Raw genomic sequence first — 57,671 nt, forward strand, 5'->3', positions numbered from 1 at the left:
TCCATCTACTGCTCGAACTGTCCCTCGATGCGTTAAGTGATGAGGGTGTTTTTTGCGGTAGCTCTTTGAAGGCTTATATTCCTTGACTAACCGAGAAATTCTCAGTGAGGAGGGTTTCTCATCACTGGCTCGTGAACTCTTGTCTCTATCTTGTGGCACCGTATTATTCTACGTGCTCACACTAGAGTTTTTAGGTAATCGATAACCGAAAACTCCTTAATGATGCCTATAAAAACCTTGAAGAAACCTGTCTATTTCCCTTTTATAAGTTTGCGACACTGCTCTAAAAAATATTTTTCTTGTTGTGCGCGGTAGCAAAAATTATTCTCAAAAAAGATTTTTAAAACAGCGTTTAATTTATAAATTAGCTAGTCAAAGCACCTTTTATTGTCTTTATTGGCTCTTGCAAAAAGGCAGTAGCCCCATTACTCGAGGGTGTTAATCAGTGCTAAAAGTTTCCGTCTGTGCCTAAGTGTGATACTCCTCTAATCTGAAGATAGGTAAACCTTACTAGAGAACTACTCATAATTAGGACATACTTTAGTTGTGTATTCAGCGAATCAAACTTCCAAAAAGAAGGTACCTGGTACGCGCAATGCAGAGACAGAAGAAAAAACTCGAGACAGAGTTTTGCGTGGCGTACTTAATCACGGTCCAGTTTCTGCTGCTAGTCTCGGCGAGGAACTCAATCTCACTCCTGCAGCGGTGCGTCGTCACCTCGACGCACTCGAAGCAGAAGAACTCATTGTCGTAGCGCCTCTCAAACAATACGGAGCCGGCGCAGGACGCCCTGCCAGACGATACGTCATTGCACCCCAAGGGCACACCCAGCTTGGCAACGACTATCTCGACATCGCTCGAGAAGCACTCAAAATGTTGCAACAACAAGTTGGAGAAGACGCACTACGCGCATTCGCCTCAGCAAGAGCTTCAGAGATGGAACAAAAATACCGTCCCATCGTTGAAGCGGCAGGGGAGAACATAGCCAACCGTGCACAAGCCCTTGCCGAAGCAATGACCCGCGACGGCTTCGTCGCAACCGCACAGGTGATGGAACCCCCGCGCGGCAGGGCACTGCCTCGCCACCTACTGGCAAGTATCCAGCTCTGCCAAGGACACTGCCCTGTGCGAGACCTCGCAGAAGACTTCCAAATCTTCTGCGACCAAGAAACCAAAATTATTGCTGACTTACTGGGAGTAGATGTCCGCCGTCTATCCACCATGGCAGCAGGAGCACACGTGTGTACCACACACGTACCTCTAGCACGTGACATGAGTGAAAACAGCGAAACACAGGCAAAGAAATAAATATTCTTTCGACCATCACACAACTGATAGATTTCCTACAAGAAAGGCCATGATGACTGAACAAGTTGAACGTAACGTCAACAACACCGTCATTTCAGAGATTCTCGAGGCCAACCCTGAACTCGAAGGTATCGGTACCTACGAGTACGGTTGGAAAGATTCCGACGTAGCTGGTGCAACTGCTAAACGTGGCCTCGACGAAGATGTTGTACGCGACATCTCTGCAAAGAAGAACGAACCCGAATGGATGCTCAAAATGCGTCTTAAGGCACTCAAATTCTTCGAACGTAAACCCATGCCCACATGGGGTGCAGACCTATCAGAAATTGACTTCGACAACATCAAATACTTCGTGCGTTCTACCGAACGTCAAGCAGAAAGCTGGGAAGACCTCCCCGAAGATATTCGCAACACCTACGAAAAGCTCGGTATCCCCGAAGCAGAACGTGAACGCCTCGTTGCCGGTGTCGCAGCCCAGTACGAATCTGAGGTGGTCTACCACCAAATTCGTGAAGACCTCGAAAAACAAGGCGTTATCTTCGTCGACACCGACACTGCACTACGCGAACACGAAGACATCTTCCGCGAATACTTTGGCACCGTTATCCCCACCGGCGACAACAAATTTGCTGCGCTGAACACTGCTGTATGGTCTGGTGGATCTTTCGTCTACGTTCCTCCAGGAGTTCACGTCGAAATCCCTCTCCAGGCATACTTCAGAATTAACACTGAAAACATGGGACAGTTCGAACGTACCCTCATTATTGCTGATGAAGGCTCTTACGTTCACTACATTGAAGGCTGCACCGCACCCATCTACAAGTCTGACTCATTGCACTCAGCTGTCGTAGAAATCGTGGTTAAAAAGAATGCCCGTGTACGCTACACCACCATTCAAAACTGGTCCAATAACGTATACAACCTCGTCACCAAACGCACCATCTGCCATGAAGGCGCCACCATGGAATGGGTCGACGGTAACATCGGCTCTAAAGTCACTCAAAAATACCCCGCCGTATATATGGTTGGTGAACACGCTAAAGGCGAGACACTGTCCATCGCTTTTGCTGGTGAAGGACAACACCAAGACACTGGCTCCAAGATGGTGCATATTGCTCCAAATACCTCCTCTTCTATCATCTCTAAGTCCATCGCACGTAATGGCGGACGCTCTGCATACCGTGGCTTAGTGCAGGTTCGTGAAGGCGCAGCACACTCCAAATCAAACGTAGTCTGCGACGCGCTACTGGTTGACACCATCTCTCGTTCGGACACCTACCCCTATGTGGACGTACGAGAAGACGACGTCACCATGGGACACGAAGCAACCGTCTCACGCGTTTCCGAAGAACAATTGTTCTACCTCATGCAGCGAGGACTCAGCGAAGAAGAAGCAATGGCCATGATTGTTCGCGGATTCGTAGAACCTATCGCTCGTGAGCTCCCCATGGAATACGCTCTTGAACTCAATCGCCTTATCGAACTTCAAATGGAAGGATCTGTGGGCTAACGATGACAGCTAAAGAAACCATCACCCATAACTCTCCTGCAATCCCCGGAATGGACGATGAAGGAGAAAAGCTAGCGACTGAACACGCTCATGACGACACCCTACGTGTCGAAACAGCAAGCGTGGACTCTTCACGTGCAGGACGTAAAACCTCCTATCGTGTAGAAGATTTTCCCGCACTTACCGGACGTGAAGAAGACTGGCGCTTTACCCCTCTCAAACGTCTCAAAGGTTTGCACACCGACGCGCTCACTGGAACGCCAATTGCAGCCTCTATCGATGCACCAGAAGCAGTACTGGTTGAGACTGTTTCACGAGAAGACTCACGTATCGGTTCTGCCGGTATCCCCGAAGACCGTGTTGCAGCGAACGCATGGTCACACTTCTCAGAAGCAACCATCATCACCATCCCTCAGGAGACTGAGCTAGACCAGCGCATCAACGTAGAAATTCACGGCGAACACAGCGAACCTACCGCACAACACCTACTCATCGAGACGAAACCTTTCTCTCGTGCTGTGGTCGTACTACGTCATACTGGTTCTGCCGTATTGAGCCAGAACGTTGAGTTCGTCGTCGGTGATTCCTCCACCTTGACCGTTATCTCTCTTCAAGAATGGGACGATGATGCAGTTCACGCATCAGCACAATACGCCTCACTTGGACGTGACAGCAGATTCAAACACGTGAGCATTTCACTCGGCGGAGACCTCGTTCGTGTTACCCCTTCAACGAAATTCAGCGCACCCGGTGCCGAAACTGAAATGTACGGATTGTACTTTGTTGATGCCGGTCAGCACCTCGAATCACGACTCTTTGTCGATCACAGTGTTCCTCGCTGTAAATCCCGTGTGACCTATAAGGGTGCGCTTCAGGGACGTAACGCCCACTCCGTATGGGTTGGCGACGTCTTAATCGGTAAAGAAGCTGAAGGAACCGACACCTACGAGCTCAACCGTAACCTTCTTCTTGAAGACGGACCTCGTGCAGACTCTGTGCCAAACCTAGAAATTGAGACTGGTCTTATCGAAGGCGCCGGACACGCATCAACTACAGGTCAGCTCGATGAGCAGCACCTCTGGTACCTACAAGCTCGCGGTATCCCCGCAGACGAAGCTCGTCGCCTTGTCGTGCGTGGATTCTTGAACGAAATCATTCAGCAAGTACGTATCCCTGAGTTGGAAGAACAACTCATGCAAGCTCTTGAAGCAGAACTTGCAATCAGCAATAACTAACGGTTACGACGGTACAAAAGTTTTTAGGAGAACAATGTCTACTCTCGAAATTAAGGAACTCTACGTTTCTGTCATCCTTGACGATGAAAACTCTAAGCAGATTCTCAAAGGCGTTAACCTCACCATTAACTCCGGTGAAATCCACGCTATTATGGGCCCTAACGGTTCTGGCAAATCTACTTTGGCAGCAACTATCGCCGGTCACCCCAAATACCGTGTAGATTCCGGTGAGATTCTCCTCGACGGTGAAGACGTCACTGAAATGTCTGTTGATGAGCGTGCTCGTGCAGGTCTTTTCCTTGCTATGCAGTACCCTGTCGAAATCCCTGGTGTGACAATGTCTAACTTCTTGCGTTCGGCAAAGACTGCTATTGACGGTCAAGCACCAGCTCTACGCACTTGGACAAAAGATGTCAAAGACGCTATGGGCAAGCTCAAAATTGATGCAGACTTTATCTCTCGTAACGTCAATGAAGGCTTCTCTGGTGGCGAGAAAAAACGTCACGAGATTCTTCAGCTTGAACTGCTCAAACCAAAGTTTGCTGTTCTTGACGAAACTGACTCAGGTCTTGACGTTGACGCATTGAAGATTGTTTCTGAAGGCGTTAACCGTGCTCACCAAGATAACGATATGGGTGTTATGCTCATTACTCACTACACTCGTATCCTTCGTTACATCAAGCCTGAATTTGTTCACGTTTTTGTTGACGGACACATGGTAGATCAAGGCGGTCCTGAACTTGCAGACCGTCTAGAAGAAGAAGGCTACGTTTCCTACCTCGGTAAGTAACGAACGAAAGGGACCTACCCCATGGATGAGACAACCGCAGCTGGTCGTCCCTCACAAGAGGAGCTTGAAGAAGTCCTCAAAAATGTGATTGACCCAGAACTTGGCGTGAACATCGTTGACCTTGGCTTACTCTACGGTATGCGTTGGAATGACGAGGGCGTCCTTGTTCTTGACATGACACTCACAACAGCAGCATGCCCGCTACAAGACGTTATTGAAGAGCAGGTTAAACAAAACCTTGAACTCATCCTTGACGCTTGGCATGTGAACTGGGTGTGGATGCCACCGTGGGGTCCTGAACGTATTACTGAAGACGGACGCGATATGATGCGTGCTTTAGGGTTTAATATCTAATGACTTCATACATAGATTAGAAACCTATATGTGATTGCCTTGGTGCAAGAATGAAAAGTTATTCTTGCACCAAGGCAATCTGCTCTTAATAGCGTGTTCTATAGCTCTATTATCAAAGAACGTGTAGAAGACGAGGTGTTCTTGATAAGTCGTACTAGACTAAATAAATACGTTTACTTTAGGTGAAAGGTTTTTCCTTGATTACTGTTTCTGACCTCGAACTAAGAGCCGGAGCTCGCCTGCTCATGGAAGAGGTAAACTTCCGTATTGATAAAGGCGATAAAATTGGTCTAGTGGGACGTAACGGGGCCGGAAAAACCACCATGACTAAAGTCCTTGCAGGGATAACACTACCTGCCGGTGGCGATATAATACGTCAAGGAAAAATTGGTTACCTTCCTCAAGACCCAGCCATCGATGATATGTCTCAACTGGCAAAAGACCGTATTTTCTCTGCTCGTGGATTAGACGGAATATCACGTAAAATGCGCCAAGCGCAAGAAGAAATGGCCAGCGAAGACCCCGATATTTGTGCTCGTGGAATGCGCCGGTATGACCGTCTTGAAGCAGAATTCATCGCCGGTGGGGGATACGCCGCAGAATCAGAAGCTGCCTCAATTACTAACAATCTTGATTTACCTGAGCGTATTCTCAACCAGCCGTTGTCCACACTTTCTGGTGGGCAACGTCGACGTGTTGAACTAGCACGCATCCTATTTTCTGACGCAGATACGATGCTCCTTGACGAGCCAACCAACCACCTTGATGCTGATTCTGTGATGTGGCTTCGAGAATTTCTTAAAAACTTCCAAGGCGGATTATTGGTAATCAGCCACGATGTAGAGTTAATGGAACTGGTCGTCAACAAAGTGCTATACCTTGACGCAAACCGTTGCCTTGTTGATGTCTACAACATGAGCTGGAAGAACTATCTGAACCAACGTGAACAGGACGAAGCTCGTCGCAAACGTGAACGTGCCAACGCACAGAAAAAAGCTTCAACCTTGATGGAACAAGCACAAAAAATGCGCGCCAAGGCAACGAAAGCGGTTGCTGCTCAGCAAATGATGAAACGTGCCGAACGTCTAATGCGCAGCGTAGAAGAAGAACGGATCGTTGATAGAGTGGCAGCTATCCGATTCCCTTCACCAGCACGATGCGGTAAAACCCCCATTACGGCAGAAAGCCTCTCAAAATCCTACGGTTCTTTGGAAATCTTCACCGACGTAGATTTAGCAATTGACCGTGGCTCTCGTGTCGTGATTCTCGGATTCAACGGTGCCGGAAAAACTACGTTACTTCGTATGCTTGCGGGGGTTACCACTGCCGATACTGGTGAAGTGAACTACGGTCACGGCGCAAAAATTGGGTATTTTGCTCAGGAACATGAAGTCCTTGACCCAGAACGGTCCGTAGTGGAGAATATGCGTTCGGCTGCACCAGATCTTGACGACACCGAAGTCCGTACCATTCTTGGATCTTTCTTATTCTCTGGAGACGACGTCGATAAACCAGCGGGAGTACTCTCCGGTGGCGAAAAAACACGACTATCTCTTGCAACGTTAGTTGCTTCATCAGCAAATGTTTTACTACTCGATGAACCAACCAACAACCTTGACCCCGCATCACGTTCAGAGATTCTTAAAGCTCTAAAAACATATGAGGGAGCAATTGTCATGGTTTCACACGACGAAGGTGCTGTTCGAGCCCTCAACCCAGAGCGTGTATTACTATTACCAGACGGTGTCGAAGACCACTGGAACAAGTCATACGAAGATCTCATTGCTCTGGCATAAGAGACAATTACCACTCGAAAAAACCACTTAACGATATAAACACCCACACGATATATAGCATCAGTGCCACGGCGAGAAATTGCTCTCGTCGTGACCCTGACGCCCCAAGAATAGGTAACGCCATATTGCCAGATTTTTTCCAGAAAATGGATGAAATAGGAGCTTTGATAGTTAACGGCCATAATAGGTTAACTCCACGTCGAGTCAGCGCGTCTCCCAGAATATGAACGCTTGAACCCACACCAATCGCTAGAGGGAAAAACTCTATAGGTTGTGAAGAATAATAGGTAAAAGAAGCAACAGCGACAGCACCTAACCAGCCGCCTGGTGCACCAAAAGTTCGTAATGCTAAACCGCCAGCATACGCAACCAGAATAATAGATAACCAAGGAATTCCCCACCATAAATAGTGAGGGGAGCTCAAAGCCAGTGCCCAAAATATTCCTACTCCGATGAACGAATGAGTGCCTTGACGATGGCCTCCACTCAACCGCTGTACTACGGCACATATCCAACCGGATAAAGGAGGTATTGAACGGGCAATAGTTCCATTTCGATGGTCAATATCGGGGAGCATGCCTGCTCCTGCACACGCCAACGTTGTCACAAATATCGTAGGATGATCTGTAATCGGTACGACGCCATGATGAACTAACGCTAACCATGTTGCTGCAGCACTTAGAGAATGCGTATACCCCATCATCTTTATCTCACTCTCATCAAAGGCAAAGATAAAAGATAACATATTCTCTAATCAGAGCGCTATTTGGGGGAGCTATTGGTTGTCATACGCTTCTAATAAAGCATCCTCTTCTTCCTCATCACTGGGGCGAGCCCGTTTTTTCTGAATCCGAGGGCGAACAATAGACTTCATATGAGCCGGCATATCATCTGCCATCTCCATCTTACGAAGAACAACTTCTTCATCTTCTTCGCCAATATAATTTCCCTGATCATCATAAAACTGGCGATAATACTGCTCTAACTCTGCAGCCACCTGACGGTCAATCTCATCATTACGCACTTTCTGACGAGCTAACCAAATAAAGGCAATATAACTCATCGCCGCAAAAACGTACCACTGCACAGAATACGAAAGGTTAGGCCCCACATCTAGTTCGGGCTCTTTAAGCTTCTCAGGAGCAATAGCTGGGGCGGGGGACTCTGTTGCCAGAATCCCATAAGCTCCTTGAGCAATATCTAACCCCGTATGCTTTGCAGCCTCCTGCAAATTGATAGAAGGAATCTGACCAGCCGGAGAATCTTTACCCGTCGATAACTCGCCACGATGAACCCTGACCACAAGAGAAACCTCCCCCTGAGGAGCCACCGGAATATCGATATTTTCGGCTGCGGCGTCAAAAAGATCTGCTGGAATCCACCCGCGATCAACCAACACGACCGTTGAACTATCAGATACTCTAAAAGGCACTAACACCTCAAAACCGTTTAACCCCTCAAAAGGACGGTTACGCACAAGAAGCGTCTGCTCTGAAAGATACTCTCCACGAAGACTCACCGGATGCCACTGCTCAGATACCTGAAAATCATCAAAGATATGAGGTACCTCAGCCAAAGAGTGTGCAGGAGCATGATAATTATTTGTAATCAGAGAATTCTTATAATCTAAAGCTTCCTTACGGCCCATCTGCCATTGAGCAAGATAAAGGCACAACACCGAAAATAAGACACAAAAAATGAAACCAGCAATCCACTTACCAGAGAACAAAAACCTGTACACCATCACCACATGCTTTCAAAACCTATAACAGGGGGATTACGCTCGCTTCATCCTACGTGAGAGAACCTCATACTAGTCTACCGTGAAGCAAAACCCTCAACGAACGCTACAGCTCATCCTCTACCGAAAAAGGTAAAGTCTCCTTTAGAAAAGATCGAGAGCCAAGAAAATCCTCTAAAAATTGACGATGTGCAGAACACGCTAACCATACTTTGCGACGCTCAGGAGCATGAACTTTAGGGTTATTCCAGAGAAGTTTCCACTGCGCCAACTCCTGACAACCACGACGTGAACAACAAGGCATAGGAGCCTCGAACGGACTATCAGGAAGCTGACCCGACTCCGATAAAGCACCAAGAATATCCACTACGCGTCACGTCCTAAAGAATCTGACGAGGAAATAACCTCACCATCAATCACCCACACATCATCTGAACCATTCTCAAAAGTATCGTGTTCAGACGAATGCGTCACTGTATCTGCACCAAGAGCTAACCGCTGTTGTTCAGAAGGATCATACGGCGAAAAATCACTACCAGCACCACGATGATGACCGTTAGCAACAACTACAGCAAACCACGGCAAGAGAGCAGCACCCATAAAGAACACCACTGACACCCACCCATGCGTAAGTACCGCACCAATAATACAGACCACACGCAACGCCATCTTTATTGAATATAAACGCCAGCGTTGATCAACACTTTCCGAATGAGGACTAGGCGCTTGAGTAATGGAATACACTTCAGGCTCAGAAGAACCCACATACCCTAACTGCTCAACATCTTCTGCTGTCCAATATTTTTTTGACATCTCGCCTCCCTTCCTCAATTTCACAGAGCACTACGCACACACCAGTCTAGAACTTTATCCAGAGAACACAACAACTTTTATGACACTTAAACCAGCAAGTGCAACTAAGAATAGAATTCTCCACAAAAACCCACAATATCCTCGAAAAAGCTTTTACCAGCAAAAACAACTCCAGTAACCACAGCCCAAAAAGCGTAGTATTACCCACAAGACACTACGACCAACCACCAGAAAAGAACAACATGACAGAACAAACACCTAAAACCATCCTCGTCACAGGCGGAAACCGCGGTATAGGATACGCCATCGCACAAGCCTTCAAAAACCAAGGACACAACGTCTGCATCACCTACCGCAGCGGAGAAGCCCCGCAAGAATTCTTCAGCGTCAAAGCCGATGTACGAGACACCGAATCCATCAACGCCGCCTACGAACTCATCGAAAAAACCTACGGGCCAGTAGAAATGCTCATCGCGAACGCAGGTATCACCCGTGACACTCTCCTTATGCGCATGACCGAAGAAGATTTTACCGACGTCATCGACACCAATCTCACCGGAGCTTTCCGCGTCGTACAACGAGCCACCAAAGGAATGCTCAAACTGAAACGAGGACGTATTATCTTCATTTCCTCCGTCGTAGGACTCTACGGAAGTGCCGGACAAACAAACTACGCAGCCTCAAAATCTGCCCTTATCGGAATGGCACGCTCCATCACCCGAGAACTCGGCGCTCGCAACATCACCGCTAACGTTATCGCCCCAGGTTTTGTTAACACTGAGATGACTGCTGCTCTACCCGAAAAAGTTCAGCAACAATATCGAGACGCTATCCCCGCCAAAAAATTTGCTGAACCAGAAGATATCGCACACGTGGCAACATGGCTTGCCAGCGAACAAGCCCATTACATCAGCGGTGCAGTAATCCCCGTAGACGGCGGATTAGGCATGGGACACTAACAACGCTTTATCGAAAGGTACTAAGACGATGACAGAACTACAGCAAAAACACATTATTATTACGGGCTCTTCACGAGGAGTCGGCGCAGACACCGCAGAAATACTTGCCGGTCAAGGAGCACGGGTTGTTGTTAACTATCGCTCTAAAGCTCCAAGAGCGCAAAAAGTTGTACACGCAATTCATGAAGCAGGTGGCGAAGCCATCGCTATTGGTGCAGACATCACAATAGAAGCAGAAGCACAGAAACTCATCCATGATGCAGTTACAGAATACGGGCCCATTGACTACCTCATTCTTAACGCCTCAGGCGGTATGGAAAGTGGAATGCCAGAGGACTACGCTATGGTTCTCAACCGTGACTCACAACTACGTCTAGCCCGCTTAGCAGCTGAACATATGAACCCTGGCGCACGTATCGTCTTTGTGACCAGCCACCAAGCGCATTTTATTCGTGAAGTTTCTACCATGGCAGAATACCAGCCTGTGGCAGAATCAAAACGCGCAGGAGAGGACGCACTTCTCGCAGAGGTTCCAACACTCAACGAGCAAGGGATCTCTTTGGTTGTTGTTTCAGCCGATATGATTGAGGGAACTGTGACTGCAACCTTATTGAACCGGTTGCATCCAGGAGCGCTAGAGCAGCGTCGTGAAGAAGCCGGAAAACTATACACTGTTCATGAGTTTGCTCAGGAAATTGCGCGGATGGTGACAGAAGATGTCCCCAGCGGGCATATTGAATTAGTCGGCGGCGCACAAGGCTTTATCCAAGACTAAAAATTCCTAATATTGTGAGTCTCTTTCGGTAAGAACAACTCTTACCGAAAGAGACTTTTTAAAGACCCATAAAATGTAGTACGGCATCTAAACGCAAGAAATTGAGCTGAACATCAGATGCTAACTGAAGTGAAGGCTTAGCGCAGAAAGCTACACCTAAAGCAGCCTCTTCCAACATGAAAATATCGTTGGCTCCGTCTCCGATTGCAACAACATGAGATAGCGGAACGTTTTCTTCTGCAGCCCACTTTTGAAGATACAAACGTTTAGCCTCTGGTGTAACAACTTCACCTATGACTTTTCCGGTGAGTACCTGCTGAACAATATCTAACGTATTAGCGTGTGCGTAGTCGAGACCAATACGATGAGCCAAAGGGTGAAGAATATGGGTGAAACCACCAGAGACGGCCGCAATCTTATGACCTTTTGAGTGGAGAGCCTCGATAAGACGTAAAACTCCGGGCGAGAGCGTTAATTGATGTATGACATGTTCAATAGCTTGCTTGGGAACGCCTTCGAGCGCTTTCACTCTCTCCCTGAGCGACTCCTCAAACACAAGGTGCCCGTTCATTGCGCGCTCAGTGATTTCCTGAACGTGCTCTGCTTTGCCAGCGTGTCGTGCCAGCTCATCAATAACTTCTTCTCGAATAAGCGTTGAATCGACATCTAAAACTATGAGCTTTTTTGCTGGTGTATAGAGTTCTTCTTGGACGGCATGAATGCTTAACCTTGCAGTATTCGTCACCTGTTGGTTGAGTTCTTTTCGGAGTTCTTGTATCGAGCCGTCATATTGTGCACGGACCTGTACCATCTGGTAACCGGGGCCAGAGGCTTCTTGCAAATGGTGAATGGGGGAGAACACCTCTGATACTTGGTGGGAATCTACCGATAAAGAGGGTATAGCTGAAACGGTCTGAGAGAGGTGGGTATGTTGTTGCGAGAAGAACTCTGGTTCGGTGCATAAGGAAGTTATACGTACGGCAATGCTCATAAGAGTTAGTGTACTCAGCTTGATGAGTGAGAGAGCGTAACTATGGCCATATAACAGAAGTATTGTTCGTTGAATGTCCAAAGAGAGTGTTGAGAACCGTTAGAGTTAAAGATATGAGCGCAGTTCTTGATTTTGTACAGGTAGATGTTGTCCGTCAGCAAAAGAATCTTTTGCACCATGTTAATTGGACGGTTAACGAGGGAGAGAAATGGATTGTCCTTGGTCCGAACGGGGCAGGAAAATCTACTCTTCTTGCTATTGCTGGTGCACGTTTGCACCCAACAAGTGGGATGGTCGATATTCTTGATGAGATTCTTGGTGCCGTAGATGTCTTTGACTTGCGTCCGCGTATTGGTATTTCTTCCTCCTTACTTGCTGCGACTATTCCAGATGAGGAGAAAGTACTCGACGTCGTATTAACGGCAGCATATGCAGTCTCTGGTCGTTGGAACGAAGAATACGATGCGTTAGATGACACACGTGCAGAAGAATTGCTACGTGATTGGGGTATCGCGGATTTGGCGCAACGTCGTTTCGGGACCCTATCTGAAGGCGAAAAGAAACGTACGTTGATTGCTCGAGCATTGATGACAGACCCAGAACTTCTTCTCTTAGATGAGCCTGGTGCTGGTATGGATATTGCTGGACGTGAAGATTTAGTGCAACGCCTACATCATCTAACACAAGACCCATATGCTCCAGCGACTGTTTTGGTCACTCATCATCTTGAGGAGATTCCCGCTGGTTTTACCCATGCTCTCTTGCTCCGTGAAGGTGAAGTTATCGCCTCTGGCGATATTGCTACAACCATTACGGCTGAGAACTTGAAAAAAACGTATGGTATGGATTTTGAATTGACCATTAACGCTCAAGGGCGTTATTCTGCTTTCGCAAAAAACTCTTAATGCACAGTTTAAGCTGTCATGTATAGTGTTCTAAATCAAAGAAAGAACCTTTTTCATCATGGGTAGAAAAAAGCAGCTTTCTGAGCAAGATATTTATGAGCGAAAACAGCGAGTATTCTCTTGCGCAAATGTTCTTCCGATCGCTGAGATGAGCGTTGAACACCGAGAATACTTTCACGCATTGACTGATGTTCATTTGCGGAAGCTGGCAGAACCTCAATGGGGTATCTATATTGCAGAATCATCAAAGGTTATTCGCCGATCAGTTGCTGCAGGGCACCATATCGTAGCTATGGTCATGAGCGAAAAATGGGCGGATGATCTTCTCGATGTGATTATTTCTCACCCCGAGGCTGTTTGCTACGTCGGCAGCGAAGACGAACTAGAGGCAATCGTCGGCTTCCATCTACATCGTGGTGCTCTTGCCGCGGTACGCCGCCCTGAGCCGTTGAGCATTGATTCTTTGGTTTCTGGTGCTCATCGTGTGGCAATTTTAGAAGATATTGTGGACCATACGAATGTTGGTGCTATTTTTCGTTCGGCTGCAGCCTTATCAGTAGATGCGGTTCTAGTGACTCCTCGATGTGCTGATCCACTGTACCGTCGTTCTATTCGTGTTTCGATGGGAACGGTATTTCAAGTTCCGTGGGGTCGTCTTCAGTCATGGCCTGAAGATCTTGATGTGCTTCATTCATTAGGTTTTCGTAGTGCAGCGTTTGCTTTGTCTCAAGATTCTTTATCTCTTTCGGAATTGTCTGCACGTGATGATAAAAAGCTTGCACTGATTTTTGGTTCTGAAGGTCATGGGCTGGCGTCTAGAACTTTGGCTGCGGCCCAAGATACCGTGATGATTCCAATGGCAGGTCAGGTTGATTCTCTCAATGTTGCAGCCGCTAGTGCCGTAGCATTTTGGGAGACACGCTATCAAAAGTGACGTATTTCTTGGCGTTGGTACGCCATCTGTGTCTCAGAAGTGCTATTGTTGTTAGCTGGTTGTAAAACTACTGAAACATTCGTTTCAGTGACTGATCATAGTTTCTGGCAAAATCCAGAAGCACTAAAGAAAGTATAATTATGAAGGCTGAAATTCACCCAGACTACAATCCCGTTATTTTCCGCGACCTTGCATCTGGCAAGAGCTTCCTTACCAAGTCAACCATGACTTCTGCGAAAACTGAGAAATGGGAAGACGGCAACGAATATCCTGTTGTTGAGGTTGAAATTTCCTCTGAATCCCACCCGTTCTACACTGGTAAACAGCGTATTATGGACTCCGCTGGTCGTGTTGAGCGCTTCAACGCACGCTTCAAGAACTTCGGTAAATCCGCATAAGTTTAGATTGAGAAATCAGAATCACACCTCACACAGGTTTTTGTCACCTGTTGTGGGGTGTTTTTCTATATTCGGTAGCTACAATGAAAGTGAACGACTCTGTTTTCTATCGTCGTATCACACCGAAGAACACTCACACCTAGGAGAACACTCATATGGCAGAACCCTCACCGGAGACAGCCCCACAGAAAAAAAGCAAAAAAGGAAAAATCACATTGGGTGTTTTACTCACCCTCTTGCTGATTCTCGGTATTGCCGGCTGCTCCTATGTCGCTTCCATCAGCTCCGCATGGAATAACGGCACTCAGAAGTTTAGCGAAGAACAGGTATTTCCCGGCGACGACGGTGCTGTCAATGAAGAAACTCTCAAAGAGTTCAAGAAAAATTACGAAGCTGCGCAGACTAAGGTAACTGAGTCTGAAGAAGGCAAACACGAGGAATCTTCTGATCAAGAGAAGACAGAAGGTACGAAGGACAAAGACGAGGAACAATCTAAAGATTCTCACAAATCGGAAGATGCTCAAAAGAAGCACGATTCAGATACCTCAAATACTCGTGCATCACGCGATAAAGGGAAAATCGTTAATTCACAAGGTATTAATAACGTCACAGAACATGATTCTGATGGCGATGGTATCCCAAACTCCGTTGAGGGTGGTGCTGTCACTCCTCGTCCCGCAGCAACGGGAGCAAAAAATATTTTGCTCCTAGGTAGCGACTCTCGTGCCGGAACAGCAGAATCAATCCATGTGAGTGGACAGCGAGCTGACACCATTATGATTCTTCACGTTCCCGGTGGTGGAGCTGACCCTTACCTGATCTCCATTATGCGTGATACATGGGTTAACATTCCCGGATACGGTGCAGCAAAAATTAACGCTGCCCTGAACTACGGCGGTGTCGGACTACAAATTGCAACACTCGAACAGCTCCTTGGCGTGCGTATCGACCACGTTGCTGAGATTGACTTTTCTGGTTTCAAAAGCCTGACTGACGCGCTCGGAGGTGTAACTGTACAGGTTCCTTTCAGCTTTACTGCTGATTCTTATAGCTTCACTGCAGGACCTAACCATATGAATGGTAACCAAGCTCTTGCTTTCGTCCGTCAACGTTACGCCTTTAGCGACGGTGACTACCAACGTGTACGTAACCAACGTGCATTTATGCGCGGTTTGCTCCAAACAATTACTTCTAAGGGAGCTTTCACCAGCGCAACAGAGCTTCGCTCCGTGATTGATTCTATTGCTCCTTATGTAACGGTAGATAGCGGGTTGAGCGCATCTGCGCTCTTCTCCATGGGAGCACCCTATATCTCCTCTGGTGGTACTCGGATGCATATGCTCACCCTTCCTAACGCGGGAACGGGCTGGTCTGTTGATGGGCAATCTATCGTAGTGCTTGATAGCAACGCTACAGCTGCACTCTCACAAGCATTACGTTCTCACACGATGGGCTCATATACAGCGGTATACGGTGAAGACTAAAACTGCATAAGAACTCGATGAAAAAATGAGTCAGTAAGGCGGATACGAGACTTCTCGTATTCGCCTTACCTATTTACTCGACAAAAATAGAGGGGGTCTTCTTCCACACGCACAGTGGAAGAAGACCCCTCAAAAGTCTATTGAGGAGCAATAATTACTTTTCGTGTTCTTCTACATCATCTTCATCGTAATGTTCATAGCTTTCATCATCTTCGGGTGTTCTTCCCATAAAAAGACCAAGAAGTGCCAAAGAGAAACCTAAGACAATGCTAATCAGTCCAAGCATCGGATAAGAGAAGACAAGAACTACCCCAAAGAGTAACACTGCTGCACCAACGATTCCCATCAAAATGGATACTCGTCGGTTGGGGTTTAGATCAGCCAACGTATCGTGTTCTTCTACCGATTCTTCATCTGAATGATGGCGAGAAGAACTGAACGGGCTCACAAAGCCAGAACGTTTTTTCCGTTGAGGAGTCTGAGCGTCAATTTCACCTTGAGTCGGCACATAAACCGTTGTGACTTCGTAGTCATCAGCTGGGTCTAAGAGCTCTGGAACGTTGTTGGGCAACTCTTCGTACCATTCTGATGGTAAATCTTCTGCACGAACAGCCTGTACGGTTAGTGATAGTTCAAAAGAATTTCCACGAATCGTTCCCCACGCACTGGTGAGCTTATTTTTTTCAAATGCATAGCGAATGACCGGTGCTAATTGTTCAGACATCTGAGTGCTCAGACGCCCTACTTTTTTACGGTCATGGAATACTTCTACGGAGTCAATAAAGTTACCGTCACCTTGGCGTAGACGGTTTGCTTCAAGCGTGAGAATGACACGTCCTTCACCGCTCGGTGGAAGAATTGAATGAAGATATTCTGCATGGTTTTTCTCGTCAAGAACCTTCATTGAAGGGCCTTGAGGTAGAAGAGTAGCTTGCGTGGGCGCATTATTGAGCGGGAACAAAGATCCTGGTGCACTCAGCGAAAGAATGCCTGAGCTTTCAATCATGTTGTGCCCAGATTTTCTCCGTGCAACCGCGGAAAGCTGTAGATGTGCTACTGCATCATACCCAGAGGCGATAACGCGAGTAATGGGATTCCAATAGGATTTAGAATCTTGAGGATGTAAACGGCCGATTTTGAGTTCATCAACGTAAACAGCGATACTTCCCGGTTCATAGGGGTTATCTGGCTCTGGTACTAGACGGGCTTGCCCGTTCCACACTCGTTCACGGTCCATCTGGAGCTCTTCAAAGACCTGAAGAATCTCGGCATCGTAGAAGTCATGAGTAATGACTTCAACTGTTCCACGATCACCCAGTGCATAATCGGTCAAAGTGTTGCTCCTTTATCCTACAGTTTTACTCACCTAATAGCTTCTCATGAATTGCCGGTTTAGCACTAACAATTTAGTGCTAAACCGGTAACAAGTTTTTCAGATGAGAGTATTTACACAGACTCTGCGTTGAATTGCTGTGCTTTGAGTGCACGTTGGCTTTGGTCGAGATGCTCTAGAACCAAACGACGTAATGCACCCGGCGCTTCGTGATTATCGTCAAGCCACTGTTGTGCCCCTAAAATAACAGGGTTTTGCTCAATCTTTTGGTCAGTGTGGAAATTGACCGGAGGGAACAACCCCGAGACAACGCGTGTCGCCATGCCAATGGAACGGGTTGTCCATACTTCGTTGAGGGAGCTAAAGTACCGCTGAACCAATGACGGACATAAGCGATATCCTCCATGCTGGAATCCACGTGCTGTTGCTGTGAGAATATCGTTCGATACATCTGTTTGGGTCAGAACACGTTCAAAAGCTGCCAATTTAGCATCTTGATCAGGTAAGGAAGCTTGAGCCTGCGCATAGCTACGTTCGGAGATGGAACCGGGCAACTGCTGTTGTTGCTGTTGAAGTTCTTCTACGCTGGTGAGCCCATGAACGCTTAAAGCGATGAGAGCATTCCACCCTAACGTGGAGTTAAGTTTTAGCCCTTGAATCTCGGTGGAGAGGGTGGGTTCTTCAGAGCTAGCATAACGAGCAATATGGCGTACGAGGGATTCTCCGTTGAGACTGTGGGTGCTTGCTTCTAAGAAAGCGCGAGTAATGATTAGCTGCTCATCACTTCCCTCCGGCGCCTGATGCAAGGCTGTTTTAAGAGAATCTGTGAACTGATTCCATAGCTGTTTTCGGAGAGCCGGTTGTGCATAACTTGAAATAGCAAGGTTTGTTTGAGCTAAGAGGTTTGAAAGAATCACTGAGACTGGTTCTGAGCCGAGTGACTTTTCGACTGCTGTTAAAAACTTTTCAACTTCAAGGGATCCGTCTCTGACTTGATTCCACAGGCTGCTCCAGATAATGCCTCGTGTGAGAGGATCTGCAATAGTGTGTACATGTGATAGTGCAAGTTCTCGACCGTTTTCCTCGCTAATGACAGTTTTAGCGTAGGTCAAATCGCCACTATTGAGTACCAAAAGATCTGCTTGCGCGACGTGTGCTCTTTCTTCCTCATTGAGTGGCAATTCCATGTCTTCAACGGGGCCAGCTGGAATAGAACATTCGATAAGGCTCGTTGAGATAAGCTGATTCTCCTGAAGCTGGAATGTTTCTAGGAGCAGGTGGTGGGGCCTGCCGAGCTCTGAAGGGACATCCTCTGGTAGAACCTGCGAGAGCGTGAGTGATTTAAACTCTTGTTGCTGAGTATAGTGACGTTCCACGATGAGGGTGCTTAACCCACTCGTCTGTAACCATGCTTGCGCCCATGTGTAAACGTCTTCGGTAGAGCATTCATCGAGTACTTTAAGAAAATCGTTGAGGGTGGTGTTTGAACCTGCGTGACGTTGGAAATAAAGACGTGATGCGGCGATAAAGGTGTCAAATCCAACGTAGGAAACGAGTTGTTTGAGTGCTGAGGAACCCTTTGCATAGGTAATTCCATCAAAGTTTTGTTTTGCAGCTTCAAGGTTTTGGATATCTGCCACAATGGGGTGGGTCGTTGGAAGCTGGTCTTGAGTATATGCCCATGCTTTACGTTGGTTAGCGAAGGAGACCCAAGCGTTATTAAAGCCTGCCGCCTCATGTGCTCCAAGAGTGCCCATATATTCTGCAAATGATTCTTTGAGCCATAGGTCGTTCCACCATTTCATGGTGACGAGGTCTCCGAACCACATATGAGACATTTCGTGGCAGATAACGTTTGCCCGTGCCTCATATTGGGCTTCTGTCGCTCCAGATTCAAAAATATAGGATTCGGTGAAGGTCACAAGCCCAGGGTTTTCCATGGCACCAAGGTTGTACTCGGGTACGAATGCTTGCTGGTATTGGGGGTAGGGGTATGGGGTGTCAAAGAGCGTCTGGAAGAAATCTAGTCCTGCTTTAGTGATGGTAAAGATATTGTCGTAATCAAAATATTCTTTCAGAGAGTGACGGCAATAAGCCACTAGCTCGAATGATGAATCTGAGGCTTCTGTGTGTGGGGTGTAGTGGTCATATGCGGCAAAATACTCGCCTGCAAGGATTGCCGTAATGTAGGTTGAGATTCTTTCGGTGGGTGCAAAAACTCGTTTGGTGATGTTTTCGTCTGTGGGGTCTGGTATTTCTTCTATGAGTGGGGTGTTCGATGAAACAACCCAATCTTTAGGGGCTGTAATACGGAAGTTGAAGATTGCTTTGAGGTCGGGCTGCTCAAAGTTGGGGAAGACTCTACGGCAATCTGCTGGTTCGTATTGGGTATAGAGGTAGATTTTTCCGTCTTTGGGGTCGAGATAACGATGTAGTCCTTCGCCCGAGCGTGAGAAGAATGAGCGCCCATGAATGGTGAGGATATTTTCTGCGCGTAATCCGGTGAGTACAATGCGTGAACCTATAACACAGTCATTAATGTTGAGTGTTTTTCCGTTGAGTTTAACGCTTTCAACGCTGTGGTGGATGTAGTCGATAAAGGTTTCGGCATTTTCTGTTGCTGTGAAACGGACTGTTGTTACTACGGGGTAGGAGTCGAATGTTGTGTCTTTGGCGTAGGTAAGGTCGATGAGCACATCGTAGCTGTCGACGGTGAGTAGTTCTGCTCTGGCGCTGGCTTCTTCTTGAGTTAGGTTTTCATTCATCACAGTTTTAATGTATCGGATAGATGGGACTGATGAGGAGTTTTTAGGTGAAGTAAAAAATTTATTCTCTTAAATATGCTCTTGACTAGGTGTTTTTCTGTAAATATGGTTACCGCTAGCATGTATGTGACGAGTATCGCTGTAAAAAATGCTGTTTCGAGTTGCAACCCGGTTTCGGGTCGTGTAGATTATTACCTGTTGTCGAGAGATGTTACGAAAAGTCAACATCACTATGTCACCTGCGCGGGTGGCGGAATAGGCAGACGCGCTAGCTTGAGGTGCTAGTCCTCGTATTAGAGGGTGGGGGTTCAAGTCCCCCTCCGCGCACAACAAATTTGAATCCCCCTACGGTTATCGTAGGGGGATTCAATGCATTTAAAAGCACTATAAACATCAGGGGAGGGGTAACCTATATCTAATAGCTACCCGCTCAAGATATATTCACGTGACTACCGTCTAGGGTTTTTGCATTGTGACCTCTTCTTGGTCACCATCAGGTGTTGTGACAGTGTAATGCAAGGTTCCATCTTGAGAGTATCGGAAAGTTTTTGTCAGTTCACGTGAGGTTTGAGAAGACTCTGTATCTTTCTCTACTGCTGTCTGCGATACCCATGTGTAGTCACCTGCTGTCTGAGGGGCCTCAAAGCTACCTTTCCAATACAAAGTGTGTGCTCCATCTTCTTCATGAACCCAATGGATGCTAATAGTGTTGTCATGAACAAGAGCTTCTAACCATACGCCATCAGTTTTGGGGTTTCTCTGGCTCCACGTGCCCGTCAAATTTGGGGTTTGAGTATTTGTGTTCTGCCTTGTTGGTGCATTAGAGCTGTTCACTGTTGTGTTGGTTGACTGGTCGGGACTCTCTGATTTTTGAGAAGAACTGCTGCATGCGCACACGCTGCAGGTCAGAAGAATTACAGCAAGAGATACTGACAGATGTTTCATATTTCCTCACATATTATTTAGGGGCACCTAAGTTAATAAGGATAATTGCTTAGAAGAAGAAAAACAGTTAATTACTGTAGATTAAAGAAAACCCTGTTGGTGCCTCATCAAGGTGAGGTACCAACAGGGTTTTTCTGGATATGAAGGAATTTTAGAGTACCAGCGATAGAGCGAAGACCCAGAGGCACGTCCATGCTAAGAGCACGACACTGTATTTAAATGCTGCAGAAGTAATCTTTGACTCTTCACCAGATAGTCCTACAGAGGCGGCTGCAATAGCAATGGATTGCGGGGAAACAATTTTAGCCATCACGCCACCTGTAGTATTTGACGCAACGAGAAGGGTGGGGCTTGTTCCAATCTGTTGTGCAGTGGTTGCCTGTAATGCGGCAAAGAGGGTGTTGTTATTAACGACAGATCCCGTTACGAATACACCAATCCAGCCAATAATAGGGGAGAGCAACGGGAAGATAGATCCTGCTGCAGCAACTGCTAGAGCGATAGAGGAGCTAAGGCCTCCAAAATTCATGACATTTGCTACCGCCATAACGAGGCAAATCATCACAATAGGCTTCCATAGCTGTTTAACCGTTCCTTGGAGCTCTTGGAGAGCGGCGCCGATGGTGATATTTGAGGTAACAATGGTTAGTAACGCTGCAATAAAAATAGCGGTTCCTGAAGCGGAAAGGATGCCCCAACTAAAGATTGCCGACATCGGTTTGGGTTCTGCAACAATAGGGGCTACTTGGAGAATACCCTGGTGCAGATAGGGCATAGAGAACTTAATGGTTGTGAAGTCTAATGGCCCGCCGACAGCCCAAAGAGCTTTCATAAAAGGTGTAGACCAGAGCAGAATCATTCCAGAGAGAATGCAGAAAGGGCTCCATGCTTTTGCTACTTCTACAGCTGTAAATGTTGGGGCATTTTCTGACGTAATTTCTGGTGCCCCAGATTCTCGGTAGATATGCGCAGGTTGCCAACGGCGCATCACAAGGGCGAGGATTACGAGTCCAATAAGGGGCGGAATGATATCTGCTAGCTCTGGCCCTAGCGTCCAAAGCATAAGTGCCTGTAACCCTGAGACTACAAAACCGATAATGAGTGCAATGAGCCCAGTTTCTTTGACTGCTCGGATTCCGTCTTGAACAAAGACGAGAATGAGCGGAATAAGTGCGGTCGTGAGCTGAATCGTGAGAATCATTTCGATACTTAACGCAGATAGCTCGACGGATCCTTGTTTTGCTCCGACGATAACAGGAATACCGATGGCTCCATATGCTCCGTAAGCAGCATTTGAAATAAGAGCATAGACAGAAGCTTTAATAGCATCGAATCCTAATGTTACGAGAAGTGCAGCGCAGATTGCGATGGGGATGCCAAAGCCTGCGGCACCTTCAAGAAACCCTCCAAAACAGAATGCGATGAGGAGGACTTGGATACGTTGGTCAGCTGATACGGCGGAGATAGAATCTTGAATAATTTTGAAGTTTCCAGCTCTGACTGCAATGCGGTAGAGCCAGACCGCCATGAGAACAATCCATCCAATAGGCCATAGTCCACCGAGTGCACCATATGTTAGTGCAGATAAGGATGCTGTCCACGGCATGTGGAAGACAGCGACAGCGATGATTAAGGCGCTGGCGAGAGAAATACTTGCTGCTTTGATACCAGTGAGTTTGAAGACCGTTAGTCCCAGAAGAAAGATGATAATTGGTAGTGCTGCGATAACGGCTGAGAGCGCACTTGAGCTGAGTGGGTCATAAATCTGTTGCCACATGCGGCGTTCCTTTCGGGTGAAGCAAGGGGCATCTTTATGTGTTGTGAAAGGGAATATATGGTGTGTGGTTAGATGCCATATTTGAAGTTATCACTGTTGTTTTATCTTTCACTAGTGAAATGTTTGGATGTTTTCGGCGGTTGAGTCCACCATAAAATTGTTGTTTTGATTGGTTTTAGTTGATTTTCTGCACCAGTTTTGACTATTAGTGTCTTAGACTCTAAGAAGAATATTGTGACGAATGGTACAAATAGTGCCGAGTAATAATCGTTCACAATGCTGGATGTGGCGATTCTGTCATATTTACTAAAGGTTTTGTAATATTTTTTTCATGATAGAAAATGTGACCAATGCCAAAAAGTAACCTTTAAGCGTTGTTTTTTAGCGGGTTTTTGAAGCGGTTGTCAACTATTTGCCCGCTAATCATCAAACAAAAACCCAAAAATCCAACATAAACCCTCATCTTTTCGTGCCATACTTGTTATGCCATGTCCCAGCTCATCAAAATTGAAAGGAAAGCCATCATGGCTTCACACTCACACAAGAGAACCAAGCTTGGCGTTATTGGTGCAGGCGGAGTAGGCTCCGCCGTCGCTTATGCGGCAACATTACGCGGTACCGCAGACGAAATCGCCATCTACGACATTGCCGGAGAGCGAGCAACCGCCGAAGGGCTCGATATCGCTCACGGAAGCATGTTCGCCTCCGAAGCAATCGTCTATGGCGGTGACGATATTGAAGTGCTACGAGACTGCGACCTCATCATCGTGACAGCTGGAGCGAGACAAAAACCAGGGCAACCACGCCTAGAACTAGCTGAAGCTAACGTAAAAATCTTTGAAGCAATGCTTCCCAAAGTCATGGAAGTAGCACCCGAAACAATGCTCATGATCGTCACCAACCCCTGCGACGTTCTAGCTGTTGTTGCACAAAAAATTACCGGACTACCCACTAGCCGTTGCTTTGCCTCCGGAACTACCCTAGATTCTTCTCGCCTACGTTGGCTCATCGCAAATAAAGCTGGTGTGGCTATCAAATCTGTTCACGTGAACATTATCGGCGAACACGGTGACTCAGAATTTCCAGTATGGTCAAGCGCTAACATCGGATTTGTCCCCCTTGACGAATGGACCACCAACGGCGAGCGCGTCTTCACCGATGAGGTCAAAACTGCTCTTGGTGAGGAAGCGATGAAAGCCGCATACCGTGTTATTGAAGGTAAAGGCTCCACTAACTACGCCATCGGCATTTCTGCCGCTCGTATTGCAGAAGCCATTTTGCAAGGAGAACAAGCTGTCCTGCCTGTAGCTACTCAGCTGAAGGGATACTATGGCATTAATAGTGAAGCCGCTGTCTCCTTACCATCGGTACTTTCCTATAACGGGGTAGAACGAGTGCTTGAAATGCCACTTAACGATGAAGAACTGCAAAAACTCAAGAACTCTGCTGACGCTATTAGCGCTTCTCTCGCTTCTTTGGGGTACTAAGCCTCAGCATTACCAAGTAAACGGTGGTAGAGCAAAAATTGTTCTACCACCGTTTATTTTCTTTAAACAGCGGGTAAATCAGTTTTTAAATGGGAAGGCAAGCTTGTGTATTTGAGTACGTTATCTCACGTTCTTAGAACTTTTCTTCCCAAATAGTACCGTGCAGCTACATTTCACGATAACGTTCTATATATGAGTAACGACCCTCGCGCTGCACTGTCAGTTTTTACCAGTGCTCTTGAAGAGCATCTTACCGCCATCGTTAACCGACGCGGTGAACATGACCCTGCAATTGATAACGCCTATGTGGCTATTGCTAATGCCTTTGAGCGTTATGAAGAAGTCCTCTTTGACACCTACGAGGAAGTAACACCTCTTGAGGTATACATCGAAGATGATGATGACGACTACGAAGACTTTGACGAAGAAGAGATCGATTACGAAGACGAAAGCTAACTATTCTTTCAATCCGTAAAATATTGTTAAACTCGACACAGCGACCCATCATAGGGTCGCTGTGTCGAATTTAAACCGCTAGAGTCTGTTAAGTGGAATGGATTCAAGCAATAATCCTTGGTTTAGTTCAAGGTCTTACAGAGTTTCTACCGGTTTCTTCATCCGGTCATATTAGATTTGTTAGCCAGCTTTTACCAGATACTTCTGACCCTGGTGCAGCATTTACCGCTATCACCCAGTTAGGCACAGAATCTGCGGTACTAGTATTCTTCTGGCGTGACATCGTACGCATTATCAGTAAATGGTTTGGTTCTCTACGAGGAACTGTCGATAAAAAAGATCCAGATGCACGCATGGGCTGGTTTATCATTATCGGTTCACTCCCTATCGGTCTTTTAGGTTTAGGGCTCGAAAAATACATCGACACCACCTTTAGGTCCTTATGGATTACCGCTACCATGCTTATCGTTTTTGGCGTATTCATCGCTATTGCTGACCGTATCGGCAAAGAACAACGAACGCTCGATAAACTTAACGTCAAACACGGTATCATCTATGGTTTCGCTCAAGCGCTCGCGCTGATTCCGGGAGTGTCACGTTCTGGCGGAACCATCACCGCAGGTCTGTTAATGGGATACACTCGTGAAGCAGCTGCTCGATACTCATTCCTTCTTGCTATCCCCGCAGTATTCGCTTCAGGCCTATACAAGCTCTACGGTAGCCTTTCGGAAGGCTTCAACGGATACTATGGTTTTGGTTCGACGATGGTCGCAACATTGGTTGCATTTGTGGTCGGATACCTCATTATTGGTTGGTTCCTCAAATACGTATCACATAACAGTTACACCATCTTTGTCTGGTACCGTATTGCCATTGGTGTAACACTATATGTCCTTTTAGGCTTCGGCGTACTATCAGCGCATGCCTAAACACTTTGAGAAACTACTTTCCCAACCATAATATTGCGTGAAATATCACGAAAGACTGTACCCGCTTACCTCATCTAGAGGTAAGCGGGTATTCTTTGAACTACAACACACAACGAAAGGACATCTGATGAGAGCGTGGGAATATGCATCGGTTCCGACACTGCCCGGACAAGCTCCACAACCTACTATCTTTGACAGTTCAACAGGTCAAAAAACAGTCACTAAAACTCCTCAGAACTCTGCAAGCTTGTATGTCTGCGGTATTACGCCCTACGATGCAACCCATATGGGGCACGCTTCTACCTATGTTGCTTTTGACGTGCTACACCGTGCATGGCTCGATGCAAAAATTCCAGTAACATACGTCCAAAACGTCACCGACGTTGACGACCCGTTACTAGAAAGAGCTGAAGCTACCGGAGTGAACTGGGAAGACCTCGCCCAAGAACAAATTGAACTGTTCAGAAGCGATATGCAAGCACTTAACATCATTGCACCTAACCACTATATTGGCGCCGTAGAATCTATTCCTTGGGTCGTTGAAGCTGTTACAGAACTACTCTCAAAAAATATTGCCTATACGGTGCCAGGGTACACCGACGAAAACGGCACAACTCACCCTGACGGTGACATTTACTTCGATATCAAAGCAGCAGAACACTACGCACCAGCAGATCCCGCACACTGGAAACTCGGAGATATTAGCAGACTCACCAGAGAACAGATGCTCAATATCTTCGGAGAACGCGGGGGAGACCCTCAACGCCCAGGTAAACGAGACGAATTAGATCCTCTACTGTGGCGTGTTCACCGCGAAGGCGAACCTGCTTGGGACGGCGATACCCTAGGGAAAGGGCGCCCCGGATGGCATATTGAATGTACCACCATCGCACAAAAATTCCTCCCTGCGCCCTTTACTGTTCAAGGTGGCGGATCTGACCTCCAATTCCCACACCACGATATGGGAGCAGGCCATGCTTATACCCTCAACAATAAGCCCATGGCTCACCACTATGTGCACACCGGAATGGTCGGACTAGACGGTGAAAAAATGAGTAAATCCCTCGGAAATCTCGTACTCGTCTCTACCCTCAGAAAAGAAGGCACTAACCCTAACGTTATCCGCCTTGCTATCATGAGTAACCATTATCGTAGCGACTGGTTCTGGACTGAAGACCTCCTCGAAAATGCGCAGCAACGCTATGAGCTCTATCAACAAGCTCTCAAATGTGCGCTACCTGAGGAGACTGACGAAGAAGCCCAAAGACTTATACAAGATGTGAGAGAACTCCTTGCCGATGATCTCAACACACCACAGGCCCTTGCCTGCATCGACCAATGGGCACATAACATCTGCCACAACGGTGGAAGCGGAGGAAACCTTGTCCGAGACCTTCTTAACGCACGTTTAGGCATCCGTTACTAAAAACCTACTCTTCACGGCGGCGAAGATATTGCTCTAATTCAGCAGCAATATCTTCGCCACTGAACTGCACAAGATTCTCCGACTGCGACTCTAACTCACGCACATAAGCAGCGAGCTCTGGGTCTTCCTCCAATAACGCCTCTGCACCGTCTTCCCACGCCTGCACCTCCTGAAGAATACGACCGTGCGGAACCTGAATATCCAAAATAGATTCCACCGTCTGTAAAAGCGCAAAAGTCGCCTTAGGATGAGGAGGCAAACCCGCATAATGAGGGATAGACACCCAACAACTCACATCCGTCATAGGATAAGACTCAGCCATCAACGCAAGAACACCAACAATCCCCGTCGGACCAGAATAAGACTGCACCTGCACACCTTCAAAGGCTCGCAACTTAGAAGTATAACTACTCACTGAAACAGGAAAAGGGCGAGTATGGGGAATCTCTTCCAAAAGACTGCCCAAGAACAACAAATGATCAACAGAAAGTTGTTGCGCATACTGCAATAACGCCGTTGCAAAACTACGCCACTGAACATTCGGTTCAGGCCCAGAAACCACTAACAACTGAAGATTTTCACGAACCTGCAACGCCACACAACGAAGCTCTGGCCAAATAATTTTTCCAGTACCATCAGCAGAAGACTCCAAACGAGGACGAGACTCCGTAAAACTATAAAAAGATTCTGTATTAAATCCAGCAATAGGCTCTGCCGGAAAAACTCGCATCAAATAGTCAATAACCTCTGTCGCCGCAGAACCAGCATCGTTCCAGCCCTCAAAAGCACATAACATCACCGTGCATGGTTGCTGATCAGCTTCCGAAAGAGAATAAATATTATGAGGAAAATTTTTGGCAGTAGACACAAACAATATTCTACGCCCATTATCTTCCACGACTCACACCAACGCCACGTGAGATATCACCGCATACACTAGAGTGAGAAAAGGCCTAGCACACCACCATGAGGACGAGGACAAACACCTTGAGAAGACCTTCAGAACTCAACATCGCAACACTCTTCGGTATCCCCATCTACCTTCGAATATCATGGTTCATCTTCATGGCAATAACCATCTTTGGATACGCCACTTACCTCACCCAAAAAACAACCTACATCACAAACTGGACTGCAGCACTAACCACTTCTACAATACTGGCGTTACTTATCGCCCTCGGGGTGCTTATCCACGAATTAGCACATGCTCTTACCGCGCACCTTTTCAAGCTCAAAGTTCACTACATCTCCATGACCCTATGGGGTGGAATCACAAGAAGCGACCAAGGCCGCCCTCTTAGTTCTATCCTCATATCCCTTGCCGGACCAACTATCAATATCCTGTACGCCCTACTCCTTGGACTACTAGAACCCCTCACAACAGAGCACAATATCAGACTAGGAATACTACTAGCGAGCCATATTAACCTCCTCATCGCTCTTTTCAACCTCATTCCTGTATACCCACTCGACGGAGCACACGCTCTAGAAGCGTTCATCACTCTTACCAGCAAAAAACGATCCACCGGAATTTTTTACACCGCCCTCATCGGATTACTTCTTTTACCGTTAGTCATACTCTTTTTGGTGACCTCAGAAAATATCACCTCACCCATATATCTGCTGGTGACAGCATTCTTAAGTATCACCCTTTGGAAAAATTCATACCCAGCACTACAACGTATCGTGACTCAAAAAAATAGAAACTACCCCATCAGCGCAGCAAAACTGTCACGAAAAACCATCCGCATTTCACCAGAAACACCTATTCAAGAGTTCCTGAGCACCTGGAACCACCATGATGTACCCATCTACCAAGAACACGACACCATCTACTGGGTAGACCCTGCAGTCCTCACCTCCGTCGAACAGACCGGCCCCAACGACGACCAGCTACTTCAAAACCTTCTCAACAAGCCTCTCAAAACTATCTCGCATCCAAGCGCACCCGAATACATACCCTATACAGCCTTACACCTAGACTTACGCGAACACTTTTACGAATACCATCGAAAACAACAGGTACCAGAATCCATACATGCCAGCGAACAACCTATTGCGTGGATGACAACAACACCACAAAAACAACAAAGAATCTTGTTCTATCAAGACTTCATCTAAAAACACCGCTAAATGTTAGGTCAGCCTCATTGAACAACAACATGCAACACCTCAGCCTAGTATCTGAGAGAATAAATAAAGAACACTAACCTAACAGCAGCTCATGAGCCTTATATACCTCAAGGAGAACAACTCCCTATGACCGATCATGCCCCCACTGGAAGCAACAACCGTCGTGGACCTTTCCGACCCGGAGAACGCGTACAGCTCACTGACGAACGCGGAAAGATTACTACCATCACCCTAGAAACTAACGGGGCATACCACTCTCATCACGGTTTCTTCGCTCACGAAGAACTCATCGGAAAAACCGAAGGAACCGTTATCGAAAACTCCTCGGGGCTAAAAATTCAAGCATTCCGACCACTCTACCGAGATTTTGTCCTCTCCATGCCCCGCGGGGCAGCCGTAGTGTACCCCAAAGATGCTGGACAAATCGTTACTATGGCTGATATCTTCCCCGGCGCTCGCGTTATCGAAGCAGGTGTAGGCTCTGGTGCGCTTTCTATCGCCCTTCTACGAGCTATCGGCGATTACGGACACCTCCGCTCTTTTGAACGTCGAGAAGAATTTGCAGAAATCGCACGAGGAAATGTTGAAACCATGTTTGGTGGACCGCATCCGGCGTGGGACATTACTCTCGGTGACCTTGCTGAAACTCTCGGCGACGTTGAAGAACCTGGAAGCGTAGATCGCGCTGTTCTTGATATGTTAGCTCCTTGGGAATGCCTTGACGCAGTAGCACAAGCACTAACACCAGGCGGTGTTATCATCTGCTACGTAGCAACCGTAACGCAGCTTTCTCGAGTTGCTGAAGCTCTCCGTGCAGATGGCCGATTTACTGAGCCTGAATCGCATGAGACTATGGTTCGTGGATGGCACGTTGAAGGTCTGGCTGTTCGCCCTGATCACCGTATGGTGGCACATACTGGGTTCCTCATCACTGCTCGTCGCCTTGCTGATGGCGCAGAACGACTTGCTCCGAAACGTCGCGCTTCAAAAACAGATTTCTCAGAAGAAGACCTTAACGCATGGACTCCTGCAGCTCTAGGCGAGCGCAACGTTTCTGACCGAAAATTACGCAGGGCAGCACGAGATGCACAAAATCTTGCTGAAAAATCTGCACAATCAACAACCCATACACCATAAACCTGATTCGATAGGGGGCGCACCCTCATCTATCGTTAGAGACCTATCCGCAGAATCTGGTACGAATCATGACTGACTCAACGAACAAAACTGTTTCATCCCAAGACTACGAGAGAGTGCTACGTCAGCTCAGTGTGTCAACAGACAGCCGGCGTAACCTTGACCGGCAGCTTCGAGAAGCCGGAGAACGAAACCAAAAACTTGTTTTCGCGCTTGGTAAAACTAAAGCTGAAATCGAACGGTTACGTTTGAGCCTCTCCCAAGAAGTCTCCCCACCGCTGAACTCTGCTATCGTTTTAGCTGTCAGCTTAGGGCGGATGACCTATGACGACCTTGCACAGGGCGTTACACCGGCAGAAGCAGAAGAATACGTTGATGTTATGCTTTCTGGGCGGCGAGTGCGCATCACCTGCTCACCATTATTAGACATTACAACGCTTGCCCCAGGTATGACAGTCCTGCTCAATGATCAGACTCAAGCGGTTATCAGTCTCGGTTACGAAAACTATGGTGAAGTTGTTACTTTACGTGAGGTTCTTGATAATGAGCGTGTGCTCATTGACTTTGGACAACAAACAAAGACTGTTGCCCGAGTCAGTGGTGCATTAGAAATACAAGAACTTTCAGTGGGGGATAACCTCACCTACGACGCACGTATCGGGATGGTGCTAGGGAAAGTTCCCCGCCTAGAAGCACAACAACTCGTCCTTGAAGAAGTCCCCGACATCACCTATGAGCATATTGGTGGACTCAACACCCAAATCGAACAAATCAAAGATGCTGTTGAGCTTCCCTTCCTGTACCCCGATATTTTCCGCCAATACCAGCTATCACCACCACACGGTATTTTGCTGTATGGTCCTCCCGGTAACGGAAAAACTCTTATCGCTAAAGCCGTTGCAAATTCCCTTGCAAAAAGGGCGGCAACCCTACACCCTCACGAATCAAAGACCGGATACTTCCTTAACATCAAAGGCCCAGAACTTCTCGACAAATACGTTGGCGAAACGGAACGGCAAATCCGTGATATTTTCACCGCTGCCCGTGAAAAAGCAGAAGAAGGAAACCCCGTTGTCGTCTTCTTCGACGAGATGGAATCACTTTTTAGAACACGTGGTACCGGTCGTTCCTCCGACGTTGAGACAACCATCGTTCCTCAGCTACTCACCGAAATTGACGGTGTTGAACGGCTCGATAACGTGATCGTCATCGGAGCAACCAATCGTGAGGACATGATTGACCCAGCAGTGCTACGACCTGGACGCCTTGACATCAAAATAAGAATTGACCGTCCCGACATACACGGAGCACGAGAAATTTTTAGCCTCTATATTACAGAGGACCTTCCTCTTGGAGCGACTGACCAACAAGGCGCACAAAACACTAGCGAAATGGTACAACACCTCATCAACGTTGCACTAGAGCAGCTTTTTGAAGATTCCACACATAACAGATACTTACACATCACCTTAGACAACGGCCATACCCTATGGCTCAAACGAGGAGATTTCCTCTCCGGCGCAGTTATCCGCAATATTGTTGATACCGCAAAAAACTATGCTATTAAAGATGAACTACGAGATGGTACCCGCGGCATCACACAAGAACATATCATCCGAGCTATCACCACAGAATTTGGTGGGCATCGGGAGATGCCCCCGTTGTCAGAGATTGAACAAGTATTAGCTCAACAACATATCCGAGAAAAAATCATCTCTATCGAACCTGCACACTAAACCACCGCAACTCTCCACCGAACATCATGGAGCGTTAGCATCAGCATTGTCTCAAAGGAGCCTATTGTGAGCGTACAACGCATTATCGGAGCAGAAACCGAATACGGGATTATTGCCCCTACACACCCTCACGCCAACCCGACAATGCTTTCTGCCGAAGTAGTTGATACCTATAACAAACTATTCCGCCGAGAACTTTCTGCACAAAATAGCTCAACAATATGGGAATACGACTCTGAAACACCCCTACAAGATGCTTACGGAAACACTCAAGAAGAACAACACGCCCACCCTAGCCAACTCACTCACCAAAGCGCTGTACTCACCAGCGAAGATATCGCTGCAGAAGCACTCTTAGAATCCGGCATATATGCAGAACGACTCGACCCCGACGCAGTCACCATGAACGCTATTTTGCCTAATGGTGCTCGCCTCTATGTCGATCATGCACACCCCGAGTATTCATCACCGGAAACATCATCACCACGAGACGCCGTACTATGGGACGCTGCTGGAGACTACCTCGCTGCACGAACCATTCAAACCCTCGAAGAAACAGCAGAAGAGACAAAACTTCCCAAGCTGCAACTTTACAAAAACAACACTGACTCTAAAGGGCAATCCTACGGTTCGCACGAAAACTATTTGGTTCGACGAGATATAGACTTTGACGAACTATCCGAGGCTCTTCTACCATTCTTTGCAACACGACAGATTATGACTGGTGCTGGGCGTGTTGGCATCGGCACAACTTCTGAAAAACCTGGCTATCAAATCTCCCAGCGAGCTGACTTCTTTGAACGGACTATCGGCTTAGAAACAACGATTCGTCGCCCGATGATTAACACTCGCGACGAACCACACGCAGATTCGGATAAATATCGACGTTTACACGTCATCATCGGAGACGCCAACCTCTCTCATTATTCGAACCTTCTCAAATTTGGTACTACTTCTTTAGTGTTGAACTTGATTGAGAATCATCAAGCCCCTCAAATAGCATTAGCTGACCCCGTCAAAGCAATGCACACCGTCAGCCACGATCTAACCTTGAAACAGCAATTACCGTTAACGAACGGCATATCCCTAACAGCTATAGAGATTCAACGACTGTATCTTGAAGCTGCACAAAAATATGAACAAAACCCAGATTCGCACACACAAGAAATCTTAGAACTGTGGGACAAAACCCTCACTCTCTTAGAAACTGACCTATTCGCTTTAGCTGACACTCTCGATTGGGTCGCAAAATACCAGCTCATACATCAATATGTTCAAAAAGGTGTTAACTGGGATAACCCCAAATTACAAGCTATCGATCTTCAATACGCAGATATCCGCCCACATAAAGGCCTGTACCATAAGCTTGTTCAGCTAGGCAGAATGAAAACGCTATTTACACCAGAACAGATTGCTTTTGCCAGCCACTACCCACCAGAAGACACCCGCGCCTATCTACGAGGCACGATGATTCGTCGATGGCCAGAAGAAATACTCAGCGCCAACTGGGACACCATAGTAGCAAGAAGCCCCTGGGATACTGTTGTTCACCGGTTGAGATTAGATGAACCTAAGGCATACACTAAAAAGAGCGTCGAACATCTACTAAACGTCGATAATGCGAGCACCCTAATTGACCAACTTAACCACGAAGGAGAATAACATTGGAACGCCAACGCATACAAGCGCAGCAACAACAAAACCTTGTAGAAGAAACCCCCATCAACATCGCGTCTCAGAGTGCTGCGATTAACCAAGACCTCATTGTAGAAACAGATGACCTCCTAGCAGAAATTGATGGTCTTCTCGAAGAAAACGCTGAAGACTTCGTCAAAGGATTCGTCCAAAAAGGTGGAGAATAAACACCCCACAACCCCTAAAATCTTGGTGATTTCAACGAACTGAGAACACCATCATCGACAGAATAGAACTATGCAAAAACGAATCTTCGGAATAGAAACCGAGTACGGAATCACCTACGTACCTGACGAATTAGGCCCCATCGGCCCAGAAGAAGCCTCAAGAATACTTTTCAAACCTGTTGTAGATACTTGGCGCTCTACAAATGTCTTTCTTCCGAATGGTTCAAGGCTCTATCTTGATGTAGGATCTCACCCCGAATACGCTACCGCCGAATGCGCAACAATCACAGATTTGATTGCCCAAGATAAAGCAGGCGAGGTCCTCTTCGCTGACCTCGTCAATCAAGCACAAGACACCCTAGAAGCAGAAGACCATCACGGCAGAATTTACTTATTCAAAAATAACGTTGATTCTGCGGGAAACTCTTTTGGCTCACACGAGAACTACTTACTTGAACGAAAAGTAGAGTTCGCAAAACTTACAACAAGTCTTATCCCTTTTCTGATTACTCGACAAATCATTGCCGGCGCCGGAAAAGTACACCCGCAAGGAGTACCAGAATGGGGCCCATGCTCTCTAGGGAAAGCCGGAGAACCTAGCTATTCTTTCTCACAACGAGCAGACTACATTTGGGAAGGCGCCTCTACTGCAACGACTCGCGCTCGCCCGCTGATTAACACTCGCGATGAGCCGCATGCTGATGCAACGTTGTATCGCCGTATGCACGTGATTAATGGTGACTCAAATATGTCGGAGACAACGTCACTTCTTAAGATTGGCTCTACCGATATTGTTCTTCGCATGTTAGAAGACCATTATCCTCTTCGTGATTTTGAAATTTCTGATACAGCAACTGCTCTACGTGTTGTGTCACATGACTTGACTGGTCGAGCGCAATTCCCGTTACGTGATGGTTCTTTCTGCTGTGCGTTAGATATGCAACGTCACTATCTTGATTCTGCACGAAATTATATTGAACACCATGGTGCTCACCACGAGCATGTTCCGTATGTCCTGGACTTATGGGAGCGTACTCTTCAAGCCATTGAAACGGGGGAGTACAGCAGTATTGATACAGAGATTGATTGGGCTATCAAGAAAAAACTTCTTGATTCTTATATCCTTCGAGGTGCTAGCGGGTATAGCGACCCACGTATTGTGCAGCTTGACTTCGCGTACCACGATATTGACCCCGATCGTGGGGTATTCAATGTTTTGACGCGTGCAGGACGAGCGAAACGATTCCTTGATACAGAGAGTATTCAACGGGCTACCATGATTCCTCCAGAAACTCGCGCTAAAATTCGTGGTGAGTTTATTCGTGCTTCTCGTGCAGCAGGGGAGCCGTTTACCGTGGATTGGGTACACTTACGCCTGAATAATAAGCCTCAATTTAATATTGTGTGCCAGGATCCGTTTGAGACCTCTAACCCTGAGGTACAGGCTCTTTTAGAAACTTTGCGTCATAATAGTGCTCAACAATGGACTCCGCCTTTTGTCTAGAGACTGTTACAGTTTTAGTGAAGGTGTCGTTACTTCAACGAGCGATAGATTGTATAACCAACAGAAAGTCATATCTCGTGCCTAAGAAAATTGCATTAACTACCACTGGAATCATCCTATCTTTAGCATTGTCTGCTTGTTCAGGTGGTAGCGCTAACAACCTAGATAAGGTGTCTTACGATCTCAAAGATGCAACAGCTGCTCCGTCAGTTTCTTTTGCGACTCCTTTTAGCGTAGGAAAAACTGAAACTCACCTTATTTCCGAAGGCAATGGAGATTCTGTAAAAGACGGTGACACACTGCTTATACAAGCAACAATTTTTGATGGTAAAGAAGCTAAAGAACTCGGCACAACGTATGAGTCAAAACCATTGATGATTTTGGTAGGCGAGAAACTCAAAGAGAATGCCCCAGAACTATATTCTATGCTGACAGAGCACAAAGTCGGTTCTTCCTTCTCGTACTCAACGAACATGGTGAGTCCTGAAGCAGGAGAGTCCCCCTCAGCTGCTCCGGCTGATTCGCCAACTAATGTCGAAGTTTATACCGTAGTGCAGAAGCTTCTTCCAGAAGCAACTGGAACTGCTCTGGACCACAAAGACTGGAATAAAGCTTTAGAATCCTTTGAGATTGCAGATAGTGGTGCTGGCGTCATCAAACTTAAAGATGATCGTGGAGATGCACCGAAAGAGCTCGTGACTCAGAACCTGATTGAAGGATCAGGACGCACCGTTGAGAGCACCGATCAAGTATACGTAAAGTATGAGGGAGTCCGTTGGGAAGACGGAAAATCTTTTGACGGTAACTATAACGGTGACCCTTTGGACATCTCTTTAGGCGGCGTTATTAAAGGATGGAAAGAAGGACTATCCGGTCATAAAGTTGGTTCTCGCGTACTTTTAGTAATCCCTTCTGATCTGGCCTATGGAGAGAACCCAGCAAATGGTGCTCCTAGCGGTGCCCTTGTTTTTGTGGTTGATATTCTTGGTGCTATGCCCACACCAGAAGCTGTTATTGCTCAGCAGAAGGCCGCTGAAGAAGCTCAGAAAAAGGCTGAAGAGTCAAAGAATAAAGAAGAATCTAAGGGCGACGAAAAAACGGATACTGAGACTCCACACGAGGAACCGAAACCTGAAGAGCCAAAAGCCGATGAAGGGGCTCCAGCAGAGAATCAACCTGCTCAGGAAGCTCCCGCACCTGAAGAGTCACCGGCTCAATAAAAGTTTTGATTAATACTTAAGGAGAAGAATTATTATGTCTTTCGGCAAACGAGAACTTGACCGCACAAAACCTGAAATCGATTTCCCCACCAACGGTGCACCAGAAGAGCTTGTCATCATCGACCAGATTGTGGGCACAGGGCCAGAAGTTGAAGCAGGAAACGCTATTTCTTGTCACTATGTGGGCGTTGCCTTCTCTACAGGTGAAGAATTTGACGCTTCATGGAACCGTGGTGCTCCACTAGAATTCCGTGTTGGTATCGGACAAGTCATTCAGGGCTGGGATCAAGGGCTGCTTGGCATGCGTGTTGGTGGCCGACGTCGTCTAGAAATTCCTTCTGACCTTGCATATGGTGAACGCGGTGCTGGTGCTGCTATCGCGCCAGGAGAGTCCCTCATCTTTGTTGTAGATCTTTTGGACGTTCGTAAGTAATTTTAAAAGGCTTCATCTGGAGTGACTGCACTCAAGATGAAGCCTTTTAAAAAACCTTGAGGAAACTCCACGGTGTTTTAGGCAGTGTTTTTACACTTTTAGCTGTAAATGGTTTATATACTATGAAATATGCCTTGGTGGTTTTGGATAGTTTTATGGAGTGTCTTAGTTCTGGTATCAGTTCTTTGGCTGGCATTTCACGCCTATCGGATGATTCTCAAAGGAGCCTCGGCTTTTGAAGAGTTCTTACGGTTGAGCGATAACTGCGCTAAAACCTGGGAGGAATCTGCTGCTACTGCTACTCGTTTAGTGAAACGTACATCTCCTCCGGCTATTTTTACGCCGGTATCTGAGAGCTACGCTTCTTATGAACAAGGTAAGAAACAGCGTCAACAAGAACGAATCTCGCGTAGAATACAGAAACGAGATATACTCGGTCAGCCACAACGCGTTGGCGACCTCCGTCGAAACACACGAAAGGGTGCTGATTCCCATGGGTAGACTATTTGACAGCCCTGTACACCTCATTATCTTACTGATTGTTATTCTTTTAGTTTTCGGTGCTCCTAAGCTCCCTGGAATGGCGCGTAGCCTTGGCCAGTCGATGCGCATCTTCAAGTCAGAAGTTGAGAGCATGAAGAAAGACTCTAAGAAGGAGACAACTCCTACTGCTTCTTCTGAAGATGAGGTCGTAAGAGGCGAAGTGATTGATAACAAGCCTTCAAACACCGAATCTGAGACAAAATAAAGAAATCCGTTTTAACTGAGTGGACCCGTACCCCTTTACTCTGTATTGAGGGTACGGGTTTACATGGTTATGATGACATAAGTTTTTAGGGTAAAAATGGCACGGGAACATAGTCGTAAGAATAATCCTCAAGCAAATATGGAATTGAAGGAGCATATCCGCGAATTCAAAAACCGAGTCATCAAATCTGCGGTTGCTACCTTATTGACGACTATCGCTGGATTCTTCCTGTACATGCCCTTTATTGAAGCAATCTCTGTTCCTATACAGGAGCTACAAAAAGAAGGCCGTTTAGCTTCTTTGAACTATGACACCATTCAATCGGGCTTTGGTCTGTTGGTGTCAGTGTCTTTGTACATTGGTATTGCTCTTGCCTCACCTGTGTGGCTGTACCAGCTTTGGGCTTTTATTACCCCAGCTCTTTATAAAAAAGAACGTCGCTATGCTTTAGGCTTTATCTTTACTGCTGTCCCAATGTTTATTTTGGGTCTTATCGTTGCTTGGTACAGTTTCCCTGGTGTGGTCACTGCTTTTACCTCCTTCACTCCAAGTAACGGCACAAACGTCATGACAGCAGAAATATACATATCCTTCCTCGTGAAGTTTATGCTTTCTTTTGCATTAGCTTTTGTGACTCCTGTCATTCTCGTGGGTCTTAACTTCATTGGTCTTCTATCAGGCAAGACCGTCCTCAAATCTTGGCGCTGGGTCGTCATCTTCATCGCAACGATTTCTGCAGCTACAGCACCAGGCAACGACGTTGCTACCATGTTCTACCTTGCTGCTCCCTTGATAGTTTTCTTCTTTATCGCAATTCTTATCTGCCTATGGTCAGATAAACGTCGAGCTAAGAAACAAGCAAAGCTGGCACAAGGGCTCAACGACGAAGAACTCAACAGAGCAACAAGCGCCGAAGAACTTGAACGTTTAGGGCGTGAAGAACCTACCAAACAAGAATAAAAGCATAATCTTTAAATAAAAGAGGGGTGAGCGATAATCGTTCACCCCTCTTTGTTTCAGATGCGATAGTGTATAGAAAATACCACTGATTGCACCCAGACAGGCTGTTACGTTGTAGAAAAATTTTGCGCCATCCTACGACGTCACCAGAAAAATGATGGAGAAGATGATGGATCATCGCAGTTTTGACCTTCTAGAAGACTTTGCACATACCTTAAACTTTCCGCTAGATGGTTTTCAACGTGAAGCATGTATCGCAATTGAGCAGAATAAAAATGTTTTAGTGGCAGCTCCTACTGGTGCCGGTAAAACTCTCGTTGGTGAATTCGCTATACATCGGGCACTGAGCGAGGGGAAAAAAGCTTTTTATACGGCTCCTATTAAAGCCCTCAGCAATCAGAAATATCATGATTTGGTAAAAATCTATGGTGAGGAGGCTATCGGCTTACTTACCGGAGATACCTCTATTAATTCTGAAGCCCAAGTTGTTGTCATGACAACTGAGGTCCTTCGAAATATGTTGTACGACGATTCTTCCACCTTAGAAGAACTTGGCTACGTGGTGATGGACGAAGTGCATTACTTGGCTGACCGTTCTCGTGGTGCTGTGTGGGAAGAAGTGATTATTAATCTTCCTGAAGATATTCTTTTGGTGTCTTTATCAGCAACGATTTCAAATGCCGAAGAATTCGGAGACTGGTTAGATACTGTCCGCGGTGAGACACAAATTATTGTCTCTGAACATCGTCCGGTTCCTCTTCTGCAACATATGATGGTCGGCGGAGAACTTTTTGATCTTTTTGCTGATGAGAAAGACCCTCGTCTTGCAAAATATCGTTCTGCACAAGAAATTTCCAAAGGGTACGTTATTAACCCGAGACTGCGCCAACTTAAAACTTCTTCTCGAAATAGTGGTTATGGGCGTGGACGTCACGGCTATAAATCTGGGTATTCTCGCCGTTCTTCACATGTGGCGTTGGGGCGGGTTCCTCGCTATCAAATACTCCAGAACCTAGATAAGAACGCTCTTCTTCCGGCTATTTATTTTATCTTTTCTCGTAATGGTTGTGATGACGCGGTCAAGCACTGTATTGCACGAGATGTACGTCTTACAACAGACCGAGAACAACATAAAATTCTAGAGTACGTGACTGAAGCTACACGTCATCTTGATACTCTCGATCTTCAAGCTTTAGATTTTTATAGCTGGAAGGATGGTCTTCTGCGAGGAATCGCTGCCCATCATGCCGGACTGTTGCCACTGTATAAAGATGTTGTGGAAAAACTTTTTTCACAAGGTCTGCTTAAAGTTGTTTTTGCGACAGAGACTCTTGCCCTCGGCATCAATATGCCGGCACGTTCTGTGATTCTCGAAAAGTTAACGAAATTCAATGGGGAAAACCACGTAGATATTACTCCCGGACAATACACACAGCTGACGGGGCGTGCTGGACGTCGAGGAATTGATATTGAAGGGCATGCTGTTGTGGTATGGAAACGTGGTTTAGATCCTGATCACGTTGCATCGCTTGCTTCAAAGAGAACGTATCCTTTAGATTCTTCCTTTAGCCCTACCTACAATATGAGTGCTAATCTAGTAGCACGATTTGGTACATATGAGACAAAGAAGACTCTTGAATCCTCCTTTGCTCAATTTCAGGCCGATAAGTCTGTGGTGGGGGTAGCTCAGCGTGTACGTAAAAATGAGCGTGCTTTAGCGGGCTATCAGAAATCATTATCCTGTGAACGCGGTGATTACTTTGAATATGCACAATTAGTGCGTGCTGTGAGTGCGGAGAAGAAAAATCTTGAGAAGAGACGTCGTAGCTATATAAAATCTGTTGCTCTTGAGTCTTTAAAATCTTTGCGTTCTGGAGATGTTATTGAGTTGCCCGGTGGTCGTTATCGTGGTTATGCAACGGTTCTTCAATGTCAAGATGGCAGAGATGGCGTTCCTGAAATTGACGTTATTAATGAGAAAGCTCAGCATAGAGTTCTACCGGGTTCTAAGATTGAGAGTCCCCTTGAGCCTATTTCTTATGTGAAGATTCCGCGTAAGGTACGGGGTCGAAGTGTCAAAGAACGCCAAGATATTGCATCTCGTATGAGAACTGCTTTGTATGAGGGGCGTCCTCCTCGTCGGGACGTTACTTTGTCAGGAGATGGTTTTCCTTCTTCTGACAAGCTAGAAGAATTACGTCAACAAGTGCGGGAACATCCTTGTCATGAGTGCCCTGAACGGGAAGAGCACGCTCGCTGGGAAGAACGTTGGCGTAAACTTGATGCTACGACTCAAACTCTTCGTCACCAGATTGATACCCGGACTAATACTATTGCTAAGGTTTTTGAACGCATCACGAAACTGCTTGAAGAGTATGGATATATGTATCATGACGGGCATGATTATTATTTGACAGAAGCCGGAGAGAATTTGCGCCGTTTACATGGTGAACGGGAGTTTTTGCTGTCTCTCTGTTTAGAAGATGGTTTCTTGGACGGGTTAGACTCGGCGGCGACTGCTTCTGTCATATCGGCAGTGGTCTATCATTCGAAGAGTGGAGAATACTCGCCGTTAGAGAAATATCCGAGACGCTCTATCGAGTTATCTTTGCAGAAAGTCTATTCTCATTGGGAACGTCTGAGCTCCTCCGAACGCCGTTCTCGGCTGCCGGTAACGTCAGCACCTGATTTTGGATTTGTATGGTCTACTTATCAGTGGGCTAGAGGTAAATCTTTATCTCAAGTTCTTGAGCACGCTGATATGTCGGCAGGAGATTTTGTGCGTTGGATGCGTCAGATCATTGATGTCCTGAACCAGATTTCTTATGTTAGCGTTTCAGATGCTCAGCTTCGTACTCAGTGTGAGGCTGCTATTCGTTTGATTCGTCGTGGTGTTGTTATGACTGAAGTGGAAGGACTGTAACTAAGGTGTCTTCTTCTCTACTTTTATTTCGTTCTGGTTTAGTTCATACCCCTGTTGATCCTGAAGCAACGGCTGTTCTGATTGATGGTTCGAGTGTCGAATGGTTGGGGTCGGAGGCTGGTGCCTGTTCTCTTTATGATGATCGGATGCAATGCATAGATATGGGCGGACGTCTTCTGTGTGCTGCCTTTAGTTTAGGGACGGTACGAGTTTCGAGTATTGTTGAAGCTCAATTGTTAACGGATCGTTTATTGGAACATGGGTATGGGGGAGTCACCTATGTTGTTCCTGCCGATATTTTTAGTGAAGTGACTTCCCTGTTATCTGGTGTTGGGGTACGTAGCTATCTTTACTGTGAAGTTAATTCTTTAGCTGAGATTGATTCTCTGCCTAGGGGAGTTGACCGCATTTCTCTTTCTGTCACCTGCTCAGAGTTTTGGGAGGTTCTCGAGCGTGCATCTTCGAGAAACTATCACCTTTCAGTACAAGTTGAAGGGGAATATGATTTTCAGCGTTTCTTGAGCTATTTAGAAACGCAAGAATATCTAGGTTTTCGTTCAGTGCGCTGTGACGGTGTTAGCTCCCTGAGCCAAGAGTCTATGATGCAATGTGTACAACACAAAGTTGCTTTAGGATTTACCAGTGATATTGATAAAGAAGTCCATCAGTCGTTATCTGCGGCAATCTCTTTAGGCGTTGTTACTTTCTGCGGTTCTGATCCACAGTCTTCTACGCCTAAAAACTTGGGGTGGAATCTAATTCATCAAATCATCGAGCGCAACACGCCTGAGACCTCTGTAACATCACGTGGTGCATTTCATGCTCTAACGCGTGCGGTGTACCGTAGCTTGGGGGAGTCCTCAAGCCTTTATGGACAACTTGTGCCTTCATCTCCAGCAGACTGCGCTATGTGGAATATTGCCTCTCTTGAATCAACCCAGACCCAAGGAATAGCGCAAAGCTGGAGTACGGATCCTCGTTCCCGAGTACCTTCTTTGCCTCATCTTGAAGCAGAGGATTTACCGGTTTTGTCGTCACTGTATATTGATGGTCAGCTTATACTAAGTAAATCGTCTGCAAAATCATGGTCTAGGCTCACCTAAAACTACCAGAAGACAGGTAAGAGAACTTATATACTGGTATCTGAATTTTTCAAAGCGCTCTTTCAAAGCGCACAAGGAGTAATGGCTAATGCGTGTATTGACGGTGATTCCTACATACAACGAAAAAGATAACCTTCCTGTTGTTGTGAGGGAACTTCGTGCAGCAGTTCCAACCTGCCATATTTTAGTGGTGGATGATAATAGTCCTGATGGTACTGGTGAACTGGCTGACGAGATTGCTGCCGAAGACTCTCATGTCCATGTACTACACCGCGCCGTTAAAGATGGTTTAGGTGGAGCATATATTGCGGGTTTTAAATGGGGTTTGAATGAAGGATATGACGTCCTCGTTGAAATGGATGCAGATGGTTCCCACCGCCCAGAACAGTTGCCTTTGCTCCTAGAGGCTATTGAAAATGGTGCGGACTTAGCTATTGGATCGCGTTATGTTCCTGGTGGAAAAACAAAAAATTGGCCGATGCATCGTCAGATTTTGTCCCGTGGCGCAAATCTTTATACCAAAATTATTTTAGGTACAAAGATCAACGATATTACTGCTGGTTACCGCGCATTCCGTCGCGATGCGATCGAACATCTGTTGCTTACTGATACGGATTCTAAAGGCTATGTTTTTCAGGTGGATCTTGCGTGGCGGGCAGAAAGCGCCGGACTTAAAATTGTTGAAGTTCCTATCACCTTCGTTGAACGTGCTATTGGCACCTCAAAAATGGACAGTTCCATCATCCTTGACTCAATGACTAAAGTGACAGGCTGGGGACTAACTTCTCGCTACAAGAAAGCTAAAGAGCTAGTTAGCTCTTTGCGAGGTAAATAAGATTTTATTCTAGATACCAATAGGGTGTGGTTGCCATAAATATGGCAACCACACCCTATTGATGTTAAAAATGTTGGGGTGTTTCTTCACAAATCTGTGAAGAAACACCCCAACATTTTGGGTATGTGCGCTTTCTAAGAAAGCGAGTGGCGCTGTCTGTAATAGTCGATACGTTGTTGGAGAGTATCTTCTAGCTCTTCAATGCTGCGACGTTCTAGAAGCATATCCCAGTGTGTACGTACTGGTTTTTCTTGGGATTCTTCTTGGTCGCCTTCGCCGTTGACGAGGTATGCTTCGTCACCAGATTTTGCAGTCCAAGTTTGGGGGATATCGGCTTCTTGGGCAAAGGTCACAAAAACTCGTTCACCTTTTTCTGTTCGATATTCAACTCGCTGTCGAGGAGCTGGCTCAACGCCGGCCTCAGTTTCCATCGACTGCGAACCAAGACGCATACCACGTAGGCTGCGATCGCTCATTTAATATCCTCCAAGTGTGTTGGCTAAACCTCTATGAGAAAAACAGATAGGGGCGTAGATAAGGCTGACTCACAATAAGTGGGTCAAAGAAACATTATAGACCTTTTGCCCTTGATGATTCTACCTATGAGGGTGAGCCGGGCTTATTTTCCGTAGGAACTTCAATTCCGGTATTGAGCTTATCTAGATTTGGGTTGAGGTCTTCGGGCGTTACCTTGATAATTCCTGTTTCAACGATAGGGTCCTCCGAGATTTTTGGAGAATTTTCTTCGGATGTTTCTGTTGCATTTTGAGAATTATCTGAGGTGAAACTCTTTGGATCGAAAGCGTTTCCTAATCCACGGAGGGCTTCACCTAATTCAGTAGGGATAAACCAGAGCTTGTTTGCATCGCCTTCAGCAAGTTTTGGAAGTGTCTGTAGGTACTGGTAGGTGAGAAGTTTTTGTGATGGGTTTGCTCGATGGATAGCGTTGAAGACTTTTTGAACAGCTTGAGCTTCGCCATCTGCCCGAAGAATAGCAGCTTTTGCGTCGCCTTCGGCGGTGAGAATCTGAGACTGCTTTTGACCCTCAGCTCGAAGAATAGCAGCACGAGAGTCACCCTCGGCGGTGAGAATCTGAGACTGCTTCTGACCCTCAGCTGTGAGAATCGCAGCTCGACGGTCTCGTTCTGCGCGCATCTGTTTTTCCATGGAGTCTTGAATGGACGCTGGTGGCTGAATTTCTTTGATGTCGACACGTGAGACACGGATACCCCAACGCCCTGTCGTGCTGTCGAGTACTCCTCGTAGTTCACTATTGATTTGGTCGCGTGAAGTAAGGGTTTGTTCGAGGTTGAGTCCACCTACGACGTTACGTAGTGTTGCTGAGGTGAGTTCATCTACTGCGTGGATATAGTTGGTAATCTCATACGTGGCAGCTTGCGGGTCTGTGACTTGGAAATATACGACAGTGTCGATTCCTACAACGAGGTTATCTTCGGTGATTACTGATTGTGCTGGAAAGGATACAACCTGTTCGCGTAAATCGATAAGAGGTAAGACTCTGTCGATGAAAGGTACCGTGACATGGAAGCCGGGGTTAAGGGTGGTGTGATATTTGCCGAGGCGTTCGACGATTCCTGCGCGAGCTTGAGGAATGATGCGTACTGCGCGTAAAAGAATTACTGCTACGAGAACAGCTAGGGACGTGAGGACAATTGTAAGCGGCATAATATATGCACGACCTTTCTATGGTGCGTTTATTGGCTATAGTTTTAGGCTTTGTGGTCGCCGATATACGCGGTTGCTCCTTTAATGTTCAAAACATAAGCATTTTGAGTGGGGGAGAAACTTCTATTTTTGTCTGCTGAGCGTGCTGTCCAAGTGTCTCCAGCTAGCTCGATAAGACCTGAATCTGATGTTACTTTTTCAAGAATTTTAACTTCTTGACCAATAAGTCCTGCGGTATTTGTGGAAATATTTGGGGTGTTCTTATTGAGTCGATGAATAAGTTTTGGGCGGGCAGCAAGTAGAAGCACAATGCTTAGTACAGCAAAGATAAAGACCTGAATGTTGAATGATTCGGTAAAAAGTGTTGAGGCTGATGTTCCTAAAGCTGCTAATGCAAGCATGAGGAAAAAGAAATCGAGGGAAAGAATCTCAATGATAGCCAGAAGGATGGCTGCGAAAATCCAGAAGGCCCAGAGGTGATAAACGAACCAGTCGAACATATAAAGCTCCTTATGTTGTACATATTCATTATATTCTCAGTGGCCAAGAAAGACCTAGTGATTTTGAGATATCCACAGCTTTCTGATTCGCCGATAATCTACATTATGTAAAGTAAATATATTTTACACTCCTCTACTAGGGTTTTGAGGCCTTCAGAAATCGAAATCCTAGTGTGACTGTTTTCTGCATGAACTCGTACTGCTATACACACGTCGTCTCAGCCTTTTGTGAAATTTGAGGACACGGCCAAGCAGATGTCTAGAAACGGCGCTGTGTGAGAGAGATAATGCAGGTATATATTTCCCGTGGAAGGATTTTCCCTATGGCTACTCGTTCTCGCTCTCGAGGTTCTTTACCTCTGCACCTTAGCACCGGTATTGATATCTTCCTTATTGTGCTCTTTGCTGGAATCGGCAGATTCAACCATCATGAGCCGCTATCTGGAACTTTTATGACGGCTATTCCCTTTCTTCTGGGGTTCTTAGCTGTTCGATTCGTTCCAGTTGTAAACTCTAGACCTTTTTCTCTGTTCTCCGGTGTTGCTGTGTGGGCTTCCACTGTTGTGATTGGGCATTTATTACGGCTAGTTTTCGGTGGTGGAACAGCTTGGAGCTTCTTCATGGTTAGCGCGATTGTTCTAGCCTTCTTTTTGGTGGGATGGAGAATCTTGCTATTGCTACTGTCGAAAACAGTTTTTAAGCACAAACGTTGGAGACTTTCCTAAGAATTGTTCGATTTAGCGTAAGCTTAAGGGTGGGCACACATGTTGTGTGCCCACCCTTAAGCTTTTTTATTTAACCTTTGGTTTAAGGTTTAGCTCTTGAAGTTAATCCAAGATTCAAGTTTAGCCTGAGCCTTACCTGATGAGAGCGTTTCTCTCACAGTGTTTAATGCATTATCGAATCGTTCCTCAAAACTCGTTAATTCTTCGGGTGTTTGATAAGCCATCAATCCAGCTGTTGCGTTAAGAACAACCGCATCATAAATAGCGCCTTCGCAGATTTCTTGAGACATCACATCTGAAAAAATCTGCGCATTGTATGAAGCGTCTGCGCCTCGCAACTCATTTAACGAATGATACACAAAGCCAAATTCACGAGGGTCGAATATCTGGTGTCTTATCTCCCCTTGGTGAATCTCCCAAATATCAGATGGTCCGCTGACCGTTAACTCATCTAAACCATCATGGCCTCTAAAGACTAATGCGTGATGATTTTTACGTTGAGCAAAAACTCCCGCAATTTTTTCTGCAAAATCTTCTCGGGCTACTCCAATTGCTGACGATAGAACCTGAGCAGGATTCGTAAGCGGCCCGAGAAAATTGAAAACAGAAGGTACGCCCATCTGTCGTCGCACCGGAGCTACAAAGCGCATCGAAGGATGAAACACTTGCGCGAAAAGAAAAGCAATACCAATCTCTGCACTGCACTGTTCAACCTCTTCAATACTTAAATCCAACGGAACGCCTAAGGCCTCAAGAACGTCAGCAGATCCACTCGCTGAGGAAGAAGCCCTATTGCCGTGTTTGACAACAGGAACTCCGCTAGCGGCAATGACAACAGCGGCCATGGTTGAAATGTTTACTGTATTTTGTTGGTCTCCCCCAGTTCCAACAATGTCTACTGCTTGTTGTCTAATGCTAGGGCGAACAGCTTTAGCTAACATTCCTTGAGAAAGATACTCAAGCTCTTGGCTACTCTCCCCTTTAGTGTGTAATCCCATGAGAAAAGCACCCAGAATACTATCAGGAGTCTGGCCAGTCATCATCTGATCCATAGCCCATAACGCTTGTTCTTTTTCAAGCTCTTGAGACTTTTGCAAAGAATTGAGAACTAATTTCCATGAGATTGGTGTTTGTTTCATACCCCCGATTCTAGAACAAAGAACGTGCTAAACCTTTTTCTTGGTACAAAATGACTCGTATGGTGAGAGGGTTACGCCAAGTTTACAGACATCGTGTCGCTATCTTCTTAAGAAAGATTTACTGTAAAACCGCGGAAAATAAGGGTTTTTTGCAACACACCTACTACTTTAAGGCCTAGGTTCTTGGTCTGAACGGTGTTTTACAGACATAATGTCTATGTGACAACTGCAACCCAAACCCCAAGTAAGTCGGCTCATCCGACTCTCAACCGTCCAAATAACGTTGCCGTAGGTACCGTTGTGTGGCTCGGTTCTGAGCTGATGTTCTTTGCCGGACTATTCGCAATGTACTTCACGCTACGTGCTTCACGCCCCGATATCTGGGCAGAAAACGTAGTGTTTTTGGAAGTCCCACTAGCTACTTTTAACACCATTGTTTTGGTGCTGAGCTCTGTGACCTGCCAATTTGGTGTCTTCAAAGCTGAGCAGCTTAAGCCTCGTCGTACCGGTTCCCTGATGAATATCAAGGAATGGGGCATGGTCGAGTGGTTCCTTCTAACCTTCATCATGGGCGCATTCTTCGTCTCGATGCAGGTTTATGAATACGCAACTCTCGTATCCGAAGGCGTAACCATCGCTTCTAGCGCATATGGATCAGCGTTCTACATCACCACCGGCTTCCACGCGCTCCACGTGACCGCTGGACTCGTAGCGTTTCTCTTCATCATCGGTCGCGCCTACGTGGCAAAACGTTTCGGTCACTACGAAGCAACGAGTGCCGTTGTTGTTTCCTACTACTGGCACTTTGTTGATGTCGTCTGGCTTGCGCTTTTCGGTGTGGTCTACTTCCTTCGATAAGTAGAAAATACGAACGAAAACCATAGCTCAACAGATTATTCAGCACACACAACTAAGGAACTATTCGACGTGAAGGCAATTTCTCAGAAGCGGCGTCATCCGCTTGCAGCCCTCGTGTTACTTCTTTTCGCTCTCGTCCTCACCGGTGGCCTCTATGCAGTTGCCACGGCTACAAACGAAGCAAGAGCAGAAACTAAGAACACCTACACTGCAGAACAGGTTGAAGCAGGACAAAAACTCTTTGTTTCTAACTGCGCAACATGCCATGGCGCAAATGCAGAAGGAACTGTAGACGGACCCTCCCTCATTGGCGTAGGTGCCGCTGCTGTTGATTTCCAGGTAGGAACCGGACGTATGCCTCTGCAGATGCAAGGTCCGCAGGCCCAAGCGAAACCAGTACAGTTCAACGAAGAAGAAACTGCTCAGCTAGCCGCTTATGTTGCCTCCCTCGGTGCTGGCCCCGCAATTCCTGAAGATGAATACCTCGACGTATCCAAAGGTGACGCTGCTAACGGCGCTAAAGTCTTCTTAGCAAACTGCGCTATGTGCCACAATGCGGCAGGTGCAGGTGGTGCGCTAACTCGTGGTAAATGGGCTCCTTCGCTCATGGGTGTTAAAGAAAGCCACATCTACGAGGCTATGGCAACTGGACCTCAGAACATGCCAGTGTTTAACGATGCAAACATCACCCCAGAAGAAAAGCGTGACGTTATCACCTACCTAAAGTCTCAGGAATACAACGTATCCCCCGGCGGATTCAAAATTGGTTCTCTTGGCCCGGTGGCTGAAGGCCTGCTCATCTGGACCGTTGGCCTAGGTATCGTTCTCGTATTCACTATCTGGCTAACATCACGTTCTGCTTAAGACAACACACACATAAGATTTCGTACCAAGGAAGATTTGAGGCAACACATGGGTAACCATAGTGACGGTGTACAGGAACATTCCTCAGCCGTAGTTACCTCTCACGAGGAAAGTAAGGAGAAGTTCAGAGATCCTGGACTTCCTCCGCACGCTCCGCGCCTGACCGACGTGGACCCCAAAAAGGCTAAAGCCGCAGAACGCCAAGTAATTGCTCTGTTCATCATCTCGATGCTCGGATCAGTGCTTTTCTGGTTTGCGTACTTTGGTGTTCGCATCGGCGGAGATTACTACGACGTATTGAACCCCGCCGCAACAGATCAGCTACGTCTGCAAAACCTATTGCTTGGCTTGGGTATCGCTTTTGCAATGTTCGGTATCGGTATCGGTATCGTCCACTGGGCACGCACCTTGATGCCTGACCACGAAATGATGGAAGAGCGGCACGCTGTTCGCACCGAAGAAGACCGCGCAAAAGCTCAAGAAATCATCGAAACTGTTATTGAAGAATCTGGTATCAAACGCCGTCCGTTGCTTCGTAACACCCTCATCGGCTCTATGATTCTTGCGCCGCTGACCTTCGTCACCTTCCTCCGCGACCTTGGTCCAGCAGACCCCGCCGTTCTCAAATACACCCTCTGGGATAAAGGTGTTCGCCTCGTGCGTGACCCTTCCGGAACGCCTATCAAAGCAGCTGACGTTACTATCGGTTCCGCATACCACGTACTTCCAGAGACCTTGGTTTCTGTATCTCACGAAAACGGATACCTTGAAGAAAAAGCAAAAGCAGTTGTTCTGCTCATGCGTCTTGACCCAGCTGAACTAAAGGTCTCTAAGGGACGTGAAGACTGGAATGTCGATGGCATTATCGCTTACTCCAAGGTTTGCACCCACGTAGGCTGCCCCATCGCTCTGTACGAGCAACGCACACACCACCTCTTGTGCCCGTGCCACCAGTCGACCTTCGATGCTGCTGATGAATGCAAGGTTGTGTTCGGGCCAGCTGGTCACGCACTACCCCAGCTTCCTATCACCGTAGATGACGAAGGCTACTTGGTAGCTCGTAGCGACTTTAAAGAGCCTGTTGGTCCCGCTTATTGGGAACGTGCACAACACGTCAAAGAGATGGCAGGTGAACAATAAAAATGTCACATACTACTCAGACTGAATACACTCCAAAGACTTCAACCGGACGTATCGCAAACTTTGTGGACTCCCGTGTTGGACTTTCTGGAATCGTTAAAGAGTTTGGTCGCAAAATCTTCCCCGACCACTGGTCCTTCATGTTCGGTGAGGTTGCTCTTTACAGCCTCGTGATTCTCATTATCTCCGGAACATTCCTAACCTTCTGGTTCAACCCTTCAACAGCTTCAGTAGCCTACGACGGCTCCTACCTTCCGATGAAGGGTACCGAAATGTCCGTGGCGTTTGAATCCGCTTTGCATATCTCTTTTGATATTCGTGGCGGTCTTCTGATTCGTCAGATTCACCACTGGGCAGCATTGATGTTCATGCTCGCCATCTGCATTCACATGCTTCGCGTATTCTTTACCGGCGCTTTCCGTCGACCACGCGAGCTGAACTGGGTTGTTGGTTGTGTCCTCTTCATCCTCGGCATTTTTGCTGGCTTTACCGGATACTCCCTACCCGACGACGTGCTTTCCGGTAACGGTCTACGCATTGTCGATGGCATTATGATGGCAATTCCAGTTGTGGGAACTTATCTTTCTCTCTTCTTCTTCGGAGGAGAATTCCCCGGACACTACATCATCGGGCGTTTATACTCCTTGCACATTATGATCATCCCCGCGTTGATTCTTCTCTGTGTAGCCATCCACTTGTTCATGGTTGTTGTTCACAAACATACCCAGTACCCTGGACCTGGACGTCGTGAAGATAACGTTGTGGGCTTCCCTGTTGGCCCGGTATATGCTGCAAAAGCTGGCGGTTTCTTCTTCATCGTCTTCGGAATCATCGCATTTTTGGCGGCAACTTTCACCATTAACGCTATTTGGAACTACGGACCTTACGATCCATCCCCTGTTCAGGCAGGTACTCAGCCTGACTGGTACGTTGGTTTTGGCGATGGTGCTTTGCGTCTTTGGCCTGGCGTATGGCCTTTCCCTTGGGAATTTGAATTCCTCGGTGGTACTTGGGTTCTGAACGTTCTTCTCCCCTTTGCCATGGCTGGCGTCATTATCATGTTCATGTTTGGATGGCCGTGGATTGAACGTTGGGTTACTAAAGACGATAAAGAACATCATATTCTTGACCGTCCACGCAATGCTCCTTTCCGTACTGGAGCTGGTGTTGCTGGCGTTATCGCATATAGTGTTTTGATGATTGCAGCGTCCTCTGACCTCATTGCAACTCACTTCCACGTATCCTTGAACGATGTTGCTTACTGGCTACGAGTTCTATTCTTCATCGGCCCAGTTATTGGCTATATGATTACCTATCGCCTATGCCTATCATTGCAGCGTAAAGACCGCGAACTTGTCTTACACGGTATTGAAACTGGTCGTGTTGTGCAGCTTCCTCACGGCGAATTTATCGAGGTGCATAAGCCACTGGACGAGTTCCGTCGTTATAAACTCGTTGCCTTTGAAAACCATGAAGTTATTCCTGCCCAACCTAACAAAAAGGGTAAGATTTCTTTGATGGAAAAGACTCGTGGCAAACTATCTCAGCTATGGTTTGAAGACCGAGTTGCTCCGGTAACTCCTGCTGAGCTTGAAGTAGCGCATCATGATCACGGTCATGATGAGTTGGATTCTCATTCATCAGGTGAAGCTCTCGAGAAGTAAAATATAGTTCTCCACATAAAAAGGAGTGGTACTGGCTAGTTTTAGCCGGTACCACTCAACTATTTTAAGAACCTTTTCAGCACCTATAGGAGTTGCTACAGACCATTTGGATTCCGCAGTGATGCTACGCACAACGTAATTGTAGAAGAAACAGCACCAAAGCCTCGGGACCGAACCCGCTTCACCGTCGCAACTTGCTCCCACTCAGTAGCCCTCTCTGCTGCCACTTCCCCACCAACGCCTCCAACTCAGCTACCGGCTCCGGCGAATAACGCCTAGTACAGTCTGCCGTTACCCCTTGTCTGAGGTTGCCGGAATTGTCGGGAGTGTTGAGAAAAGTTCATACGTGAGAAGTACACCCCGAAAACAGGCTCACAGAGCTGGGAGCCTATGATGTCTGAGCAGCTCAGTGAGAGTTCGTGGCTGAGATTGGGCGTAAGGGCGGGAGCCGAAGAATAGAAGCCCAACGCGTGAGCCTTTCGCTAAGGCTCACGCGTTGGGAAGGCTGTGGAAGAATGCTCATTCTATCGGCCGTAGAGCGCAGATTCAGGCTTTGAAAGAGGCCGGGTATAAACAATGCGAAGTTGCCGAAAAATGGGTTTAGGTATTGCCGCAATCAAGCGTGCCTGGAACTGAGCCGAAAGGTATCATTCCTGAAGCTTAATCAGGCTATGACCGCTTCCCCAGCTTGCCCCTCACTCCTTCAACGCTCCTACCGCCTGGGTAATAGAGGTTCCTGGATGCTCCTCACGATACCTCCTAATTTCCTTAGTAGACGGGTATGGTTGACTCTTTTCCTTCCTCGGAGGAATCTTCTCAAAACTGCCGTCTGAGGTAATGACAAAGACAGCTAGAGACACAAGCATTAAAGCTGCTAGATGCTGCTGAAGTACAAGGGTCACTCCTGCTCCAAGAAGTACTATCGAGAGTAGAAGCTTGCTCTTCTTCACTCAAGTGATTGGCGACAGTTAAACCCCATCACGCACACTGTAAGCAAGTCAACTTACTACATCACAAACTAATAAAGGAGACAACAAACTCCCTAGTCAGCAAGCTCTCAAAAACTTACGTAACGCTCTTGCTGTCGGGGTGCTAAGTGGACAACACCACTGGGCTTTGACGGAGCAGTGCTCAGCCCAACCAGCACCTATACATCCCTAAAAATGCCGAACCGACACCCAAAACCTCAGCGCCCCACCAAAAAGAAAACCCAATTTACTTACACACGTCTGGCACTGAGGTGCAACTCCGTAAAGAACCTTTACCCCCTGACTTACAGCAGACCTCAAAATCGTCAATATAAGGCATGGGCGAAAACACAAATTGCTGCCCCGTGTGCTCTAAAAACCTCAGCAGAACCCAATACTCTATACCTCTATTGCTCAGGCTTATGCAAAACCAATACCTCGATAAGCGTGATACTCAAGCGATCGCTCTGTAGGCATCAATTTAGGTTCTTAAAACCTCTTAGTGTAAACAATGTGTTTTAGTCGAAGATGTTTTATGCTCAACTCCATGTTCTTTTCATAATGGAGGGCATAAAAAATGGTGTTCTAGGTTCATTGTGAACCTAGAACACCATTGACACAATGATGTCTGTAGTTAGCTCATTAGTGAGCGTGATCTCCACGGTTATATTCGTAGACCCAGCCGACACAAGCTAGAACCGATAGCGGAAGCGCAATACCTACAATCCACCAGCCCAAAGCTAAGCCAATCACTAATAGTGCGCAGACCGCAGCAATAACGATAGGCCACCAAGACCATGGAGAATAGAAGCCGTAGTCACCTGCAGCCTCAATAATTTCTCCGTCTTCATTATCGCTCGGTTGATCCGGATGCAACTTATCGGTATAGAACAAGAACCCTGATAGGAATAAGCACATGATGGCGGTTACCATAATCGCGGGGAATCCTGCTAAATCACTGAACTTCGACATAAAACCGTAGATGAGTCCTACGGGGATGAGGAAGACTCCAATGAGCCCAAAAAGCCAAGCAATACTTTTCATCGTAGGCTACTTCCTTTCTCCGCTTGCTACAGCCTGACGAGCAGCCATCGCAACATCAACGTTGGTTGAGAGTTCTGGGTGGTGTAAGTCAAGAGCTGGACGTTCAGAACGGATACGTGGCAACGCGGTGAAGTTGTGGCGAGGAGGTGGGCAAGATGTTGCCCATTCCAAGGATGCGCCGAAGCCCCATGGGTCATCAACTTCAACTTTGGTTCCGTAACGTGCTGTGATGTAAACATTCCAGAAGAATGGAATCATCGATACTGCAAGAATCATGGAACCAACGGTGGAGAGCTGGTTCATCCATGTGAATCCATCTTCAGGCATATAATCTGCGTAACGACGAGGCATACCTACAACACCTAGCCAGTGCTGGATGAGGAAGGTCATATGGAATCCTGTGAATAGGAGCCAGAAGTGAATTTTGCCGAGACGTTCGTTAAGCATTTTGCCAGTCCACTTTGGCCACCAGAAATAGAAGCCTGCGAACATGGAGAATACCACGGTACCGAAGATAACGTAGTGGAAGTGAGCTACCACGAAGTAGGTATCTGATACGTGGAAGTCCAGTGGAGGTGTTGCCAAGATAATACCGGTGAGACCGCCGAAGAGGAACGTGACCAAGAACCCGAGAACCCAAATAATAGGTGTCTCAAAGGTGATTGATCCTCGCCACATGGTACCAATCCAGTTGAAGAATTTCATACCGGTAGGAACACCAATCATCATGGTCATGAAGGAGAAGAATGGCAACATTACTGCGCCTGTAACGTACATATGGTGTGCCCACACAGTCACGGAAAGAGCAGCAATTGAAATCGTCGCAAAGACTAGACCTTTGTAACCAAAGATAGGCTTGCGAGAGAAGACTGGAATAATCTCGGAGACAATACCAAAGAATGGTAGCGCGAGGACGTATACCTCAGGGTGTCCAAAGAACCAGAAGAGGTGCTGCCATAGAATAGCGCCACCGTTTTCAGGATCAAAGATATGTCCACCAAGACGACGATCCATACCCAACGCAAATAGCGCAGAAGCTAGAGGAGGGAAGATCATGATAATCAAAATCGAGGTAATAAGAGTTGTCCATGTGAAAACAGACATACGCCACATCGTCATACCTGGGGCACGCATGCACAAGATGGTGGTAATAAAGTTAACGCCACCCATAATGGTTCCAAAGCCCTGAAGAGCAAGACCAAAGACCCACAGATCTCCACCAATGCTTGGTGAGTAGGTGGTGCTGTTCAATGGCGCGTAGGCGAACCATCCGAAGGATGCAGCACCCTGAGGGGTGATAAACCCAGCGATGGCAACTAGAGAGCCAAAGAGGAAGAACCAGAACGCGAGTGAGTTCAGTCGTGGGAACGCAACGTCCGGAGCGCCAATTTGTAAGGGAATAAGGATGTTTGCAAAGCCAGTAAATGCAGGGGTACCAAACATGAGAAGCATGAGGGTTCCGTGCATGGTGAACAGCTGGTTGAACTGTTCTTTGGTTTGCAAGAACTGCATGCCAGGTTCAAAAAGCTCAATACGCATGAGCAGAGCCATGATACCTGCGATGCAGAAAAAGATGAATGATGCTATGAGGTACATGTACCCAATAGTTTTGTGGTCAGTGGAAGTTATCCAATTGACGAAGATTCGCCCTTTAGATTTAGGTACCACGCGGGGGGCAACCTGACCCCCATCCGCTGAGTATTCCAAGCTAGTCACGGGTCACCTCTTAGTTTCGGATGTTTTGGTTAGGATTACGGTTGTATTCATCGCCGAGAATACCCTGAGTTTCAGGGTCTGAAGCTAATTTCTTCATATATGCTTCGTATTCTTCAGGAGAGACAACCTTGACATTGAAGAGCATTTCCGAATGGTATTCGCCGCAAAGCTCTGCACACTTACCAGCGTATGTAGCTTCTTCAGCACCAGTGGTGAAGTACATGTGGTTGGTCATGCCAGGAACGGTGTCTCGCTTTTCCAAGAAAGCAGGAACCCAGAATGAGTGAATAACATCGCGGGTTTTAAGAACGAGATCAACGGTTGAATTCGTTGGTAGGTAGAGAGTGGGAAGAGTCTCTTCAACTCCTTCAGAACCGTCGATGCTCAAATGTGCTTGTACACCAGAGGTATGCACATTGGAATCTAGGTAGTTGAAGTCCCAAGCCCACTGCTTGCCATACACTTCAATGGTGACGTCAGGGTTATCAGATTTTGGTGCAGTAATTTGACGTTCAGCAGTATCGGAGAACGTAAACAAGCTGACAATCATGATAACCGGAATAATGGTGTAGAAGATCTCCAGAGGAGCATGGTAGCTCAGCTGGCGTGGATAACCTGTTTCATTTTTGCGTCGACGGTAAGCGATAATGCACCAAAGCATTAGTCCCCAAGTAATCAACCCAACAATGATGGCAGCAGCCCAAGATCCAATCCATAGATCCATGATGGTGTCTGCGTTGTCGGTAACTCCACGCTTTGTGGGCAACCAGCCCACCTCTGCCTGATCTGAACAACCTGTCATCAGCAATACAGAAGCTGAGGCAATGGCGCTAGTGGCCAATGCCTTGAGCTTGATACTGCCGGTTCGATGCTGCGAACTCACAGACGGCCCTTCCTTTTAGCGGTGTGCGTGCTATCTAAGACGAAAACTGTGTGTGGACAGAAAACGCCTCTAAAAATTCTTTCAGTATGAGCTTACCTTGATTCTGCTCATTCTGCTGACACTGTGTCACTGAACTTGCCGCTATTTCTTAACTATTTCGGTATTTTTACTCTTTTGAGAGAGATATTAGCTTGTGTCGTATGGGTAACAAGCCAATATCCCTCTCAAAAGTTTTGTCTAGGACTCTTAGTGGAATGAGTCTCCACAAGCGCAAGATCCTTGCGCGTTGGGGTTATCGATAGAGAAGCCTTGTTTTTCGATAGTGTCTTCAAAATCAATAGTTGAGCCATCGAGGTAAGGAACACTCATACGGTCAACGATGACTTCTACCCCATCAAAAGAACGGATAGCGTCTCCATCGAGAACTCTTTCATCGAAGTACAACTGATAAATTAGCCCTGAACAACCCCCTGGCTGAACGGCAACACGTAGACGCAAGTCAGTTCGGCCCTCTTGTTCTAGTAAGGCACGTACTTTCTGTGCTGCGACGTCAGTCAGATTGACTCCGTGTGTGGGAGTATCAGTGGTTACTGTTTCGGTCATTACCAATTCCTTCTCTTATGGATTTAGCCTGCAAGAGCAAACTAAAGGTATGTGTTACTCAATATCCTAGAACAAAAATACCCTTATCAGTATTTCCTGAAGCTCTAACGTGTTGAGAGACATGCTTTAGTGTAAGAAAGTGCAATAGCTTTATTGGCTAAGGTGACTAATAATGA

General features: G+C 46.7%; 55 protein-coding genes and 1 tRNA gene (2 of these 56 only partly in view). 36 read left to right on the forward strand and 20 right to left on the reverse strand.

Going from position 1 to position 57,671, the window contains the following annotated elements:
* Window positions 1-159, reverse strand: partial view of an ABC transporter ATP-binding protein gene (locus ACN08W_RS02945; RefSeq protein ID WP_419108765.1) — the start only. It extends 867 nt beyond the left edge of the window; the window shows 159 of its 1,026 coding nt (coding positions 1-159); its start codon is at window positions 157-159; its stop codon lies off the left edge, out of view.
* Between the two features lie 387 nt (window positions 160-546).
* Here ACN08W_RS02945 and ACN08W_RS02950 point away from each other — a divergent pair, with 387 nt between their 5' ends.
* The 6 genes from ACN08W_RS02950 to ACN08W_RS02975 all read left to right on the forward strand — a co-directional run bounded on the left by ACN08W_RS02950 (window position 547) and on the right by ACN08W_RS02975 (window position 6,993).
* The gene (locus ACN08W_RS02950; RefSeq protein ID WP_419103473.1) at window positions 547-1,308 is read left to right on the forward strand and encodes a helix-turn-helix transcriptional regulator; all 762 of its coding nucleotides are present in this window, start codon (window positions 547-549) and stop codon (window positions 1,306-1,308) included.
* A gap of 52 nt (window positions 1,309-1,360) precedes the next feature.
* The gene (sufB, locus tag ACN08W_RS02955; protein ID WP_419103472.1) at window positions 1,361-2,818 is read left to right on the forward strand and encodes a Fe-S cluster assembly protein SufB; all 1,458 of its coding nucleotides are present in this window, start codon (window positions 1,361-1,363) and stop codon (window positions 2,816-2,818) included.
* Between the two features lie 2 nt (window positions 2,819-2,820).
* Window positions 2,821-4,053 (forward strand): Fe-S cluster assembly protein SufD, encoded by a 1,233-nt coding sequence (gene sufD / locus ACN08W_RS02960; protein ID WP_419103471.1) that lies wholly within the window; start codon window positions 2,821-2,823, stop codon window positions 4,051-4,053.
* A 34-nt stretch (window positions 4,054-4,087) separates the two neighbouring features.
* Entirely contained in the window at window positions 4,088-4,843 is a 756-nt protein-coding gene (gene sufC / locus ACN08W_RS02965) for a Fe-S cluster assembly ATPase SufC (protein ID WP_419103470.1), read from the forward strand.
* Between the two features lie 21 nt (window positions 4,844-4,864).
* Entirely contained in the window at window positions 4,865-5,197 is a 333-nt protein-coding gene (locus ACN08W_RS02970) for a metal-sulfur cluster assembly factor (protein ID WP_419103469.1), read from the forward strand.
* Window positions 5,198-5,394: 197 nt separating this feature from the next.
* Window positions 5,395-6,993: an ABC-F family ATP-binding cassette domain-containing protein gene (locus ACN08W_RS02975; protein ID WP_419103468.1), complete on the forward strand. Its 1,599-nt coding sequence runs from the start codon at window positions 5,395-5,397 to the stop codon at window positions 6,991-6,993.
* A gap of 7 nt (window positions 6,994-7,000) precedes the next feature.
* On the opposite strand, the gene ACN08W_RS02980 is transcribed toward ACN08W_RS02975, so the two are convergent.
* The 4 genes from ACN08W_RS02980 to ACN08W_RS02995 form a co-directional block, all read right to left on the reverse strand.
* A complete protein-coding gene (locus ACN08W_RS02980; RefSeq protein ID WP_419108766.1) occupies window positions 7,001-7,696 on the reverse strand; it encodes a metal-dependent hydrolase in 696 nt (231 codons plus the stop codon).
* A 72-nt stretch (window positions 7,697-7,768) separates the two neighbouring features.
* The gene (locus ACN08W_RS02985; RefSeq protein WP_419107374.1) at window positions 7,769-8,737 is read right to left on the reverse strand and encodes an SURF1 family protein; all 969 of its coding nucleotides are present in this window, start codon (window positions 8,735-8,737) and stop codon (window positions 7,769-7,771) included.
* A gap of 103 nt (window positions 8,738-8,840) precedes the next feature.
* A complete protein-coding gene (locus ACN08W_RS02990; protein ID WP_419107373.1) occupies window positions 8,841-9,101 on the reverse strand; it encodes a hypothetical protein in 261 nt (86 codons plus the stop codon).
* Window positions 9,101-9,547: a DUF3099 domain-containing protein gene (locus ACN08W_RS02995; protein ID WP_419103464.1), complete on the reverse strand. Its 447-nt coding sequence runs from the start codon at window positions 9,545-9,547 to the stop codon at window positions 9,101-9,103. Before ACN08W_RS02995 ends, ACN08W_RS02990 begins: the two co-directional genes overlap by 1 nt.
* 242 nt (window positions 9,548-9,789) lie before the next feature.
* Between ACN08W_RS02995 and ACN08W_RS03000 the strand changes: the two genes are divergently transcribed.
* Both ACN08W_RS03000 and ACN08W_RS03005 read left to right on the forward strand, forming a co-directional pair.
* Window positions 9,790-10,506 (forward strand): beta-ketoacyl-ACP reductase, encoded by a 717-nt coding sequence (locus tag ACN08W_RS03000; RefSeq protein ID WP_419107372.1) that lies wholly within the window; start codon window positions 9,790-9,792, stop codon window positions 10,504-10,506.
* Window positions 10,507-10,534: 28 nt separating this feature from the next.
* Window positions 10,535-11,281: an SDR family oxidoreductase gene (locus tag ACN08W_RS03005; protein ID WP_419107371.1), complete on the forward strand. Its 747-nt coding sequence runs from the start codon at window positions 10,535-10,537 to the stop codon at window positions 11,279-11,281.
* Between the two features lie 58 nt (window positions 11,282-11,339).
* Here the strand turns inward: ACN08W_RS03005 and serB are convergent, their stop codons facing one another.
* Window positions 11,340-12,272: a phosphoserine phosphatase SerB gene (gene serB / locus ACN08W_RS03010; RefSeq protein ID WP_419108767.1), complete on the reverse strand. Its 933-nt coding sequence runs from the start codon at window positions 12,270-12,272 to the stop codon at window positions 11,340-11,342.
* Between the two features lie 113 nt (window positions 12,273-12,385).
* Here serB and ACN08W_RS03015 point away from each other — a divergent pair, with 113 nt between their 5' ends.
* From ACN08W_RS03015 to ACN08W_RS03030, 4 genes are all read left to right on the forward strand, one after another.
* Entirely contained in the window at window positions 12,386-13,177 is a 792-nt protein-coding gene (locus ACN08W_RS03015; RefSeq protein WP_419103460.1) for an ABC transporter ATP-binding protein, read from the forward strand.
* A 58-nt stretch (window positions 13,178-13,235) separates the two neighbouring features.
* A complete protein-coding gene (locus tag ACN08W_RS03020; RefSeq protein ID WP_419108768.1) occupies window positions 13,236-14,111 on the forward strand; it encodes a TrmH family RNA methyltransferase in 876 nt (291 codons plus the stop codon).
* A gap of 140 nt (window positions 14,112-14,251) precedes the next feature.
* Entirely contained in the window at window positions 14,252-14,509 is a 258-nt protein-coding gene (locus ACN08W_RS03025) for a type B 50S ribosomal protein L31 (protein WP_419101742.1), read from the forward strand.
* Window positions 14,510-14,664: 155 nt separating this feature from the next.
* A complete protein-coding gene (locus ACN08W_RS03030) occupies window positions 14,665-15,993 on the forward strand; it encodes an LCP family protein (RefSeq protein WP_419107368.1) in 1,329 nt (442 codons plus the stop codon).
* A gap of 154 nt (window positions 15,994-16,147) precedes the next feature.
* On the opposite strand, the gene ACN08W_RS03035 is transcribed toward ACN08W_RS03030, so the two are convergent.
* Window positions 16,148-17,326, reverse strand: coding sequence for a hypothetical protein (locus ACN08W_RS03035; protein WP_419108769.1), 1,179 nt, complete (start codon window positions 17,324-17,326; stop codon window positions 16,148-16,150).
* A 113-nt stretch (window positions 17,327-17,439) separates the two neighbouring features.
* Window positions 17,440-20,091 carry an aminopeptidase N gene (pepN, locus tag ACN08W_RS03040; protein ID WP_419108770.1) on the reverse strand — a complete coding sequence of 884 codons (2,652 nt, stop codon included), beginning with the start codon at window positions 20,089-20,091 and terminating at the stop codon, window positions 17,440-17,442.
* Between the two features lie 241 nt (window positions 20,092-20,332).
* Here pepN and ACN08W_RS03045 point away from each other — a divergent pair.
* Window positions 20,333-20,418, forward strand: a tRNA-Leu gene (locus ACN08W_RS03045).
* Window positions 20,419-20,547: 129 nt separating this feature from the next.
* On the opposite strand, the gene ACN08W_RS03050 is transcribed toward ACN08W_RS03045, so the two are convergent.
* On the reverse strand, window positions 20,548-21,036 hold the full coding sequence (locus ACN08W_RS03050) for a hypothetical protein (protein ID WP_419108771.1): 489 nt from the start codon (window positions 21,034-21,036) through the stop codon (window positions 20,548-20,550).
* A 151-nt stretch (window positions 21,037-21,187) separates the two neighbouring features.
* The gene (locus ACN08W_RS03055) at window positions 21,188-22,813 is read right to left on the reverse strand and encodes an L-lactate permease (protein ID WP_419108772.1); all 1,626 of its coding nucleotides are present in this window, start codon (window positions 22,811-22,813) and stop codon (window positions 21,188-21,190) included.
* A 524-nt stretch (window positions 22,814-23,337) separates the two neighbouring features.
* Between ACN08W_RS03055 and ACN08W_RS03060 the strand changes: the two genes are divergently transcribed.
* The 4 genes from ACN08W_RS03060 to mshC all read left to right on the forward strand — a co-directional run bounded on the left by ACN08W_RS03060 (window position 23,338) and on the right by mshC (window position 27,111).
* The gene (locus ACN08W_RS03060) at window positions 23,338-24,300 is read left to right on the forward strand and encodes an L-lactate dehydrogenase (protein WP_419103454.1); all 963 of its coding nucleotides are present in this window, start codon (window positions 23,338-23,340) and stop codon (window positions 24,298-24,300) included.
* A gap of 192 nt (window positions 24,301-24,492) precedes the next feature.
* Window positions 24,493-24,756: a hypothetical protein gene (locus ACN08W_RS03065; protein ID WP_419103453.1), complete on the forward strand. Its 264-nt coding sequence runs from the start codon at window positions 24,493-24,495 to the stop codon at window positions 24,754-24,756.
* A gap of 92 nt (window positions 24,757-24,848) precedes the next feature.
* Window positions 24,849-25,685, forward strand: coding sequence for an undecaprenyl-diphosphate phosphatase (locus tag ACN08W_RS03070; protein WP_419103452.1), 837 nt, complete (start codon window positions 24,849-24,851; stop codon window positions 25,683-25,685).
* Window positions 25,686-25,812: 127 nt separating this feature from the next.
* Window positions 25,813-27,111, forward strand: a complete 1,299-nt coding sequence (gene mshC, locus ACN08W_RS03075; RefSeq protein ID WP_419108773.1) for a cysteine--1-D-myo-inosityl 2-amino-2-deoxy-alpha-D-glucopyranoside ligase — start codon at window positions 25,813-25,815, stop codon at window positions 27,109-27,111.
* A gap of 4 nt (window positions 27,112-27,115) precedes the next feature.
* Here the strand turns inward: mshC and ACN08W_RS03080 are convergent, their stop codons facing one another.
* The gene (locus ACN08W_RS03080) at window positions 27,116-27,979 is read right to left on the reverse strand and encodes a proteasome assembly chaperone family protein (protein ID WP_419107366.1); all 864 of its coding nucleotides are present in this window, start codon (window positions 27,977-27,979) and stop codon (window positions 27,116-27,118) included.
* A gap of 119 nt (window positions 27,980-28,098) precedes the next feature.
* Here ACN08W_RS03080 and ACN08W_RS03085 point away from each other — a divergent pair, with 119 nt between their 5' ends.
* The 14 genes from ACN08W_RS03085 to ACN08W_RS03150 all read left to right on the forward strand — a co-directional run bounded on the left by ACN08W_RS03085 (window position 28,099) and on the right by ACN08W_RS03150 (window position 43,705).
* Window positions 28,099-29,232: a site-2 protease family protein gene (locus ACN08W_RS03085; protein WP_419108774.1), complete on the forward strand. Its 1,134-nt coding sequence runs from the start codon at window positions 28,099-28,101 to the stop codon at window positions 29,230-29,232.
* A gap of 138 nt (window positions 29,233-29,370) precedes the next feature.
* A complete protein-coding gene (locus ACN08W_RS03090; RefSeq protein ID WP_419108775.1) occupies window positions 29,371-30,381 on the forward strand; it encodes a tRNA (adenine-N1)-methyltransferase in 1,011 nt (336 codons plus the stop codon).
* 68 nt (window positions 30,382-30,449) lie between these two features.
* Window positions 30,450-32,117: a proteasome ATPase gene (gene arc, locus ACN08W_RS03095; RefSeq protein WP_419108776.1), complete on the forward strand. Its 1,668-nt coding sequence runs from the start codon at window positions 30,450-30,452 to the stop codon at window positions 32,115-32,117.
* A gap of 66 nt (window positions 32,118-32,183) precedes the next feature.
* Complete coding sequence (gene dop, locus ACN08W_RS03100; protein ID WP_419108777.1) at window positions 32,184-33,779, forward strand: depupylase/deamidase Dop; 1,596 nt, start codon at window positions 32,184-32,186, stop codon at window positions 33,777-33,779.
* A 2-nt stretch (window positions 33,780-33,781) separates the two neighbouring features.
* Window positions 33,782-33,979 (forward strand): ubiquitin-like protein Pup, encoded by a 198-nt coding sequence (locus ACN08W_RS03105; protein ID WP_419103445.1) that lies wholly within the window; start codon window positions 33,782-33,784, stop codon window positions 33,977-33,979.
* Window positions 33,980-34,049: 70 nt separating this feature from the next.
* The gene (gene pafA, locus ACN08W_RS03110; protein ID WP_419103444.1) at window positions 34,050-35,483 is read left to right on the forward strand and encodes a Pup--protein ligase; all 1,434 of its coding nucleotides are present in this window, start codon (window positions 34,050-34,052) and stop codon (window positions 35,481-35,483) included.
* Between the two features lie 77 nt (window positions 35,484-35,560).
* Window positions 35,561-36,703 (forward strand): FKBP-type peptidyl-prolyl cis-trans isomerase, encoded by a 1,143-nt coding sequence (locus tag ACN08W_RS03115; RefSeq protein ID WP_419108778.1) that lies wholly within the window; start codon window positions 35,561-35,563, stop codon window positions 36,701-36,703.
* A gap of 34 nt (window positions 36,704-36,737) precedes the next feature.
* Window positions 36,738-37,136, forward strand: a complete 399-nt coding sequence (locus tag ACN08W_RS03120) for an FKBP-type peptidyl-prolyl cis-trans isomerase (RefSeq protein WP_419107359.1) — start codon at window positions 36,738-36,740, stop codon at window positions 37,134-37,136.
* A 129-nt stretch (window positions 37,137-37,265) separates the two neighbouring features.
* Window positions 37,266-37,637 (forward strand): hypothetical protein, encoded by a 372-nt coding sequence (locus tag ACN08W_RS03125; protein ID WP_419103441.1) that lies wholly within the window; start codon window positions 37,266-37,268, stop codon window positions 37,635-37,637.
* The gene (tatA, locus tag ACN08W_RS03130; RefSeq protein ID WP_419103440.1) at window positions 37,630-37,884 is read left to right on the forward strand and encodes a Sec-independent protein translocase subunit TatA; all 255 of its coding nucleotides are present in this window, start codon (window positions 37,630-37,632) and stop codon (window positions 37,882-37,884) included. Before ACN08W_RS03125 ends, tatA begins: the two co-directional genes overlap by 8 nt.
* 96 nt (window positions 37,885-37,980) lie before the next feature.
* Complete coding sequence (gene tatC / locus ACN08W_RS03135; RefSeq protein ID WP_419103439.1) at window positions 37,981-38,844, forward strand: twin-arginine translocase subunit TatC; 864 nt, start codon at window positions 37,981-37,983, stop codon at window positions 38,842-38,844.
* Window positions 38,845-39,013: 169 nt separating this feature from the next.
* Window positions 39,014-41,767, forward strand: coding sequence for a DEAD/DEAH box helicase (locus ACN08W_RS03140; protein ID WP_419108779.1), 2,754 nt, complete (start codon window positions 39,014-39,016; stop codon window positions 41,765-41,767).
* 5 nt (window positions 41,768-41,772) lie between these two features.
* On the forward strand, window positions 41,773-42,870 hold the full coding sequence (locus tag ACN08W_RS03145; RefSeq protein ID WP_419108780.1) for a hypothetical protein: 1,098 nt from the start codon (window positions 41,773-41,775) through the stop codon (window positions 42,868-42,870).
* Window positions 42,871-42,958: 88 nt separating this feature from the next.
* Entirely contained in the window at window positions 42,959-43,705 is a 747-nt protein-coding gene (locus ACN08W_RS03150; protein WP_419107355.1) for a polyprenol monophosphomannose synthase, read from the forward strand.
* 134 nt (window positions 43,706-43,839) lie between these two features.
* Here ACN08W_RS03150 and ACN08W_RS03155 read toward each other — a convergent pair whose 3' ends face one another.
* The 3 genes from ACN08W_RS03155 to ACN08W_RS03165 form a co-directional block, all read right to left on the reverse strand.
* Window positions 43,840-44,181 (reverse strand): RNA polymerase-binding protein RbpA, encoded by a 342-nt coding sequence (locus tag ACN08W_RS03155; protein ID WP_419101718.1) that lies wholly within the window; start codon window positions 44,179-44,181, stop codon window positions 43,840-43,842.
* A gap of 124 nt (window positions 44,182-44,305) precedes the next feature.
* Window positions 44,306-45,391, reverse strand: a complete 1,086-nt coding sequence (locus ACN08W_RS03160; RefSeq protein WP_419103435.1) for an SPFH domain-containing protein — start codon at window positions 45,389-45,391, stop codon at window positions 44,306-44,308.
* 44 nt (window positions 45,392-45,435) lie between these two features.
* The gene (locus ACN08W_RS03165) at window positions 45,436-45,891 is read right to left on the reverse strand and encodes an NfeD family protein (protein ID WP_419103434.1); all 456 of its coding nucleotides are present in this window, start codon (window positions 45,889-45,891) and stop codon (window positions 45,436-45,438) included.
* 323 nt (window positions 45,892-46,214) lie between these two features.
* Here ACN08W_RS03165 and ACN08W_RS03170 point away from each other — a divergent pair, with 323 nt between their 5' ends.
* Window positions 46,215-46,616, forward strand: coding sequence for a DUF3054 domain-containing protein (locus tag ACN08W_RS03170; RefSeq protein ID WP_419103433.1), 402 nt, complete (start codon window positions 46,215-46,217; stop codon window positions 46,614-46,616).
* Window positions 46,617-46,705: 89 nt separating this feature from the next.
* Here the strand turns inward: ACN08W_RS03170 and trpD are convergent, their stop codons facing one another.
* Window positions 46,706-47,755: an anthranilate phosphoribosyltransferase gene (gene trpD / locus ACN08W_RS03175; protein WP_419107354.1), complete on the reverse strand. Its 1,050-nt coding sequence runs from the start codon at window positions 47,753-47,755 to the stop codon at window positions 46,706-46,708.
* 219 nt (window positions 47,756-47,974) lie between these two features.
* On the opposite strand from trpD, the gene ACN08W_RS03180 reads away from it, so the two are divergent.
* The 4 genes from ACN08W_RS03180 to ACN08W_RS03195 all read left to right on the forward strand — a co-directional run bounded on the left by ACN08W_RS03180 (window position 47,975) and on the right by ACN08W_RS03195 (window position 52,281).
* The gene (locus ACN08W_RS03180; protein WP_419103431.1) at window positions 47,975-48,613 is read left to right on the forward strand and encodes a cytochrome c oxidase subunit 3; all 639 of its coding nucleotides are present in this window, start codon (window positions 47,975-47,977) and stop codon (window positions 48,611-48,613) included.
* A gap of 69 nt (window positions 48,614-48,682) precedes the next feature.
* Window positions 48,683-49,477, forward strand: a complete 795-nt coding sequence (locus ACN08W_RS03185) for a c-type cytochrome (RefSeq protein WP_419103430.1) — start codon at window positions 48,683-48,685, stop codon at window positions 49,475-49,477.
* A 48-nt stretch (window positions 49,478-49,525) separates the two neighbouring features.
* A complete protein-coding gene (locus ACN08W_RS03190; protein WP_419103429.1) occupies window positions 49,526-50,617 on the forward strand; it encodes a Rieske 2Fe-2S domain-containing protein in 1,092 nt (363 codons plus the stop codon).
* 2 nt (window positions 50,618-50,619) lie between these two features.
* Window positions 50,620-52,281: a cytochrome b gene (locus ACN08W_RS03195; RefSeq protein ID WP_419108781.1), complete on the forward strand. Its 1,662-nt coding sequence runs from the start codon at window positions 50,620-50,622 to the stop codon at window positions 52,279-52,281.
* Window positions 52,282-53,891: 1,610 nt separating this feature from the next.
* Here ACN08W_RS03195 and ACN08W_RS03200 read toward each other — a convergent pair.
* The 5 genes from ACN08W_RS03200 to ACN08W_RS03220 all read right to left on the reverse strand — a co-directional run.
* Window positions 53,892-54,293: a cytochrome c oxidase subunit 4 gene (locus ACN08W_RS03200; protein ID WP_419107353.1), complete on the reverse strand. Its 402-nt coding sequence runs from the start codon at window positions 54,291-54,293 to the stop codon at window positions 53,892-53,894.
* Between the two features lie 6 nt (window positions 54,294-54,299).
* Window positions 54,300-56,009, reverse strand: a complete 1,710-nt coding sequence (gene ctaD / locus ACN08W_RS03205; protein ID WP_419103426.1) for a cytochrome c oxidase subunit I — start codon at window positions 56,007-56,009, stop codon at window positions 54,300-54,302.
* 10 nt (window positions 56,010-56,019) lie between these two features.
* Window positions 56,020-56,892 (reverse strand): cytochrome c oxidase subunit II, encoded by an 873-nt coding sequence (gene coxB, locus ACN08W_RS03210; protein WP_419108782.1) that lies wholly within the window; start codon window positions 56,890-56,892, stop codon window positions 56,020-56,022.
* Between the two features lie 246 nt (window positions 56,893-57,138).
* Window positions 57,139-57,495 (reverse strand): HesB/IscA family protein, encoded by a 357-nt coding sequence (locus ACN08W_RS03215; protein WP_419101706.1) that lies wholly within the window; start codon window positions 57,493-57,495, stop codon window positions 57,139-57,141.
* A gap of 150 nt (window positions 57,496-57,645) precedes the next feature.
* A protein-coding gene (locus tag ACN08W_RS03220) for a dipeptidase (protein WP_419108783.1) crosses the window boundary here: on the reverse strand, window positions 57,646-57,671 show its final stretch. It continues 1,369 nt past the right edge of the window; 26 of the gene's 1,395 nt are visible here — the last part of the coding sequence; the start codon falls outside the window, past its right edge — the gene reads right to left on this strand; the stop codon is at window positions 57,646-57,648.

This window comes from Rothia sp. CCM 9419, from assembly GCF_048512815.1.
In the GTDB taxonomy this organism is placed as follows: domain Bacteria; phylum Actinomycetota; class Actinomycetes; order Actinomycetales; family Micrococcaceae; genus Rothia.

Excerpts from the sequence above, each read along its gene's own strand:
- sufB (WP_419103472.1), top strand. The coding sequence starts at position 1,361 with ATGACTGAACAAGTTGAACGTAACGTCAACAACACCGTCATTTCAGAG.
- sufD (WP_419103471.1), top strand. The coding sequence starts at position 2,821 with ATGACAGCTAAAGAAACCATCACCCATAACTCTCCTGCAATCCCCGGA.
- sufC (WP_419103470.1), top strand. The coding sequence starts at position 4,088 with ATGTCTACTCTCGAAATTAAGGAACTCTACGTTTCTGTCATCCTTGAC.
- ACN08W_RS02970 (WP_419103469.1), top strand. The coding sequence starts at position 4,865 with ATGGATGAGACAACCGCAGCTGGTCGTCCCTCACAAGAGGAGCTTGAA.
- ACN08W_RS02980 (WP_419108766.1), bottom strand. The coding sequence starts at position 7,696 with ATGATGGGGTATACGCATTCTCTAAGTGCTGCAGCAACATGGTTAGCG.
- ACN08W_RS02985 (WP_419107374.1), bottom strand. The coding sequence starts at position 8,737 with ATGGTGTACAGGTTTTTGTTCTCTGGTAAGTGGATTGCTGGTTTCATT.
- ACN08W_RS02995 (WP_419103464.1), bottom strand. The coding sequence starts at position 9,547 with ATGTCAAAAAAATATTGGACAGCAGAAGATGTTGAGCAGTTAGGGTAT.
- ACN08W_RS03000 (WP_419107372.1), top strand. The coding sequence starts at position 9,790 with ATGACAGAACAAACACCTAAAACCATCCTCGTCACAGGCGGAAACCGC.
- ACN08W_RS03005 (WP_419107371.1), top strand. The coding sequence starts at position 10,535 with ATGACAGAACTACAGCAAAAACACATTATTATTACGGGCTCTTCACGA.
- serB (WP_419108767.1), bottom strand. The coding sequence starts at position 12,272 with ATGAGCATTGCCGTACGTATAACTTCCTTATGCACCGAACCAGAGTTC.
- ACN08W_RS03015 (WP_419103460.1), top strand. The coding sequence starts at position 12,386 with ATGAGCGCAGTTCTTGATTTTGTACAGGTAGATGTTGTCCGTCAGCAA.
- ACN08W_RS03020 (WP_419108768.1), top strand. The coding sequence starts at position 13,236 with ATGGGTAGAAAAAAGCAGCTTTCTGAGCAAGATATTTATGAGCGAAAA.
- ACN08W_RS03025 (WP_419101742.1), top strand. The coding sequence starts at position 14,252 with ATGAAGGCTGAAATTCACCCAGACTACAATCCCGTTATTTTCCGCGAC.
- ACN08W_RS03030 (WP_419107368.1), top strand. The coding sequence starts at position 14,665 with ATGGCAGAACCCTCACCGGAGACAGCCCCACAGAAAAAAAGCAAAAAA.
- pepN (WP_419108770.1), bottom strand. The coding sequence starts at position 20,091 with ATGAATGAAAACCTAACTCAAGAAGAAGCCAGCGCCAGAGCAGAACTA.
- ACN08W_RS03050 (WP_419108771.1), bottom strand. The coding sequence starts at position 21,036 with ATGAAACATCTGTCAGTATCTCTTGCTGTAATTCTTCTGACCTGCAGC.
- ACN08W_RS03055 (WP_419108772.1), bottom strand. The coding sequence starts at position 22,813 with ATGTGGCAACAGATTTATGACCCACTCAGCTCAAGTGCGCTCTCAGCC.
- ACN08W_RS03060 (WP_419103454.1), top strand. The coding sequence starts at position 23,338 with ATGGCTTCACACTCACACAAGAGAACCAAGCTTGGCGTTATTGGTGCA.
- ACN08W_RS03065 (WP_419103453.1), top strand. The coding sequence starts at position 24,493 with ATGAGTAACGACCCTCGCGCTGCACTGTCAGTTTTTACCAGTGCTCTT.
- mshC (WP_419108773.1), top strand. The coding sequence starts at position 25,813 with ATGAGAGCGTGGGAATATGCATCGGTTCCGACACTGCCCGGACAAGCT.
- ACN08W_RS03090 (WP_419108775.1), top strand. The coding sequence starts at position 29,371 with ATGACCGATCATGCCCCCACTGGAAGCAACAACCGTCGTGGACCTTTC.
- arc (WP_419108776.1), top strand. The coding sequence starts at position 30,450 with ATGACTGACTCAACGAACAAAACTGTTTCATCCCAAGACTACGAGAGA.
- pafA (WP_419103444.1), top strand. The coding sequence starts at position 34,050 with ATGCAAAAACGAATCTTCGGAATAGAAACCGAGTACGGAATCACCTAC.
- ACN08W_RS03120 (WP_419107359.1), top strand. The coding sequence starts at position 36,738 with ATGTCTTTCGGCAAACGAGAACTTGACCGCACAAAACCTGAAATCGAT.
- ACN08W_RS03125 (WP_419103441.1), top strand. The coding sequence starts at position 37,266 with ATGCCTTGGTGGTTTTGGATAGTTTTATGGAGTGTCTTAGTTCTGGTA.
- tatA (WP_419103440.1), top strand. The coding sequence starts at position 37,630 with ATGGGTAGACTATTTGACAGCCCTGTACACCTCATTATCTTACTGATT.
- tatC (WP_419103439.1), top strand. The coding sequence starts at position 37,981 with ATGGCACGGGAACATAGTCGTAAGAATAATCCTCAAGCAAATATGGAA.
- ACN08W_RS03140 (WP_419108779.1), top strand. The coding sequence starts at position 39,014 with ATGGATCATCGCAGTTTTGACCTTCTAGAAGACTTTGCACATACCTTA.
- ACN08W_RS03150 (WP_419107355.1), top strand. The coding sequence starts at position 42,959 with ATGCGTGTATTGACGGTGATTCCTACATACAACGAAAAAGATAACCTT.
- ACN08W_RS03155 (WP_419101718.1), bottom strand. The coding sequence starts at position 44,181 with ATGAGCGATCGCAGCCTACGTGGTATGCGTCTTGGTTCGCAGTCGATG.
- ACN08W_RS03160 (WP_419103435.1), bottom strand. The coding sequence starts at position 45,391 with ATGCCGCTTACAATTGTCCTCACGTCCCTAGCTGTTCTCGTAGCAGTA.
- ACN08W_RS03165 (WP_419103434.1), bottom strand. The coding sequence starts at position 45,891 with ATGTTCGACTGGTTCGTTTATCACCTCTGGGCCTTCTGGATTTTCGCA.
- ACN08W_RS03170 (WP_419103433.1), top strand. The coding sequence starts at position 46,215 with ATGGCTACTCGTTCTCGCTCTCGAGGTTCTTTACCTCTGCACCTTAGC.
- trpD (WP_419107354.1), bottom strand. The coding sequence starts at position 47,755 with ATGAAACAAACACCAATCTCATGGAAATTAGTTCTCAATTCTTTGCAA.
- ACN08W_RS03190 (WP_419103429.1), top strand. The coding sequence starts at position 49,526 with ATGGGTAACCATAGTGACGGTGTACAGGAACATTCCTCAGCCGTAGTT.
- ACN08W_RS03195 (WP_419108781.1), top strand. The coding sequence starts at position 50,620 with ATGTCACATACTACTCAGACTGAATACACTCCAAAGACTTCAACCGGA.
- ACN08W_RS03200 (WP_419107353.1), bottom strand. The coding sequence starts at position 54,293 with ATGAAAAGTATTGCTTGGCTTTTTGGGCTCATTGGAGTCTTCCTCATC.
- ACN08W_RS03215 (WP_419101706.1), bottom strand. The coding sequence starts at position 57,495 with ATGACCGAAACAGTAACCACTGATACTCCCACACACGGAGTCAATCTG.